Raw genomic sequence first — 54004 nt, forward strand, 5'->3', positions numbered from 1 at the left:
CAACCCCGTCGCGCATCCCCCGCGCGGGCCGCGCCAAACCTCGCACCCCCTGGGGTCGCGGATGACCCAATCCGATCCGGTCCTGCGCCCCGAGCAACAGGAGGGCGACGGCGAGGATCGCGCGCTGCGCCCGCAGAACCTGTCCGAATTCGTCGGTCAGGCCGAGGCGCGCGCGAACCTCAAGGTGTTCATCGAAAGCGCCAAGATGCGCGGCAAGGCGATGGACCATACGCTGTTCTTCGGCCCTCCGGGTCTGGGCAAGACCACGCTGGCGCAGATCATGGCGCGCGAACTGGGGGTGAACTTCCGCATGACCTCGGGGCCGGTGATCGCGCGGGCGGGGGATCTGGCGGCGATCCTGACCAATCTCGAATCGCGCGACGTGCTGTTCATCGACGAGATTCACCGCATGAACCCGGCGGTCGAGGAAATCCTCTATCCCGCGATGGAGGATTTCGAACTGGATCTGGTGATCGGCGAAGGCCCCGCCGCCCGCACCGTCCGGATCGAATTGCAGCCCTTTACGCTGGTCGGTGCCACCACCCGGTTGGGCCTGCTGACCACGCCCCTGCGCGACCGGTTCGGTATCCCGACCCGGCTGCAATTCTATGAGATCCACGAGCTGGACCTGATCGTTCAGCGCGGCGCCCGCCTGCTGGGCATCAGCGCCGATCCCGAAGGCACGATGGAAATCGCCCGTCGCGCCCGGGGCACGCCCCGCATCGCGGGCCGCCTGCTGCGCCGGGTCATCGATTTCGCGCTGGTCGAGGGCAATGGCCGCCTGACGCGCGAGATTGCCGATATCGCGCTGAACCGGCTTGGCGTCGACGATCTGGGGCTGGATGGGGCCGACCGGCGCTATCTGACGCTGATCGCGCAGCATTATGCGGGCGGGCCCGTGGGGGTGGAAACCCTGTCCGCCGCCCTGTCCGAAAGTCGCGATGCCATCGAAGAGGTGATCGAGCCCTATCTGCTGCAACAGGGCCTGATCGCGCGCACCCCGCGCGGGCGGATGCTGACCCAGGGGGCGTGGCGGCATCTGGGGCTGGCCATGCCGGTGCCCGCCGGGCAGGCCAGTCTGTTCGACGGCTGATTGCACAGCGCGCAAATCCGTCCTAGCGTCCGCCGCATGAGCCATGACCTGACCCTGCGTGTCTATTACGAGGACACCGACCTCGCCGGCATCGTCTATTATGCCAACTATCTGAAATATATCGAACGCGGGCGGTCGGAATGGCTGCGCGCGCTTTGCATCGACCAGCTGGCGATGCAGCGCGAGACCGGCCATGTTTTTGCCGTGCGGCGGGTCGAGGCCGATTACCTGCGCCCGGCGCGTTTCGACGATCTGCTGGTCGTCAGGACCGCGTTGGCACAGGCCAGCCCGGCCCGGATCGTCGTCGATCAGCAGGTCCGGCGCGGCGATCAGCTGCTGTTTTCGGCCCGCGTGACCATCGCCTGCGTGGACGGGCAGGGGCGTCCGGTGCGCCTGCCGTCGCGCCTGCGGACCGCCATCGACGGCTGACACGGGCCTCTGATTGCGTCGGATCGGCTGCGCATTGCAGAAAAGTGACGCCATTGTGTTGCCGTGGGGGATGAAACCCGTATCAGGAACAGGATAATAGGCCGCAACGTCGGGTTGTCGAACAGACAGTCCCGGCCCCTGATGATAAGGCAGAAAAGATGGAACCCATTCAGGCCGCCGAGGCCATCGACTTTTCCGCCGTGGCGCTGTTCTGGCGGTCCTCGCTGACGGTGCAGGTGGTGATGGTCATGCTGATCGTGGCCTCGTTCTGGTCCTGGGCGATCATCGTGCAGAAATTCCTGACCTTTGGCCGCGCGCGGCTGGAGGCGTCGAAATTCGACCGCGCCTTCTGGTCGGGCGAGCCGCTGGACGATCTGTACGACCGCTTGGGCGACCGCCCCAAGGGTCCTTCCGAACGGATCTTTTCCGCCGGCATGACCGAATGGCGCCGCAGCCACCGCGATGACGGGCGGCTGATCGCCGGCGGCATCAGCCGCATCGACCGCGCCATGAACGTGGCCATCGCGCGCGAGGAACAGCGCCTGTTCCGGGGCCTGTCCTTTCTGGCGACGGTGGGCTCGACCGCGCCCTTCATCGGCCTGTTCGGCACGGTCTGGGGCATCAAATCGGCCTTCGAGGGCATCGCCCTGACGCAGGACACCAGTCTTGCCGTCGTGGCGCCGGGCATTGCCGAGGCGCTGCTGGCCACCGCCCTTGGTCTGGTCGCGGCCATCCCGGCGGTCGTCTTCTATAACAAGCTGTCGGGCGACGCCGAACGCATCACCGGTGGGTGGGAGGCGTTCTCGGACGAATTCTCGACCCTTCTGTCGCGTCAGATGGACGAGGCCTGATCCATGGCATCCTCGGTCGTCAAGCGCACCAGCCGCAAGGGACGCCGGCGCAACATGCCGATGTCGGAAATCAACGTGACGCCGTTTGTGGACGTGATGCTGGTGCTGCTGATCATCTTCATGGTCGCGGCGCCGCTGATGACCGCAGGCGTGCCGCTGAACCTGCCCGAGACCGCCGCCAGCGCCGTGCCCACCGAACAGGAGGAACCGCTGGTCATCGCGGTCCCCGCCGAGGGGTCGATGCAGGTCATGGACCAGCCGGTTGCGGACGATCAGATGATCACCGCGTTGCGGGCCGTTCTGGCCGAACGCCAGACCGCGCGGGTGTTCCTGCGCGCCGACGGCGCCATTCCCTATTCCCGCGTGGTTCAGATCATGGGCGCGCTGAACGCGGCAGGCATCACCGATATCGTGCTGGTCACCGAGACCGGCGGGCCGCGCATGGACGCGTCAGGCGAGGGCAACTGAACCATGGATGACCGTGACGGGCGCATCGGCTATTGGATCTCGGGGGTGGCGCATGGGTCGCTGATTCTCTGGGCGATCCTGGGCGGCGCCCTGTTCCGGCCTCAGCCCGATCATCCGGTGCGCACCACGCAGGTCTCGACCGTCAGCGGCGCGGAATTCGAGGCGATGGCCGCTGCCGCGCGCGGGGCGGGGCCTGTGGGGGCCGATGCCACGGCGGTCGCCAGCCTGCCCGATCCGGTCGCACCGACCGAGGATGGCACCGCCCGCCCGGTTTCGGCCATGCCGCCGCAGACCGGGGTCGCGGCGTCACTGACCCCGCCCGACGATGCCGAGGCCACGCCCGATCTGGGCGATTTCACCCCTGCCGCGCCGGTCGATGTGGCCACCGATCTGCCATCGCCAAGCGAGAATCAGACCGCCAGCGCCGAGGTGTTCCCCGACCTTCCCGCAACCCCCGCTCAGCCCTTGGCCGAGGCTCAGCCCGCCCAGCCTGCGCAGCCCGCCCCGGATGCGGCGGCCGTGCCGGTCGCCCCGCGATCGGCCCTGGCGCTGGACAACTCGCCCCGCCCGCAGGACCGGCCCCCCGGTCTGGTCGAGGCGTTCAACGCCCGCGTGGCCGAAGCTGCCCGTGCCGAAGCTGCCGCCGAAGCACAGCGTCAGGCCGCCCTTGCTGCGGCAGAAGCCGAGGCGCAAGTGGCAGCCGAAGCCGCCGAAGCCCAGCAGCAGGCGGCCGCCGAGGCCGCCCGTCAGGCTGGCGCCGAGGCGCTCGCACAGCAGAATGCCGAAGCCGCAGAAGCTGTAGCCGCTGCCGAGCGTGACGCTGCCGCAGAGGCCCGCCGCGCCGCTGCTGCCGACGCCGATCGCGAGGCCGAAGCCGCCCGTCAGGCTGAGGCCGCTGCCGCTGAAGCCGAGCGTCAGGCCGACGCCGATCGCGCGGCCGCTGAAGAGCGTCAGGCCGAAGAAGCGGAGGCCGATGCTGAACGGCAGGCCGAGGCAGAACGTCAGGCTGCTGCCGAAGCGCAAGCCGAGGCAGAGGCGGACCGCCGCGCCGCAGCCGAGGCTGAACGGCAGGCCGAAGCCGAACGGCAGGCGGCTGCCGAGGCCGAAGAGGCCCGTCGCGCCGCCGCAGCAGAGACGGAACGTCAGGCAGAAGCAGAGCGTCAGGCGGCTGCAGAAGCCGCAGCCGAAGAAGAACGCCGCGCAGCAGCCGCCGAGGCGGAACGTCAGGCCGAGTCGGAACGCCAAGCCGCAGCCGAGGCAGAACGTCAGGCCGAGGCCGAACGCCAAGCGGCTGCCGAAGCCGAACGTCAGGCCGAGACCGAACGCCAAGCTGCGGCGGATGCCGCCGCCGAGGCCGACCGTCGCGCCGCAGCCGAGCAGGCCGCGCGCGAGGCCGCCGACCGGCAGGCGCTGGAGGATGCCTTGCGCGATGCGCAGGCCGGGGCCGGGGGGCAGGACACGGCCTCGTCCGGCGATACGTTCGGCGGCGACACGCAGACGATCGAAGGCGGCAGCGGTGCCTCGGCGGGTCTGGACCCGCTGGCGGCGGCGCTGGCCGGGGCGATGGCAGGGACGGGGGCGGCTACCGATCCGGCCAACGATCCCGCTGGCCCGCCCGCCGACATGATGCAGCTGACCCCCGGCCCGATCGATTCGATCTCGGCCCGACCGCTGGATGACGTCACCTCGGGCCTGCCGATGGGTGAGCCGCTGACCTTTTCGGAACGCGAAGGGCTGCGCTTTGCCATCCAGAACTGCTGGAACATGGGCATGCTGAATGTCGAGGCTGCGCAGATGACCGTCTCGGTCGGGTTTTCCCTATCGCCCAACGGTGTGCCCGACGTGGAAAGCCTGCGCATCGCGGGCTATCGCGGCGGCAGCGAATCCGCCGCTCAGCAGGCTTTCGAGGTCGCCCGTCGCGCCATCCTGATGTGCGGGCAGGCGGGCTTTGACCTTCCGGCGTCCAAATACGGACGCTGGCGCGATGTCGTCGTCGATTTTCGTCCCGATGGGATCGAGATCCCCCAATAGGCCGCGGCGGGCCGCCCTTTGCCCGCTGCCGACACCAAGGATATGACCACGCCATGTTCCGACCGCTGATCCTTGCCCCCGCCTTTCGTCTGGCGCCCGGCCTGCTTCTGGCCCCCGCTCTGTTTCTGGCGACAGCTCTGCTGCCCGCCGGTCCCGCCATGGCGCAGGACACCCCCCTGCGCATCGAGATCACCGATGGCGTCATCGAACCGATGTCCATCGCCATCCCCGCCTTTCACGGGGATGCCGAGATCGCGGCCCGGGTCCGGCAGGTGGTGGCCGACGATCTGACCGGAACGGGTCTGTTCCGCGAGATCCCCGCCGAGGCGCAGGTTGCGCGCAGCGGCAGCTTTTCCGAGGCCGTCAGCTATGAGGACTGGCGCGCCGTCGATGCGCAGGCGCTGGTGTCCGCCGAGGTGCGCCAGATGGGCGAGAACATCACCGTCCGGTTCCGGCTGTTCGACGTCGTGTCGGGCCAGCCGCAGGGCGACGGGATGCAGTTCGACGCGCGCGCGGGCGACTGGCGGCGTGCGGCGCATAAGATCGCCGATCAGATCTATGCCAGGCTGACCGGCGAGCGGCCCTATTTCGACAGCCGGGTGGCCTTTGTGCAGGAGGCCGGGCCGAAAAGCGCCCGGATCATGCGCATCGGGGTCATGGATTACGACGGCGCGAATATCTTGTGGATGACCGACAGCTCGTCGCTGGTGCTGGCGCCGAAATTCTCGCCCGACGGGCGGCAATTGCTGTTCACCAGCTATGACAGCGGCTTTCCGCAGGTGCAGCTGATGGATGTGGGCAGCGTCAGCGCCCGGCCCCTGACGCGGGACGCCTCGACCATGGCCTTTGCGCCCTCTTTCAGCCCGGACGGGCGGCGGGTGGTCTATTCGCGCGAACAGGGTGGCAATACCGATCTGTGGCTGATGGATGTGGCGACCGGGGCGCAGCGGCCCCTGACCGATTCGCCCGCCATCGACACCTCTCCGGGGTTCAGCCCGGACGGGCAGCGGGTGGTCTTTGAAAGCGACCGTTCGGGCACGCCGCAACTGTATATCATGGGGCTGGAGGGCGGCGAGCCCGTCCGCATCAGCTTTGGCGAGGGGCGCTATGGCACCCCCGCCTGGTCCCCCAAGGGCGACATGATCGCCTTTACCAAGCAGATCGGCGACCGGTTCCATATCGGCGTGATGCGCACCGACGGCTCGGCCGAGCGGATGCTGACCGAATCGTTTCTGGACGAGGGGCCGACATGGGCACCCAATGGGCGGGTGGTGATGTTCACGCGCGTCACTCCGGGCGGAAACGGCCAACCCCGGCTGCATTCGGTGGACATCACCGGGCGCAACATGCGACCCACTAACCTGGACTTTGCCGCCTCGGACCCCTCCTGGGGCCCCCTGATGCCCTGACCCCGCCCGGGGTCCCCGATGCCATGAGGATATGATGATGAACGCCGCCAAGACGCCCGTCCTGCTGCCTGTGCTGCTGGGTGCCCTGCTGGCGCTGGCCGCCTGTGCCGCGCCCGCACCGCCCCTGACGGCGCCGGTGGTCGATCCTTATGCCAGCACCGGAGGCGGAGCGGTGTTTCAGGGCGATCTGGCGGGCGGCGTGCTGGGCGCGCAGGCGACGGCAGAGTATTTCCGCAGCGGGATCGGCGACACGGTGCGCTTTCCCGCCGACCAGACGACCCTGACCCCCGAGGCACGCGAGATCCTGACCCGTCAGGCGGGCTGGCTGGCGCAGCATGCGAATTTCACCGCCGTGGTGCAGGGCCATGCCGAAGAAACCGGCACCCGCGAATACAACCTTGCGCTTGGCGCCCGCCGGGCCAGCGCGGTGCAGGAATATCTGGTGGCCCAGGGCGTGGCCCCCGGCCGCATCCGCACCCTGTCCTTTGGCAAGGAACGCCCCGCTGCGACCTGTTCGGACGAGGGATGCTATGCCCAGAACCGCCGGGCCGTGACCGTGGTGACGGAAACCGCCCCGTCGATGGTCATGGCGCCCGGCACGATGGCCACTGGCGCCACGACGACGACCACGAATGCTCCGGGGGCGATGACGCCTGCGGCGTCGCCCGCTCCGGCTGTGGGCAGCCCGACCGGGATCGGCATGTGATGCGCCTTCTTCCGGCGATGATTGTTGCCATCGCGCTGCCCTTTGGCGCGCTGGCGCAGGCCGCGCCCGATGCGGCCACGCTGGCCGACATGCGCGCGCAGGTGACGCAGTTGCGGGGCCAGTTGCAGGGGCTGCGGGCCGAGCTGGTCGCTTCGGGGGCGGCGGGCTTTCAGGCGGCGGGCGGATCTGGTGCGATCGACCGCATGAACGCGATGGAGGCGCAGCTGATGCGCCTGACGAACCAGACCGAACAGCTGCAGAACCGCGTCAACCGCATCGCGGGCGACAGCGAACGGCGCCTGTCCGATCTGGAATTCCGGCTGTGCGAGGCCGATCCGTCCTGCGATCTGTCGGCGCTGACCGTGCCGCAGGCGCCTGCCGGTCTGACGCCGGAACTGGCGCCCTCGACCCCTGCCGCAGCGACAGGGGGGGCACCTGCCGCCACCGCCGCCGAACGCACCGATTTCGATGCCGCCCGCGCCGTCATGGACAGCGGCGATCACGCCCGCGCGGCGCAGATGTTCGCCGATGTGGCCGAGACCCATGCCGGGGGTCCGCTGACCGCCGAGGCGCTGTTCCTGCGCGGGCAGGCGCTGGATCTGGCGGGTGACCCCCGCGCCGCCGCCGCCGCCTGGCTGGAAGGGTTCGCCGCCGATCCCGATGGCGTGCTGGGGGGCGAAAGCCTGCTGGGCATCGCCCGCGTGATCGAGGGGCAGGGCGACGCCACCGCTGCCTGCCTGTATCTGGCCGAGATCCCCGCCCGCTTTCCCGGCAGCGCGCAGGCGACCGAGGCCGACAGCCGCATGACCCGCCTTGGGTGCGGGATCAGCGATCTGGGTGTGCTGGATCCGCTGCTGGACCCCAATATCGACCCCGAGGCGGCCGCCGATCTGGCCGAACATCAGTGACCCCCGATGCCGCCGCCCGCATCCGGGCCGCGCTGGACCGGCTGGCCGGTGATCTTCCCGCGCTTGGGCTGGCCGTATCGGGTGGCGGCGATTCGGTCGCGCTGATGCATGTCGCCGCCGGATGGGCGCGCGGGCGCCGGGTCATGGTCGCCACCGTCGATCACGGCCTGCGCGACGGCAGCGCCGCCGAGGCCGAGGAGGTCGCCCGCGCCGCCCGGGCGCTTGGCCTGCCGCATGCGACGCTGCTGTGGCGGCGTGATACGCAGGCGGGCAATCTGATGGCGCAGGCCCGCGATGCGCGGCTGCGGCTGCTGTCGGGCTGGGCACAGCGCAATGCGCTGCCCGCCGTGGCCCTTGGCCATACCGCGAACGATCTGGCCGAGACGCTCGTGATGCGGCTGGCGCGCGGATCGGGGGTGGACGGGCTGTCCGCGATGGCGGACTGGCGCGACGCCTTTGACATGCGCTGGCTGCGCCCGGTGCTGGATGTGGGCCGGGCCGAGCTGCGCGACTGGCTGCGCACCCGTCAGATCGACTGGATCGACGATCCGACCAATGACAATGCCGATTACGACCGGGTCCGGGCCCGGCAGGCCATCGCCTCGCTTGGGTTGGATGTGGCCGGGCTTGCCCGGTCCGCCGCCCATATCGCCGAGGCGCGCGACGCGCTGGCCGATTACGCGGCGCTGGTGTCGAAAGAGGCCGAGGCCCGGCAGGGCAGCCTGACCCTGTCGCGGGCCGCCCTGCGCGAAGCCCCGCCCGAAATCCGGCGCCGCATTCTGGTGGCCGCCTGCCGGTGGGTGACCGGCGCCGATTACCCGCCGCGCCGCGCGACGCTGACCCATGCGCTGGCGGCGGTGATGGCGCAGGGGCGGGTGACGATGGACGGGGCAATGATCTCTCCGACCGCCACCGGGCTGCGGTTCACGCGCGAGGCGGCAGCCGCCCTGCGCAGCCCGCCCGCGACCGGCGCGATCTGGGACCGGCGCTGGCGGATCGAGGGGCTGGCCCCCGGCCAGCATGTCGCGGCCCTAGGTCCGGGGCCGTTGTCGCGATTGTCATGGCGCGATTCGGGCCTGTTGCGCGACGAGGCCGCAGCCAGCCCCGGCATCTGGCAGGGTCAGGCCCTGCTGGCTGCGCCGCTGCTGCGCGAGGCCCCCGAGTGGACCCTGCGACCCTTGCGTGCCGCGTCAGATTTCCGCAGGCTGGTGAAGGCGCATTGAACCTGCGGCGATAATCCCTATTTTCACTTCAAACCCACTTCCGCCGGAGGACCCTTTTTTGGGCAATGCACGCAACTTCGCCTTCTGGGTGGTTCTGTTCCTGATGATTTTGGCTCTGTTCAACCTGTTCAGTGACGGGTCGGGCGCCATGAACAGCCGCCAGATCAGCTATTCCGACTTCATCCAGCGCGTGCAGAACGATCAGGTCACCGCCGTGACAATCGACGGCGAGGATGTCGCGATCACCGCAGTGGACGGCCAGCAATACGCCACCGTCCGCCCGATGGGCGAGGATATCAGTGACCGGCTGATCCAGCAGGGCGTCGACGTCCGCGTCGTCAAGCAGCAAAGCAGCGGCCTGATGTCCATGCTGGGCGTCTGGCTGCCCTTCATCCTGCTGATTGGGGTGTGGATCTTCTTCATGAACCGCATGCAGGGCGGCGGAAAGGGCGGCGCGATGGGCTTTGGCAAGTCCAAGGCCAAGCTTTTGACCGAAAAGCATGGCCGCGTGACCTTTGATGATGTCGCCGGCATCGACGAGGCCAAGGAAGAGCTGGAAGAGATCGTCGAATTCCTGCGCAATCCGCAGAAGTTCAGCCGTCTCGGCGGCAAGATCCCCAAGGGCGCGCTGCTGGTCGGCCCTCCGGGCACCGGCAAGACCCTGCTGGCCCGCGCCATCGCAGGCGAGGCGGGCGTGCCGTTCTTTACCATCTCGGGTTCTGACTTCGTCGAAATGTTCGTGGGCGTCGGCGCCTCCCGGGTTCGCGACATGTTCGAACAGGCCAAGAAATCCGCCCCCTGCATCCTGTTCATCGACGAGATCGATGCGGTGGGCCGTGCCCGTGGCGTCGGCATCGGCGGCGGCAATGACGAACGCGAACAGACCCTGAACCAGCTGCTGGTCGAGATGGACGGTTTCGAGGCCAATGAAGGCATCATCATCATCGCCGCGACCAACCGCAAGGACGTGCTGGACCCGGCGCTGTTGCGTCCGGGCCGCTTCGACCGCCAGATCCATGTGCCCAATCCCGACATCAAGGGCCGCGAAAAGATCCTGTCTGTGCATTCGCGCAAGGTGCCGGTCGGCCCCGATGTCGATCTGCGCCTGATCGCGCGCGGCACACCCGGCTTTTCGGGCGCCGATCTGATGAACCTGGTGAACGAGGCCGCGCTGACCGCTGCCCGCATCGGTCGCCGCTTTGTCAGCATGGCCGATTTCGAAAGCGCCAAGGACAAGGTGATGCTGGGCGTGGAACGCCGCTCTCTGGTGCTGACGCCCGAGCAAAAGGAAAAGACCGCCTATCACGAGGCAGGCCATGCCGTGGTCGGCCTGTCGCTGCCCAAATGCGATCCGGTCTACAAGGCGACCATCATCCCGCGCGGCGGCGCGCTTGGCATGGTCGTCAGCCTGCCCGAGATGGATCGTCTGAATTTCCATAAGGACGAGGCCAAGCAAAAGATCACCATGACCATGGCCGGCAAGGCCGCCGAGATCATCAAATACGGTGAAGAAGGCGTGTCGAACGGCCCCGCAGGCGATATCCAGCAGGCCAGCGCGCTGGCCCGTGCGATGGTCATGCGGTGGGGCATGTCGGACAAGGTCGGCGCGGTCGACTATGCCGAGGCGCACGAGGGCTATAACGGCAGCACCGGCGGCTTCTCGGTCTCGGCGGCGACCAAGGAACTGATCGAACAAGAGGTCCGCGACCTGATCGAAGAGGGCTATCGCGAGGCATATCGCATCCTGATCGAAAAAGAGGTCGAATTCGAACGCATGGCCCGTGGCCTGCTGGAATACGAGACCCTCACCGGCGAGGAAATCGCCCGCATCCTGCGCGGCGACGCGCTGGACGGCGGCGATGACGACACCCCGCCCAGCCTGATCCCGGCAGTCACCGCGATCCCCAAGGCAGGCGCCCCCGCCGCCCCCGGAGGCGATCCGGCCCCGGCGTGACCGCCGCCATCTGATCCACCTGAAAACCCCGGTCCCTTGGGCCGGGGTTTTTGCATGTCTGCCCGGCAAGGGTGGCCCATCGCCACATGGCCAAGTTGCAGGCAGGATGCATCAGCTGGACGACTTGCATACATGTAAACTAGGCGGCAGCGAGATTACGGGTTGTAAACTGAACTGTTTTAATTTTTTATGGGTTCTTGTTGCGCAAGCAAGTTGCACAGGATGCAAGTTGTCGGATGCGCGTGAAAGCGACCGGAATAGATTGATCTGATCTGATGAGAGACGCCCCCGACCTGCCCAAACTGACGGAGCTGGACGCCATGCTTTGCTTTGACGCCTATGCGGTCAATCTTGCCTTTGGCCGGATCTACAAGGCGTTGCTGGACCCTCTGGGGATCACCTATCCGCAGTTTCTGGTCCTGCTGACGCTGTGGGCGCAGGACAGCCAAAGCGTCGGGGCCCTGGGCGACCATCTTGGTCTGGACAGCAGCACCCTGACCCCGCTGATCAAGCGGCTTGGGGCGGCGGACCTGGTGACCCGCCAGCGCGACGCCCGCGACGAACGCCGCGTCATCGTGTCGCTGACGCCGCGCGGGCATGCCCTGCAGGCCAAGACCGATCATGTGCGCGGCAGCGTCAACCGCGCCACGGGCCTGTCCGAGGCCGAACAGCTGCAGCTGCGCGATCTGCTGCAGCGCACAAGATCCGGCCTTCTGCAGTCCTGAACCGGGCTTCGCAGGGCTTGCGATTCGCCCGTCCCCGGTGCATGGGACAGACACGATGACACGGATCCAAGACATACCCGACATGGCCGCGCTGCGGACCGAAATCGACGCGGTGGACGCGCAGCTGATGGCGCTGCTGGCCCGCCGCCATGCGCTGATCGACCGCGCCGCCCAGATTAAATCCGGAAACGGCCTGCCTGCCCGGATCGAGGCACGCGTCGAAGAGGTCGTGGCCAATATCCGCGACCATGCGCGCGGCCACGGGCTGGATCCCGATCTCTATGACCGGCTGTGGCGCCAGCTGATCGAGGCCGCCATCGCCCAGGAAGAGCGTCAGCTGAACAAGGATCGCCCATGACTGCCCGGATACTTGACGGCAAGGCCTTTGCCGCCCGCCTGCGCTCGCGCATTGCTACCCATGTCGCGGATCTGGCCGGGCAGGGCATCACCCCCGGCCTTGCCGTGGTGCTGGTGGGCGACGATGCCGCCAGTCAGGTCTATGTCCGCTCCAAGGGGCGCATGACGCGCGAGGTCGGGATGACCTCATTCGAACATCGCCTGCCCGCGACGACATCGCAGGATGCGCTGCTGGCGCTGGTCGCACAGCTGAATGCCGATCCGGCGGTGAATGGCATTCTGGTTCAGCTGCCGCTGCCCGCCGGTCTGGACGAGGCTGCGGTGATCAATGCGATCGCGCCGGAAAAGGATGTGGACGGCTTCCACATCCTGAATGCGGGGCGGCTGGCCGTCGGGCAAAAGGCGATGGTGCCCTGCACCCCGCTTGGCTGCCTGATGCTGCTGCGTGATCATCTGGGCAGTCTGTCGGGCCTGAATGCGGTCGTGATCGGGCGCAGCAATATCGTCGGCAAGCCGATGGCCCAGCTGCTGCTGCGCGACAGCGCGACGGTGACGATCGCCCATTCCCGCACCAGCGATCTGCCCGCGCTGTGCCGCACCGCCGATATTCTGGTCGCGGCGGTGGGTCGTCCGGGCTTTGTTCAGGGCGACTGGATCAAGCCGGGCGCGACCGTCATCGATGTGGGGATCAACCGGACGGAAGACGGGCTGGTCGGGGATGTCGATCAGGCGCAGGCCCTGCAGGTCGCGGGCGCTTTGACCCCGGTGCCGGGCGGCGTCGGTCCGATGACCATCGCCTGCCTGCTGGCCAATACGCTGACCGCGACCCTGCGCGTGAACGGCCTGCCCGACCCCGAAGGTCTGACGCCCTAGGCCTGCGTTTGGGCGGCCACCCGCGCCGCCAGCCGCAGCGCATGGGTGGGCTGGGTGGTCGCCACCGGCAGAACCGGATCATACGCCGCCCGGATTACCCCGGCCAGTTGCGAAGACGGCGTGACCTCGGCCGCAAAGGTCAGCGCCGATTGCATCGTCACCCGCTCGGCCAGACCGCCGGGATGCGCCTCCGCCAAAGCCCCGCCCATGTTCAGAAAGCTGAGGCAGGCGCGGATCCCGCCCTCGGCATCGAACCGAAACAGCCGGTATTGATCCGCCCCGTCCCGCGCCAGCCGCTCGGGCAGGTCCGGAACCCCGGTCAGCCGGTCCAGATCCGGCACGCCCGACAGTTCCGACCAGTCCCGCACAAAGAACAGCATCAGATTGGCCACCATTTCGGGATCGGCCTCGGTCACCGGATGGCGCGCATGGGCAAAGCCCGCGCGCAGGGCGCCCCGAAAGATGTCCAGACTGCCATCCGCCAGACCAAAGACCACAGGCGCCACCGGCCGCCCCCATCTGGCACAGAGGAAACTGCCATCGGGCCTGGTGAACATCGCTTCGATCGCCGCCGCGTCCATCCGCATGCCTTTCATCTTGGTCCAAATATCCTGGGGGGAGGCGTCGGAACGACGACGGGGGGCAAGGCCCCCCGCCGACCCCACCGCCTGACGCCGTGTTCAGACGATGGTCGCCTCGGTCGCGGCCCGCAATTCGTCCTCGGACACGCCCTCGGCCAGTTCGACGATCGTCAGCCCGCCGGGCACCACATCCAGCACACCCAGATTGGTGATGATCCGGTCGACCACGGCCTTGCCGGTCAGCGGCAGGGTACAGGCGCGCAGCACCTTGGATTCCCCTGCCTTGTTGGTGTGATCCATGACCACGATCACCCGGCCCACACCGGCGACCAGATCCATCGCGCCGCCCATGCCCTTGACCAGCTTGCCGGGGATCATCCAGTTGGCCAGATCGCCGTCCTCGCTGACCTCCATCGCGCCCAGAATGGCGGCGGCGATCTTGCCGCCGCGGATCATCCCGAAACTGGTCGCGCTGTCGAAATAGGCGGTGCGCGACAGCTCGGTGATGGTCTGCTTGCCGGCGTTGATCAGGTCGGGATCCTCGTCGCCCTCGAAGGGAAACGGCCCCATCCCCAGCATGCCGTTTTCAGACTGCAGGGTGATGTCCTTGTCGCCGACATAATTGGCCACCAGCGTCGGAATGCCGATGCCCAGATTCACATACCAGCCGTCTTCCAGTTCCTCGGCCGCGCGGGCGGCCATACGGTTGCGGTCCCAGCCCTTGATATCGGCAGCCATCACGCGGTCTCCCTCTTGCGGGTGGTGCGCTGTTCGATGCGCTTCTCATGCGTTCCCTGAACGATCCGGTGCACATAGATGCCGGGCAGGTGGATCATGTCGGGGTCCAGACTGCCGCGCGGCACGATCTCTTCGACCTCGGCCACGCAGACCTTGCCGCACATCGCCGCCGGAGGGTTGAAGTTGCGCGCCGTCTTGCGAAACACCAGATTGCCGGTGTCATCGGCCTTCCAAGCCTTGACGATGGACAGGTCGGCGACGATCCCGCGTTCCAGAACATAGTCCTGCCCGTCGAAATTCTTGACCTCTTTCCCCTCGGCGATGACGGTGCCAACGCCGGTCTTGGTATAGAAACCGGGGATCCCCGCGCCGCCCGCGCGCATGCGTTCGGCCAGAGTGCCCTGAGGGTTGAACTCCAGCTCCAGCTCGCCCGACAGATATTGCCGCATGAATTCGGCATTTTCGCCGACATAGCTGCTCAGCATCTTGGCGATCTGGCGCGTTTCCAGCAGCTTGCCCAGACCGAACCCGTCCACGCCGCAATTGTTGCTGGCGATGGTCAGCTGCTTGACGCCGCTGTCGACCAGCGCATCGATCAGCAGCTCGGGGATGCCGCACAAGCCGAACCCCCCCGCAGCAATGAACATCCCATCGTGCAAAAGCCCGTCCAAGGCCTCGCCCGCCGTTCCATAGACCTTCTGCATCGGCCCTCCCGCCCTCAGATCCCGTGATGGGCCAAGTTGTTGCCCGCTCACCTGCCCGTGTCAATCGCAGCCGAGGATGTTAGCGCAAAAACCGTGATCACACTTGGCTCAGTCCTCGGCGGGTTTGGCCGCCGGCTTTTTTGTGGCGGGTTTTTTGGCAGTCGCAGCCTTGGTGTTTGCAGCCTTGGTTGTCCCAGTCTTGGCGGTTGTCTTCTTGGCGGCAGCGGTCTTGGTCGCCGCAGGCTTGGTGGTGGCCTTTGTCGTTTTGGCGGCGGATTTCGCCGCTGGTTTCTTTGCGGCGGGCTTCTTTGCCCCTTTTGCGGGCGATTTTGCGGCCTTGGCGGCGATCAGCTCCAGCGCCTGTTCGACGGTCAGATCCTCGGGCGTCACATCGCGGGGCAGGGTGGCGTTCACCTTGGACCATTTGACGTAAGGACCGTATTTGCCGCCCATCACCTGGATCGGCCCGCCATCAGGATGATCGCCCATCTCGCGCAGCGGCGCCGCAGCCGCGCCGCGCCCGCCCCTGACCTGCTTGGCGGCCAAAACCTCGACCGCGCGGTTCATGCCGATGGTAAACACCTCGTCCACATCCGCGATATTGGCATATTTCGAGCCATGTTTGACATAGGGGCCAAAGCGCCCGATCCCGGCCTCGATCAGCACGCCATCCTCGGGATGCGGGCCGACGGGACGGGGCAGGGACAAAAGCTGCACCGCCTGTTCCAGATCCAGTGTTGCCGCGTCCCAGCCCTTGGGGATCGAGGCGCGGGGCGGCTTGGGCGCCTCTTCCGTGGCCTCGCCGCGCTGGACATAGGGACCGAACCGCCCGGTCTTAAGGCTGATCTGGTCCTCCGCATCCATTCCAAGCACATGGTCGCCCACCGGCTCCTCGCCGTCGGGCGCCGACAGGGGGCGGGTATAGCGGCATTCGGGATAGTTCGTGCAGCCGATGAAGGCGCCGCCCGACCGCGCGGTCTTGAGGTTCAGCCGCCCCGCCCCGCAGAGCGGGCAGATCCGCGGATCGCCACCATCCGCGCGCGGCGGATACAGATGCGGGGCCAGCGCGTCGTCGATCGCCTCCAGCACCTCGGTGATGCGCAGTTCGGACGTGCCTTCCAACGCTTTCGAAAATTCTTTCCAGAACCGCCCAAGAACCTCGCGCCACAGCCGGTCGCCCGCGCTGATCTCGTCCAGTTCGGTTTCCAGATCGGCGGTAAAGTCATAGCTGACATAGCGCGGAAAGTATTTCAGCAGAAAGATCGTGACCAGACGGCCCTTATCTTCGGGGATCAGGCGGTTCTTGTCCTTGCGGACATAATCGCGATCCTGAATCGTGGTCACGATGCTGGCATAGGTCGAGGGGCGGCCGATGCCCAGTTCTTCCATGCGCTTGACCATCGTCGCCTCGGTATAGCGCGGCGGCGGTTGGGTGAAATGCTGGCGCGCGGCTGCCTGCGCCGGGTCATCGATCAGCAATCCGGAGGCGGCGCGCTGGCCCTTGGGCGGCTGCGGCGCGGGGTCGGATTTCTCGGCCGCCTTGGCAAATTCCGTGTCGAAGGCATGGGCCACCAGTCGCGCGGCCTCGCCTTGGGTGATCGCGGGCAGGCGGGCGCTGTCCTCGCCCTCGTCATCGTCGCGGCCCTGATCGTAGACGCGCAGGAAGCCGTCGAACAGCATCACCTGACCATTGGCGCGCAGGCCAACCTGATCGTCGGGGCTGGCGATGTCCACCGTGGTGCGTTCCATCCGGGCGGCTTCCATCTGGCTGGCGATGGTGCGTTTCCAGATCAGATCATACAGCTTGCGCTGATCATCGGCGGTCAGCTTCAGCCGGTCCGGCGACATCATCATGTCGGTGGGCCGGATGCACTCATGCGCCTCTTGCGCGTTCTTGGCCTTGTTCTTGTACATGCGCGGGCTTTTCGGCAGGTAGTTCTCGCCGAATTTGGCCTTGATCGCGTCGCGGGCGGCCATCACGGCCTCGGGCGCCATGTCGATGCCGTCGGTCCGCATATAGGTGATCAGCCCGGCCTCGTACAAACGCTGCGCCGCCGACATGCAGGCCTTGGCGCCCATGCCCAGCTTGCGGCTGGCCTCTTGCTGCAGGGTCGAGGTCATGAAGGGCGGCCAGGGATTGCGGCTGGCGGGCTTGGCCGCGACCGAGGCCACCTTCAGATCGCGGCTGGATACCGCGCTGAGCGCCATTGCCGCCTGTTCGGCGCTGGCCAGATCGAACCGTTCCAGCCGCTTGCCAGCCAGCGAGACGAGGGTCGCGTCATATTCCTCGCCACCGGGGGTGGCGAGGCGGGCATGGACGGACCAGTATTCGCGGGCCTTGAAGGCCTCGATCTCCATCTCGCGGTCGACGATCAGGCGCAGGCAGACCGATTGCACGCGGCCGGCGGATTTGGCACCCGGCAGCTTGCGCCACAGGACCGGCGACAGGTTGAAGCCCACCAGATAATCCAGCGCGCGGCGTGCCAGATAGGCATCGACCAGCGGCTGATCGATCTGGCGGGGCTTTGCCATCGCCTCGGTCACGGCGGTCTTGGTGATCGCGTTGAAGGTGACGCGGCTGACATCGCTGCCCTTCTTCAGGGCGGGTTGCAGGGCGGCCAGCAGGTGCCAGCTGATCGCCTCGCCCTCGCGGTCGGGGTCGGTGGCCAGAATCAGCGTCTGGTCGTCCTTGAGCGCGTCCTTGATCGCCTTGAGATGCTTGCGACTGTCGGCCGCAATCTCCCATTTCATGTCGAATTCATTGTCCGGATCGACGCTGCCATCCTTGGGCGGCAGGTCGCGGACATGGCCGAAACTGGCCAGCACGCGATAGTCGCCGCCGAGATATTTCTCGATCGTTTTGGCCTTGGCCGGGGATTCGACGACGACGACGGGCATGGGAACCTCGGGCAACTGCAATGGGGCGGCAAGATGGGTGCCGTGGCGCGCCGTGTCAACGGGGGGTGTTGGTGGCAGAGGGGGCAGGGGGCGCTGCCCCCGTCGCGCGAGGCGCGACTCCCCCGGGATATTTGTGGACCAATGCAGGGGTCGGGACGGTGCGGGGATCAGGACAGGGCGAGCCGTCCCCCGGCCATCCGGGTGACGCGGCCCTGAAGTTCCAGCGACAGGATGACCGCATTGGCGGTGGCGGCGGGCACGCCCAGGTCGCGGATCAGGTCGTTTTCCTCGGTCGGGGAGGGGGAGAGGCGCGACAGGATGCGCGATTCGAGGTGGATGGGCCCGCCTGCATCGCGGGGAGTTTGGGCCGGCGCCCCGAGCCGGCGGGTGGCAGCAGGGGCCGTGCGGGCCGGCTGAGGGGCTGCGACCGGGGTGGTGTGGGCGTGGCGCAGGGCGTCGGCCACATCGGCGGCGCTGCGCACCAGCGTGGCGCCGTCGCGGATCAGCGCGTTGCAACCCGCCGCACGGGCATCCATCGGGTGGCCGGGCACCGCCATCACCTCTCGTCCCTGATCGAGCGCGTTGCGCGCGGTGATCAGCGTGCCGGATCGCTGCGCGGCCTCGATCACCACGACGGCATGGGACAGGCCGGACACGATGCGGTTGCGGGTCGGGAAATGCCGGGCGGCGGGTTCCGTGCCGGGCGGCTGTTCCGAGATCAGGATCCCGCATTCGGCGATCTGGGCGGCAAGAACGGCGTTTTCGGCAGGATAGATCACGTCGATCCCGCCCGCCATCACCGCAATCGTGCCGGTCGGCAGGGCCGCGTCATGGGCGGCGGTGTCGATGCCGCGGGCCAGCCCGGCGGCGACGGTGAAACCGGCCTCTCCCAGTCCGGCCGCCATGCCGCGCGCCATGCGCAGACCCAGGGACGAGGCGTTGCGCGCGCCGATCACCGCGATCGTGTCGCGCGCCAGATGCATCGGATCGCCGCGCACCCACAGGACCGGCGGGGCGCCGTCGATCTGACGCAGGGTCGCCGGATAATCGGGATCGTCGCAACGGATCAGCCGTGCCCCGGCCCGCCGTCCGGCGGCCAGTTCGGCGGCGGCCACGCCTTCGGGGCAGGGGCTGTAATCGGCCAAGCCCGCCGCTGCCGCGATGCCCGGCAGCGCATCCAGTGCCGTGCGGGCCGTGCCGTGTTCCGCGATCATCCGGTGAAAGGTCGCGGGCCCCACCCGGCGCGAGCGGATCAGCCGGAGAAAGGTCAGGTCGTCATCGCCGGTCGCGGTCGCCTGTCGCAGGCCGAACGTGCTGGCTGGTGTCAGTCCGGTATCCATGAGGCGCCCCCTGTCCGATCCGGATCAGGATTACCCCATGGGCCGTTAACAAAGGGTTAGCGCCGGGCGCCCTGCCTGGATCAGGCCGCCGATCCGCCCACCGTCAACCCGCCGATCATCAGCGTGGGCTGGCCCACACCGACCGGCACCCATTGCCCCTGCTTGCCGCAATTGCCGATGCCGGGGTCCAGCGCCATGTCATTGCCGATCGCGCGGATCTGCTGCAGGGCGGTGGCCCCGTCGCCGATCAGGGTGGCGCCGCGAATCGGATCGCCGACGATGCCGTTCCTGACCCGATAGGCCTCGGTGCAGGAAAACACGAACTTGCCATTGGTGATGTCCACCTGTCCGCCGCCGAAGCCCACCGCATAGATGCCGTCGCGCAGTTCCGCCAGGATCGCCGCCGGATCGGCATCGCCGCCGGGCATATAGGTGTTGGTCATCCGCGGCATCGGCACATGGGCAAAGCTTTCGCGCCGTCCGTTGCCGGTGGGCTCCACCCCCATCAGCCGGGCATTCTGGCGGTCCTGCATATAGCCGACCAGAATGCCGTCCTCGATCAGCACGTTGCGGGCGGGGGGCGTGCCCTCGTCGTCGATATTGATGCTGCCGCGACGGCCCGGGATGGTGCCGTCATCGACCACCGTCACCCCCGGCGACGCGACGCGCGCGCCCAGAAGACCCGCGAAGGCCGAGGCCTTCTTGCGGTTGAAATCACCCTCCAGCCCGTGGCCCACGGCCTCGTGCAGCAGGATGCCGGGCCAGCCGGGGCCAAGCACCACGTCCATCATCCCGGCCGGCGCGGGGACCGAGCGCAGGTTGACCTCGGCGATGCGCACGGCTTCGAGGACCAGCGCCTGCCAATGGGCGGGGGCCATCAGCCGTTCCAGATCGTGACGCCCGCCGCCGCCCGCGCTGCCGCTTTCGCGACGGTCGTTGTTTTCCATGATCACCGCGACATTCAGGCGCGCCATCGGGCGGATGTCGGTGGCAAGACCGCCTTCGGGGCGCAGGATCGCGATTTCCTGCAGGCTGCTGCCCATCGAGACGGTGACCTGCACCACGCGCGGATCCAGCGTCCGGGCATAGGCATCGATCTCGCGCAGCAGCGCGATGCGTCGGGCGACCGGGATCCCCTCGGCGGGGTCGATGGCGGGATACAGATTGACCGGCTGCATGGCCGGTGCCAGCGCCGTCGTGCCCCCCCCCTGCGCCACGGCCAGACGCGCGGTCTGCGCGGCGCGGCGCAGGGCCGGGCCCGAGATCTCGGTCGAATGGGCATAGCCCGTCACCTCGCCGCGCACGGCGCGCAGACCAAAGCCGCGCCCGGCCATGAAGCTGGAATTGCGCAGCCGTCCATCGTCGAAGACCAGGGATTCATGCTGGCTGCGTTCCAGAAACAACTCTCCGTCATCGGCCCCTGCCACCGCCTCTCGCAGGACCGAAAGGGCGCTGTTATGGTCGAGATCGGTCGAAAAGGGGTCGAAGGACGGACGGCTCATGCAAGGCTCCTGTCGGTGAAAGAGGGCGGCGGACATCTGCCTGTCCGGGCGCGGCAGGGGGTCGCGTTCCCCTGCCTTGGGGAAATGCTGTAGGTAAGTCTTGCCCGTGGGGGCCAGATATGGTCATAGAACGGACACTGTGAAAGGAAAAGGGGCAGCCTCCCGGCAGCCCCTGCGGCCATTCTGGCCGGGCCACTGCAACGGGATGGAATGATGGCAAGAGCGATGATGGGCCGTGCATTCGCGGCAGCGACGGGGTTTGCTGCGGCAGGCATGCTGAGCACGACGGCGATGGCGCAGGGTGTGCTGGGCGATCTGCCCACCATCGGCAAGCCCGTGGCAGGGGGGATGGGGTTCCAGCCCGCCGCGACGGAACTGGCGCGCGACCAGCAGTGGCTGGATCATTTCGTGCTGATCATCATTGCAGCGGTGACGGTGTTCGTCTGTTTCCTGCTGCTGTATGTGATCTTCCGGTTCAACAGCCGCGCCAACCCGGTGCCCGCGAAATTCACCCACAACACCCCGCTGGAGATCGGCTGGACGCTGATCCCGGTGCTGATCCTGGTGGCCATCGGGGCGTTTTCGCTGCCGATCCTGTTCCGCAGTCAGGAAATGCCGGAAAACCCGGATGTGGTCGTCAAGGCGACCGGGCATCAGTGGTACTGGTCCTATGAATATCCTGAAAACGACATCGCTTTCGATTCGCTGATGCTGCCCGAGGAAGAGCTGGCCGAGTTCGGCTATGCCCCCGACGAGTATCTGCTGGCGACCGATACCGCCGTCGTCGTGCCCGTGGGCCAGACGGTCCTGCTGCAGGTGACCGCCAGCGACGTGATCCATTCCTGGACCATCCCGGCATTCGCCGTGAAACAGGATGCCGTTCCGGGCCGCATCGCCCAGGCCTGGTTCAATGTCGAACAAGAGGGCACCTATTTCGGCCAGTGTAGCGAGCTGTGCGGCATCAACCACGCCTATATGCCAATCGTCGTCAAGGCGGTCAGCCCCGAGGTCTATGCGGCCTGGGTCGCCGAACAGGGCGGCACCTTGGGCGACGAACCCGCGCCGACCGCCAGCCTTGAAGGCGCGGCAAAGGTCGATCTGGCCCGCGCGGACTGATCCCGATCCCGACCCAGGGGCGGGCGGCATCCTGCCGCCCCCGCCAAGGAACCACGATTGCAGGCGCGATGACCGATATCAACGCATATGAAGCCACGACCCCCGAGGCCGAATTCAGCGACTATGTCGCGCTGCTGAAGCCGCGCGTCATGTCGCTGGTGGTCTTTACCGCCTTTGTCGGGCTGTTCGTCGCGCCCATCGACGTGCATCCCTTTATCGCCTTTTGCGCCGTGCTGTTCATCGCGCTTGGCGGCGGGGCCTCGGGCGCGCTGAACATGTGGTACGACCGCGATATCGACGCGGTGATGAACCGCACCCAGAGCCGCCCGATCCCGTCGGGCCGCGTCGAGGGTGGCGAGGCGCTTGGCCTCGGCATCGTGCTGTCGGTCATTTCCGTGATGATGCTGGGGCTGGTCGCGAACTGGTTCGCAGCGGGCTTTCTGGCCTTTACCATCTTCTTTTACGCGGTCGTCTATACCGTCTGGCTGAAACGCTGGACGCCGCAGAACATTGTCATCGGCGGGGCGGCAGGGGCCTTTCCCCCGATGATCGGTTGGGCCTGCGCGACGGGCGGCATCGCGATTGAATCGCTGCTGATGTTCGCGGTGATCTTTTTCTGGACCCCGCCCCATTTCTGGGCGCTGGCGCTGTTCATGAAGGAAGATTACCACAAGGCCGGCGTGCCGATGCTGACCGTGACCCATGGTCGCCGGGTCGCGCGCCGCCACATTTTCGGCTATACGCTGGTGCTGGCGCCCTTTGCGATCTGGCTGGGGCTGACTTCGATCGGCGGGCCGCTGTACATGGCAGTGGCGGTGGTCCTGAACGCGGCCTTCATCCATGGCGGCTGGAAGATCCTGCGCCGGGCCGAGGATGAGGCCGTGGCCGATGGCTATGCCGTGGAAAAGCGCGTCTTCAAGCTGTCGCTTTACTATCTTTTCCTGCATTTTCTCGCACTTCTGGTGCAAAGCTGGATGGGGGGCTGGTGATGGCTCTGAAAACCGAACATGAAATCCACGGCCGCCGCCGGTCCCGCAATGTGGGTCTTGGCGTGGTTCTGATCGGCTTTGTCGCGCTGGTCTTCGGTCTGACGGTCGTCAAGGTGCAGCAGGGCGGTATGCTGGAGGCCTACGACCACCAGCCCCGCGTCTCGATGACCCCGATCGTCGAACCTGCCGCAGGGGCCCGGCCATGAAGCGGCTCAGCCCGGAAAGCCGCACCGTGGCCATGCTGGTCGGCGTCGTCGTGACGATGGGCGCGCTGTCATGGGCCGCCGTGCCCTTCTATAACTGGTTCTGCAAGGTCACCGGCTTTGGCGGCACCACGCAGGTGTCGCAAAGCGCCTCGGATCTGGTTCTGGACGAAGTCGTCCGGGTCCGGTTCGATGCGAATACCGACAGCAATCTGGAATGGACCTTTCGCCCCATGCAGACCCGCATGGATCTGAAGATCGGCGAAAGCGGGCTGGCCTTTTACGAGGCGACGAACAATTCCGACCAGCCTCTGACCGGGACGGCCAGCTATAACGTCGCCCCCGAGGTGACCGGGTATTATTTCATCAAGGTCGAATGTTTCTGCTTTCAGGAACAGACATTGCAGCCCGGCGAAAGCATCGAGATGCCTGTCAGCTTCTATGTCGATCCCGAGCTTGTGGACGACCGCGATGCGGGACATATCCGCGACATCACGCTGTCCTATACCTTTCATCTGACCGAGCCGCGCAGTGCTGCGCTTGACACCGGCGCGGCCGACACCATCAACTGAGACGAAACCGAGGGAGCCGACGGGGATCCGCCATGGCGCATGCAAAGAACCACGACTATCATATCCTTCCGGCCTCGGTCTGGCCGTTCCTTGCCGCCGTGTCGGTCTTCGTCATGCTGTTCGGCGCCGTCGCATGGATGACCGGAGAGGTCACCGTGATGACTGCCCCGATCACCGGGCCGTGGATGTTCGCGATCGGCCTGATCGCGACCTGCTATGTCTCGTTCGCCTGGTGGGCAGACATGGTGCGCGAGGCGGAATCGGGCGATCACACCCCGGTGGTGCGCCTTGGCCTGCAATACGGTTTCATCCTGTTCGTGATGTCCGAAGCGATGCTGTTCGTGTCGCTGTTCTGGAACTTCATCAAGCACGCCATGTATCCGATGAGCGAGAACAGCCCGATCACCGACGGCGTCTGGCCGCCCGAGGGGATCGAGACCTTCGACCCCTGGCATCTGCCCTTCATCAACACGCTGATCTTGCTGCTGTCGGGCGTCGCCGTCACCTGGGCGCACCATGCCTGGGCGCATGAGGGCGACCGCAAGACCACGATCAACGGTCTGGCCATCGCCGTGGCCCTTGGTCTGGTCTTCACCGGTCTGCAGGCCTATGAATACAGCCACGCCGCCTTTGGTCTGGCCGACACGGCCTATGCCGCAGCCTTCTATATCGCGACGGGGTTCCACGGCCTGCATGTCATCATCGGCACGATCTTTCTGGCCGTCTGCCTGCTGCGGTTCCAAAAGGGTCAGATGACCAAGGATCAGCATCTGGGGTTCGAGGCCGCCGCCTGGTACTGGCACTTTGTCGATGTGATCTGGCTGGTGCTGTTCGCCGTCATCTATGTCTGGGGCAGCTGACCGCTCCACTCGCTGATCGGGGCGCGCGGGGGATCTCCTCCGCGCGTTTTTCGTTGCACCAGACCACCCCGGAGCCCGTCCATGCGCCGCTATCTGTTTCCCCTGATCCTCGGCATCGCCGGCTGTGCCGTCCTGATTTATCTGGGCCTGTGGCAGCTGGACCGCCGCGACTGGAAAGAGGCGCAGCTGGACCAGATCACCGCCGGCATTCAGGCCGATCCGGTGCCCCTGCCCGCTGAGATCGACCCGTCGATGAAATACCTGCCCGTCACCGTCACCGGCACCACGACGGGAGCCGAGATCGACGTGCTGTCCCATACCCGCGAACAGGGGGCGGGCTATCAGATCGTGTCGCGGTTCATCACCGATGACGGGCGGGCGATCCTTTTGGATCGCGGCTTCGTGCCGCAAGAGGCGCGGCGTCTGGACCGGCCCCCGGTGCGCCTGCAGGTGACCGGCAATCTGCACTGGCCTCAGGACGCCAGTTCCTCGACCCCTGCGCCCAATCTGGACGAAAACATCTGGTTCGCGCGCGATGTCGATGCGATGGCGCTGGCGCTGGATACCCTGCCGGTGCTGGTCGTGGCGAGCTTCGTCACAGGCGATGCGCAAGGGGCCGAGCCGATCCCGGTCGCGATCGCGGGCATTCCCAACAACCATCTGTCCTATGCGGTTCAATGGTTCCTGATCGCGGCCACATGGGCGGTGATGACACTGGCGCTGATCTGGCGTATCAGGCAGCGCAGCTACTGAAGGAATTCCGATGCGTTACGTCTCGACGCGGGGTCAGGCCCCGGTTTTGAACTTCGAACAGGCCATGCTGTCGGGGCTGGCGCGTGACGGCGGGCTGTATCTGCCCGAAACGATTCCGGCGTTCGACGGTTTGGACCAGCTTGACGGCCTGTCTTATGAAGAGGTCGCGTTCCGCGTCATCCGCCCCTTCACCGGCGACAGTTTCACCGATGCCGAGCTGCGCGGTGCCATCGATCGGGCCTATGAGCGCATCGCCCATGACGCCCGCGCGCCGCTGGTCCAGCTGGCCCCCGGCCACCACCTGCTGGAGCTGTTCCACGGCCCCACGCTGGCCTTCAAGGATTTCGCGATGCAGCTGATCGCGCAGCTGTTCCAGATCGCGCTGACGCGGTCGGGGCAACGCGTGACCATCGTCGGCGCCACCTCGGGCGATACCGGATCGGCGGCGATCGAGGCGTTCCGGGGTATCGACAATGTCGATGTCTTCATCATGTATCCGCATGGTCGCGTCAGCGAGGTGCAGCGTCGTCAGATGACCACGCCGCCCGCCGCCAATGTCCATGCGCTGGCCGTGACCGGGCATTTCGACGATTGTCAGGCACGGCTCAAGGATCTGTTCAACGACCATGCCTTTCGCGACACGGTCGGTCTGGCGGGTGTCAACAGCATCAACTGGGCGCGGGTGGTGGCGCAGATCGTCTATTACTTTACCGCAACCGCCTCGCTTGGGATGCGTCCGACGGATTTCTGCGTGCCGACCGGCAATTTCGGGGACATCTTTGCAGGATCGATCGCGCGGCGCATGGGCCTGCCGATCCGCCGCCTGATCGTCGCCACGAACCAGAACGACATCCTGCACCGCGCCCTGAGCATGGGCGAATACCGCACCGGAGAGGTCGAGCCCTCGATCAGCCCGTCGATGGACATTCAGGTCAGCTCGAACTTTGAACGTGCGCTGTATCTGGCCTATGATGGCGATGCCGGTGCCATCCGCCAGTTGATGGACGAGCTGAAGACCGGCGGCTTTGCGATCAGCCAGGGTGCGCTGCAAGCCCTGCGCGCCGAATTCGCCTCGGGTCGCGTCAGCGAGCAAGAGACGCTGGAGACGATCCGGACCGCCCGCGCCTTTACCGGCGAGATCCTGTGCCCGCATTCCGCTGTCGGCGTGGCCGTGGCGCAGCGGCATCTGGAACCGGGGGTGCCGATGGTCACGCTGGCCACCGCCCATCCGGCCAAATTCCCCGATGCCGTCGAACGCGCCATCGGGCTGCGTCCCGCCTTGCCACCGCATATGGCCGATCTGTTCGATCTGCCGGAACGCATGACCCGCCTTGAAAACGACGCCGAGGCGCTTAAGTCGCTGATCCTCGACCGGAGAACGCAGTGACCACAGATCCCACACCCCGCCTGACCACGCTGCCCAACGGGCTGCGCATCGTGACCCGCCAGATGCCGGGGCTGCATTCGGCGGCGCTTGGCATCTGGGTGAATGCCGGTGGCCGCAACGAACGCGCCGATCAGAACGGCATCGCGCATTTTCTGGAACATATGGCCTTCAAGGGCACCGCGACCCGCAGCGCCCTGCAGATCGCCGAGGCGATCGAGGATGTGGGCGGCTATATCAACGCCTATACCTCGCGCGATTCGACGGCCTATTACGTCCGCGTGCTGGAAGACGACGTCGATCTGGCCTTTGACGTGATCAGCGATATCGTCCTGAACCCGGTCTTTGACGCGCGCGAGATCGAGGTCGAACGCGGCGTGATCCTGCAGGAAATCGGGCAGTCGATGGACACGCCCGACGACATCATCTTTGACTGGCTGCAAGAGGCCGCCTATCCCGACCAGCCGATGGGCCGCACGATCCTTGGCCCGGCAGAGCGCATCAGCGCCTTTGGCCGCACCGATCTGTCGGGCTTTGTGGCCGAGAATTACGGCCCCGGCCAGATGGTCGTCGCTGCCGCCGGTGCCGTCGATCACGACCGCATCGTCCGGCTGGCCGAAAAGGTGCTGGGCCATATGCGCCCGATCACGCAGGCACCGCGCGAAAGCGCCCGCTGGCAGGGTCTGGAAACCCGCACCGTCAAGCCGCTGGAACAGGCCCATTTCGCCCTGGCGCTGGAGGGGCCGGGCTATCTGGCACCCGATTTCTATGCGGCGCAGATCTTTTCCTCGGCTCTGGGCGGGGGCATGTCGTCGCGTCTGTTCCAGAAGATCCGCGAGGAACGGGGGCTGTGCTATACGATCTTTGCGCAATCGGGCTTTCATGACGATACCGGCATGCTGACCATCTATGCCGGCACCGGGGCCGAGGATCTGGCCGATCTGGCCACCCTGACCATCGACGAGATCAAGCGCTCCACCCAAGACATGTCCGAGGCCGAGATCGCCCGCGCCAAGGCGCAGCTGCGCGCGGGCCTGCTGATGGGGCTGGAAAGCCCCTCGGGTCAGGCCGAACGCATGGCCCGCTCTCTGGCGATCTGGGGCAGGGTGCCCGACCCCGCCGAGGTGGCCGAACGCATCGCCGCCGTCACCGCCGCCGATGTGCGCGCCCATGCCGAACATCTGCTGGCCACCGCGCGACCGGCGCTGGCGCTTTACGGTCCGGTGGACAGTGCGCCCTCGCTGGAAACTTTGGTCGAAAGACTGGCCGCGTGATTCTGGGGCGGCGCCGTCCCTTCCGGCTGGATGCCGAACGGATCGTGTTGCGCCTGCCCCAGCATACCGATTACCACGCTTGGACGGCGCTGCGCGATGACAGCCGCGCCTTTCTGACCCCGTGGGAACCCGTCTGGTCGCCCGACCATTTGTCGCGCAAAAGTTTCACCAGCCGGGTCTATTGGGCGTCGCGGTCCAGCAAGACGGGCACCGCCTTTCCGCTGTTCATCCTGCGCCGCGACGGGGCGCTGCTGGGGGCGATCACGCTGGACAATATCCGCCGCGGACCGGCGCAGTCGGGCACAATCGGCTATTGGATCGGGCAGGCCCATGCGCGCCACGGCTATATGGCCGAGGCGATCGGCTGTCTGGTTCATCACGCCTTCACCACGCTGGACATCAGCCGGATCGAGGCCGCCTGCCTGCCTGAAAACGCCGCCTCGCGCGGGGTGCTGGAAAAATCGGGCTTCAAATACGAGGGCGTGGCGCAAAGCTATCTGCAGATCGGCGGGCGCTGGCGCAACCACGTCCTTTACGCCAACCTTCGCCATGACCGGCGCGGCAAGACCGAGGTGCGCTGATGCTGAGCCCCGCCGACCGCGCGCTGGCCGCGCTTTTGCCTGCGGGCGTGCTGCGCGATCCCGGCCCCGCCTATACCGAGGAACCAAGGGGCCGCTGGCAGGGGCAGGCCGGTCTGGTTGCCGCCCCCCGCGACACCTATGAATGCGCCGCCATCATCCGCGCCTGTGCAGCGGCCCGCGTGGCCGTGGTCCCGCGTGGGGGCGGCACCGGGCTGGTCGGCGGTCAGGTCATGCCCGACGGCCCCGCGCCGCTGGTCCTGTCGCTTGAACGCCTGACCGCCATCCGCGATCTGTTTCCCGACGAGGGCGTGATGATCGCCGACGCGGGCGTGACCCTGCAGGCGGCGCGGCAGGCGGCGGCGGATGTCGGTCGCCAGTTCCCGCTGTCGCTGGCCTCGCAGGGGACCGCGCAGATCGGCGGTGTGTTGTCGACCAATGCGGGCGGCGTCAACGTGCTGCGATACGGCAATGCCCGCGCCCTGTGTCTGGGGATCGAGGCCGTGCTGCCTTCGGGCGAGGTGATGCGCGACCTGAAACGCCTGCGCAAGGACAATACCGGTTACGATCTGCGCGACCTTCTGATCGGGGCCGAGGGGACATTGGGCATCATCACTGCCGCCTCGCTGGTGTTGGCGCCGGTGCCTGCGGAAACCGGCGTCGCCATGCTGGTCGTGGACAGCCCCAAAGCCGCCCTGAGCCTGCTGTCTCTGGCGCAGGCGCGCATGGCCGGGGGCGTGACCGCCTTCGAACTGATCTCGGGGCAGAGCCTGCATTTTCTGGACGCCGCCTTTCCCGACATGCGCCAGCCCTTTGCCGACCGCCCCGACTGGCTGGTGCTGATCGAGGTCGGCCTGCCCGCAGGCCTGCCTGCCGATGCCGCATTGGAGGGGTTGTTCATCGCCGGGTCCGAGGCCGGGCTGGTCCATGACGGGGTAATCGCCCAATCGGGCCAGCAGGCCGCCGGCCTGTGGGCCTTGCGCGAACATATCCCGCTGGCCAACCGCCATGTCGGCGCGATTGCCAGCCATGACATCAGCCTGCCCTTGTCGCGGGTGGCCGGGTTCATCGACGATGCGGGCGCGATGCTGGCGGGTTTCGGCGATATGCGCGTGAACTGCTTTGGCCATCTGGGCGACGGCAATCTGCATTACAATCTGTTCCCGGCGCCGGGCCGGACGCGGGACGATTACGTCGACATCCGCCGCGATCTGTCGCGCCGCATCCACGAGATGGTCGTGGCGCAGGGCGGATCGTTTTCCGCCGAACATGGGGTGGGACGTCTGAAGGCCGCCGATCTGGCCCGATGGGCCGATCCGGTGCGGCTGGCGGCGATGCGGGCCATCAAGGGGGCGCTGGACCCCCTTGGCATCATGAATCCCGGCGCCGTCCTGGCCTAATCGCCCTCGAAGGCACAGAGCGCATGGACGGGCATGCCCATGCCCTCCAGCACCGCGCGCCCGCCCAGATCGGGCAGATCGATGACAAAGGCACAGCCCAGCACCTCGGCCCCCAGCCTGCGACACAGCTTGATCGAGGCCGCCGCCGTGCCGCCCGTGGCCAGCAGATCGTCCACGATCAGCACCTTTTCACCCGGACGCAGGGCATCGTCATGGATCTCCATGATCGCCTCGCCATATTCCAGCGTATAGGCCTCGCTGATGACGGTGCCGGGCAGTTTGCCCTTTTTGCGGATCGGCACGAAGCCGGTGGACAGCTGATGCGCCACCGCACCGCCCAGGATGAACCCGCGCGCCTCCAGCCCGACGACCTTGTCGATGCGCATCCCGGCATAGGCATGCAGGATCTGATCGACCGCCATCCGGAAGCCGCGCGCATCGGCAAACAGCGTCGTCACGTCACGAAAAATGATCCCCTCATGCGGGAAATCATGGATCGAGCGGACGTAATCCTTGACGCTGCGGTTCATGCGGGGCGGTCCATCTCGAACAGCTCGGTGACGGCGGCGTAATCCTTGTATCCCAAACGGGCGATCCAGCCGCCCGCCGCGCGCGGATCAAAGCGGCCCTCCACCACGCAATCGTCGCGCATATGGATGCCCGTGACCACGCCAAAGACGGCGAAATTCGCCTCGCCCGCCAAAGGCACGATCTGCGTCATCCGGCATTCCAGCGCGGCGGCGGCATGGGCCACGCGCGGACAATCGATGGTGGTGCAGGCGGCGGCCTCGATCCCCGCCGCCCCGAATTCGCTGGCCCCCGCAGGCAGCGGGGCCGAGGTCGCATTGACCGCATCGCGCAGATCGCCGGTGGCGATGTTGACGCAGAACACCCCCGTTTCGGTGATCTGGGCGACGCTGTCCTTCGTCCCGTGCCGGTCGCCCTTGGCCCCGGTCGAGGCGAACATCACCTGCGGCGGCACATAGGCGACCGCGTTGAAGAAGGAATAGGGCGCCAGATTGTCCCCCTGCGACCCGCGGGTCGAGATCCAGCCGATCGGGCGCGGCGCGACGATGGCATTGAAGGGATTGTGCGGCAGGCCGTGTCCGGCTTCGGGGCGATAGAACATGGGGCGCGGCCTCCTTGGGGTTGCGGCGCCAACCTGCCACCGCTTTTCGCGCGACGCAATGTTCCGCCTGTCGCAAACCCGTGCTAAGTGGCCGCCGACACCCCAGGAGGCGCGATGTACGAGATCTGCCCCGAGACCCCCGCCGACACGCCCGAGGTCGAGGCGCTTTACGATCTGTGCTTTGCGCCCGGGCGCACGGCCCTGTCATCCTATCGCCTGCGTGAGGGCGTGGCGCGGGTTGCCGATCTGTGTCTTGTGCTGCGCGATCCCTCGGGCACGCTGATGGCGGCGATCCGCTATTGGCCTGCGCGGGTGGCCGGGCGTCGTGTTCTGCTGCTGGGCCCCGTCGCCGTCCATCCCACCGCGCAGGGCGAGGGGTTGGGCGGTCTGGTGATGCGCGACAGCCTGACCCGGGCACGGACGATGGGCTTTGCCCGGGTGCTGCTGGTCGGCGATGCGCCCTATTATTCGCGCTTTGGCTTTCAGCGGCTGGATCATGTGCAGATGCCGCCGCCGACCAATCCCGATCGCGTGTTGGGGCTGGAACTTCGCCCCGGTGCCTGGGTTGACCTGTCGGGCCCCGTGCAGCGTGAACCGGGGCCATCGCCCGACGTCCAGCCTGCACCGGACAGCACGGCCTGCGTTCAGGTCGCCCATCCGAGAAAGCCCGCCCATGACCCAACCCCGACATCTGGTTCTGCCGCCGATCACTGACCCGGCGCTGCATGCGCAGATCGACCGCCTCGCCCGGCGCCATCTCGAGGCGTCCGGAACCGCCATGCAGCTGATGACGCGCATCGGTAACAGCGCCGAGGGGCTGATCGAACGGCTGCCGAATTTCGTCCGGGCGCGGATGGATACCGTGACCCGGGCGGCCCTGACCCGCGCCTTCGGGGCAGCCAGCCGGTCGCGCAAGGTGGTTCGGGACCGGGGCGATCTGTTCAACCGCCTCGCCTCGACGGTCAGCGGGGCGGCGGGCGGCATTGGCGGCTTTGCGGGCGCGCTGGTCGAACTGCCCTTCACCGTCACGCTTCTGTTGCGCGCGATGCTGGATATCGCCGCCGAACACGGGCTGGATCCCGACAGCGACGAGGTCAGGATGGAATGCCTGCGCATCTTCGCCGCCGCCGGTCCGATGTCCGACGATGACAATACCGATCTGGGCCTTCTGGCCGCGCGGCTGTCGGTCACCGGCCAGACGGTTCAGGGTCTGGTCAGCAAGGTCGCGCCGCGTCTGTCCGTCTCGCTCGGTCAAAAGATGGCCGCGCAGGCCGCCCCGGTCTTCGGTGCGGTGGTCGGCGCCTCGATCAATTACACGTTCGCGCGTTACTATCAGGAACTGGCCAGGGTCCATTTCGGCATCATGCGTCTGTCCCATGAAACCGGCCTGCCGCAAGAGGCCCTGACCGAGGCGCTGCGCCTGTCGATCGATCGCCAGACGCCGCCCCGCCGACCCTAGACGCGCCGACCCCGCCTCGCCTTCTCATCTTGGCGAAAATATCCTCGGGGGTCCGGGGGCAGACAGCCCCCGGCTTGTGGCCAGACTCACGCCTCCTCGATATCCAGCGCCAGCGGCGCCACTGGCGCGATCAGATCGTCGGTCGTCAACGGCCCTGCCGGCCGGGCCAGCCGGGCCTTGGTCACCCAATACAGCCGTTCCTGAGCGCGGGTGATGGCGACATAGGTCAGCCGCTTCCACAGGGGCACCCCGGCCTCGGACCGGTTCGACCATGCGGCGGCACTGATATCGGGGCCAAAGACCTGCACCTCGGGCCATTGGCTGCCCTGCGCCTTGTGGATGGTGACGGCCGCGCCATGCAGAAAGGCCGCGCCCATGCGGGCGGCAAAGGGGATGAACGGCTCGTCCGCATCGGGCATCTCGATCTTGACGATGCTGGCCGCGGACAGGCGCGGGTCTTCGGCACCGATCACATGCAGGCGCGAAAAGCCCGGCTTGCGGCCCGGTCCCAGATAGACGACCTGCGCGCCCTTGATCAGGCCGCGCGCCTCCAGATCGATGCGCTTCTTGCGATGCTTGACCGGCAGCTCCAGCCCGTCGCAGACCAAGGGCTCGCCGGGCAGCAGCGCATCGCCCGGCGCGCCGAAGGCGCTGCGAAAGGCATGGATCAGCCGGATCCGCGTCGCATTGCGCCAGACCAGAACCGGGCTGCGCGCCATCAGGTCGCTTTCGACCCGCTCGGCCCAGACCACGCGGTCATCCCGGCGGGCCGCGTCGCGGACCATGCGTTCGAATTCGTCAAAGCCCAACCGCTCGTCGGCCAGCGCATGGGCCAGATCCAGAATCGGGCTGTCATCGGCCTGCCGGTGGATGCGGCTCAGCATCAGCCGCTCGGTCGGCGCCAGCGTGTCAAAGACCATCTCGCCCGATTGTCCCACCGGGGCCAGCTGCGCGGGGTCGCCGAACAGCACCAGCACCGGAAAGATCTCGCGCAGATCCTCGAACTGCTTCTCGTCCAGCATCGAGGCCTCGTCGACCAGCCCGACATCCAGACCCTCTTCGCGCCGTTTCCAGCCCTTGATGAAATCGGACCCGCGCAAGCCCGCCGTGGCCAGCGCGCCGGGGATCGAGGTATGGATGTCGTAAAACGCCTTGGCCTTGTCCAGCGCCGTGTCGGGCAGGGCGTCGATCACCGGCCGTTCCCCCACGCCGGTCAGCCATTCGGCGATCTTCTCATATTCCGGGTCATAGACGGGCGTGTACAAGATCCGGTGGATCGTCGTCGCCGGCACGCCCCGCATGCGCAGCACGAAGGCCGCCTTGTTGGTCGGCGCCAGAATCGCCACGCTGCGCCGGTCCTTGCGGCGGCGGCCCTCGTAATCGGGGCTGATCAGCTCGACCCCGGTCTGCAGCAGGGCCTTGGTGATCTGCGACAGCATCAGGGTCTTGCCGGACCCGGCCTTGCCGATCACGGCCATGACCCGACCTTTGCCCGATTGCGGGGGATGCAGCTCTTCTGCGATGATATCGATGCCGGCGGCGGCGAAGGTCTGGGCAAGCGCGTCCCAGGCATCGGCCTGATCGGGCGAAAGGGTCGGGGCGGGGGCGGGGCTGTTCATGCCGGATCCTTAGCCTGCCCTGACCGAAAGGCAAAGCGCCCTGCAACTTTTCGACTGCCCCGCGCGTGGCTGCGATATCGCCGGAGAGGAGAGATCCGATGATCGAACTGTTCTTCGTCACCTGCCTGCTGGCCGAGCCCGCCCGCTGCAGCGATCACAGCCTGCTGTTCGAGGAACAGAACGGCTTGTTCACCTGCATGCTGCAAAGCCAGTCCGAACTGGCGAAATGGATGGCGACTCACCCGGCCGAACAGGTGCGCGAATGGAAATGCCGCTATGCCGGGGAAAACGACCGCGAGGCCTGATCTGCCGCGCCGGTTTGCAACCGGGCCATGAACTGCCGAGGCTTTGGGCAAGCGCCCCCACCCCCGTCGCCGCCGATCGGGACGGTTTGGCCACGGCCCGATCCTGTGAGACCCTGACGATCGGGGAGGGCAAACCGATGGTGGTGCCCATGATCGAATTGCTTTTCGTCGTCTGCCTGTCCAGCGAACCCGCCAGCTGCCGCGACCGCAGCATGCTGTTTACCCAGGATATCGGCCTGATGGGCTGCATGATGGGCGCCCAGACCCAGCTTGCCAAATGGGTCGAGACCCATCCCCAGGAACGCATCGCCAGCTGGCGCTGCAAGGCCGCAGGCCAGCCCGAGCGTGCGGCCTGACAAGGCCACCCGCCGGGGCAGGGGGGGCAAAGCGCCTTAGCGGCGCCCGGCTTCCAGCGCGTCGTTGAAGGTGCGCAGGCCCGCGACCGGGGACTGGACCAGAACTGCCATATTGCCCGGCTTGTGCTGGTTTCGAAACATCTTCATATGCGCCGCCGGAATGTCGGCCCAAGGGAAGACCTCGGACATGCAGGGGTCCAGACGCCGTTCCAGCATCAGCTGATTGGCGGCGCTGGCCTGTTTCAGATGCGCGAAATGCGATCCCTGCACGCGTTTCTGGTGCATCCAAAGATAGCGCACGTCAAAGGTGCAGTTGAACCCGGTCGTGCCCGCGCAGATGACGATCATGCCGCCCTTTTTGCAGACCAGCGTGGACACCGGGAACGTCGCCTCGCCGGGATGTTCAAAGACAATATCGACATTGTTCCCCTTGCCCGAGATGTCCCAGATCGCCTTGCCGAACTTGCGCGCCTCGTTGAACCATTCCTTGTATTCGGGGGTGTTCACCGTGGGCAACTGGCCCCAGCAGCGGAACTCTTTGCGGTTGATGACGCCTTTCGCGCCCAGCCCCATGACGAAATCGCGCTTGTCCTCTTCGCTGATGACGCCGATGGCATTGCCGCCCGCCGCGTTGATCAGCTGGATCGCATAGGAGCCCAACCCGCCTGATGCGCCCCAGACCAGCACGTTCATGCCGGGCTTCAGCTCGTGCGGTTCATGGCCGAACAGCATGCGATAGGCGGTGGCCAACGTCAGGGTATAGCAGGCCGATTCCTCCCATGTCAGATGGCGCGGGCGGGTCATCAGCTGCTGCGCCTGCACGCGGGTGAACTGGGCAAAGCTGCCATCGGGCGTCTCGTAGCCCCAGATCCGCTGCGTGGGCGAGAACATCGGATCGCCGCCATTGCAATGTTCGTCATCGCCATCGTCCTGATTGCAATGGATCACGACCTCGTCGCCGACCTTCCAGCGCTTGACCTTGTCGCCCACCGCCCAAACGATCCCCGAAGCGTCCGATCCGGCGATGTGATAGGGCGCCCCATGCCCGTCAAAGGGGCTGATCGGCTGGCCGAGACCGGCCCAGATGCCGTTGTAATTGACCCCCGCCGCCATCACCAGAACCAGCACTTCGTTGCTGTCGATGGATGGGGTCTCGACCACCTCAAGCTGCATGGCGCTGTCGGGTTCGCCATGACGCTCGCGCCGGATCGCCCAGGCATGCATCTGGGCGGGCACATGGCCAAGGGGCGGCATCTCGCCAATGGCATAAAGGTCTTTCACGGGCGCCTCGTAGGGGGCGATCGGGGTCGGGGCATCAAGAGCCATCTGCATCTCCTGTCTGGTGCCGCAGCGCAGAATCACCGCGTCGATTTGCCCTGTGCTACGACAGTTTGCGCAAGATTGCAATTCCAGGATGCTTATAGGCGCAATAAAATGTCGCCATGGCTCCTGTCCTGCCGCACTGCGGCGAATTGACGGCGCAGCTTTGTGTCTGTATCCAATTCCAAACAGACATATTCTTGCGAGGGCTTCCGATGGCCGAAAAGGACAAACCCTGGCTGTTCCGCACCTATGCGGGCCATTCCACGGCGACGAAATCGAACGCCCTCTATCGCACCAACCTGTCGCGGGGGCAGACGGGCCTGTCGGTGGCCTTCGATCTGCCCACCCAGACCGGCTATGACAGCGATCACATCCTGGCCCGGGGCGAGGTCGGCAAGGTTGGTGTGCCCATCTGCCATCTGGGCGACATGCGGGCGCTGTTCGACCAGATCCCGCTGGAACAGATGAACACCTCGATGACGATCAACGCGACGGCGCCCTGGCTGTTGTCGCTGTATATCGCCGTGGCCGAGGAACAGGGCGCCGATGTCAGCCGCTTGCAGGGCACCGTGCAGAACGATCTGATCAAGGAATACCTGTCGCGCGGCACCTATATCTGCCCGCCCAAGCCCAGCCTTGCGATGATCACCGATATCGCGGCCTATACCCGCCAGCATCTGCCGCGCTGGAACCCGATGAACGTCTGCAGCTATCACCTGCAAGAGGCGGGGGCGACGCCGGAACAGGAACTGGCCTATGCTCTGGCCACCGCCGTGGCCGTGCTGGACGATCTGCGGGGCAAGGTGCCGCCCGACAGCTTTCCGGAAATGGTCGGGCGGATCAGCTTTTTTGTCAATGCCGGCATCCGCTTTGTGACCGAGCTGTGCAAGATGCGCGCCTTTACCGAGCTGTGGGACGAGATCACCCGCGACCGCTATGGCATTGAGGATGAGAAATATCGCCGCTTCCGCTATGGCGTGCAGGTCAACAGCCTTGGCCTGACCGAACAGCAGCCCGAGAATAACGTCTATCGCATCCTGCTGGAAATGCTGGCGGTGACGCTGTCGAAAAACGCTCGCGCCCGCGCCGTGCAGCTGCCTGCCTGGAACGAGGCTTTGGGCCTGCCGCGCCCCTGGGATCAGCAATGGTCGCTGCGGATGCAGCAGATCCTGGCCTATGAGACGGACCTTTTGGAATATGGCGATCTGTTCGACGGCAACCCGGTCATCGCGGCAAAGGTCGAGGATCTGAAGCAGGGCGCCCGGGACGAACTGGCGCTGCTGGATCAGATGGGCGGCGCGATCGCGGCCATCGATCACATGAAGGCCCGGCTGGTCGAATCGAATGCCACGCGCCTTGGCCGGATCGAGCGGAACGAGACGATCGTCGTGGGCGTGAACCGCTGGCAGCAGGGCGAACCCTCGCCCCTGACGGCGGGCGATGGCGGGATCATGACCGTCGATCCGGCGGTCGAGGCCGATCAGATCGGGCGGCTGTCCGCGTGGCGGCAAGCCCGCGACGAGGCGGGCGCCCGCGACGCCCTTGCCGCACTGCGCCGTGCTGCTGAAAACGGCGATAATATCATGCCGCCCTCGATCGTGGCGGCGCGGGCCGGGGTGACGACCGGCGAATGGGCGGGGGTCATGCGGGCCGTGCATGGCGAATATCGCGGCCCCACGGGCGTGTCGGCCAGCCCGTCCAACCGGACCGAGGGGCTGGAGCCGATCCGCGAGGCGGTCGATGCCGTCAGCGCGCGATTGGGGCGGCGGCTGAAGTTTCTGGTTGGCAAGCCCGGTCTGGACGGCCATTCCAACGGCGCCGAACAGATCGCGGTGCGCGCCCGCGATTGCGGCATGGACATCACCTATGAGGGCATCCGCCTGACGCCCGAGGATATCGTCGCCCGCGCGCAGGCCGAGGATGCCCATGTCGTCGGTCTGTCGATCCTGTCGGGCAGCCACATGCCGCTGATCGAGGATCTGATGGCGCGCATGGCGGCGGCGGGTCTGGCCCATGTTCCGGTCGTCGTCGGCGGCATCATTCCCGATGACGATGCCCTGCGGCTGCAGGCCCTTGGCGTTGCGCGGGTCTATACGCCCAAGGACTTTCAGCTGAACACGATCATGATGGATATCGTCGCTTTGGTCGAACCGGGGGCAGAGGCCGCCTGATCACCGGCGGATGGCCGCTTTATTTCGCAGCTCGGGGCTTGCCGAATGAACCCGGCTGCGCGCATGCCGTTGAAGCGCTGAGACAATCAAGGCAGCCTTCATGACCGACCAGACCCGGCGCAACAGCGCCATCGACCCTTTGCGCCTGATCCTGGCGCTGAGCGTCATCGCCCTGCATGCAGGTTTGCCCGAGGCCGCGCCCGCGCTGGTGAAACAGGCGCTGTTCAATGGCCTCTACCGGCTGGCCGTGCCGGTCTTCGCGCTGATCTCGGGGTATTTTTTCCTGCAGGCCATGCAGGGGGGCAGGGCGGTGGCCTATCTGCGGCGGATCGCGGCGTTGTATCTGTTGTGGATGGCGATCTATCTGCCGATCTATGGGCCGGATTTCACCGGACCGGGGCATGTGCTGCAGACACTGGTCTTTGGCTATTTCCACCTGTGGTTCCTGCCGGGGCTGCTGGTCTCGGCGCTGCTGGTATGGGTGCTGAGGCAGCCGGGGCGGATCGCTGTCGCGGCGGGGCTGATGGCGGTCACCGGGCTGGTGCTGCAATATCTGGTGTTGTCGGGTCAGATGCAGCTGCAGCTGGATCATTACCGCAACGGGCTGTTCACCCTGTTTCCGTTCTTTGCCACCGGATTTCTGCTGGCCCATGGCTGGGGGGCGGGTCTGACCCGTCTGGCGCTGCCGCTGGCCGGGTTGGCGTTGCTGGCGGTCATGGTCGAAAGCCAGATCTGGTATCTGATCGCCGGCGGCGGGTTCGGGGTCGACATGATGCTGTCGTTGCTGCTGGCAGCGCCGCTGTTGTTTCTGGCGGCGCGGCAGGTGCAGGTCGGATGGGACGGCAAGCGGCTGGCCAGCGTGGCGGCGTTCGTCTATTTCGTGCACATCCTGATGATGATCACCGCCAGCCGTTTCGGGCTGGAGGGGGATACCAAGGCGCTGGTCGTGATGGGCCTGTCGCTTGGGGTCGCGGTCTGGCTGAGCATCGGCGAACGCCGCCGGGTGCTGGCCTTTTTCACCTGATCCCCGAATGCAGAACGCCGCGCCCTAGGGCGCGGCGTTCGCGATGTCGATAGCGGCAGGGATCAGAAGCCCAGACCGGCGTATTTCGACTTGAACTTGGACACGCGGCCACCGGCGTCCATCAGACGGCCCGAGCCGCCCGTCCAGGCCGGGTGCGAGGTCGGATCGATGTCCAGCGTCATGGTGGCGCCATCGGCACCCCAGGTCGACCGCGTGGGATAGGTCGTCCCGTCGGTCATCTTGACCTCGATCATGTGGTAGTCGGGATGGATCTCTTTTTTCATGGCGTGACCTCTGCTCAGGCTTTCGCGTCCGACAGCGGACGATAGTTGGTCTTTTCGACGATGCGGGCGGATTTGCCGCGACGATCACGCAGATAGTACAGCTTGGCGCGACGGACCTTGCCGCGACGAACGACTTCGATCGTGGCGATGTTGGTCGAATACAGCGGGAAGACGCGTTCCACGCCCTCGCCAAAGCTGATCTTGCGCACGGTAAAGCTGGCGGCGATGCCGCTGCCGCCCTTGCGCGAGATGCAGACGCCCTCATAGTTCTGAACGCGGGTACGGGTACCCTCGGTCACTTTGTAGCCGACACGGATCGTGTCGCCAGCCCGGAAATCGGGGATGGCCTTGCCAAGCTCGGCAATCTGCTCGGCTTCGAGTTGTGCGATCAGGTTCATCGCTTTGGTTCCTTGTCATGCTCGCGGTATATCCGCGATTGGTCTGATGCGCCCGAGCGCTGTCGGTTCTTAGCCGGGTCCACATGCGTCTCTGCATATGCCCGCCACAGATCGGGGCGGCGTTCTTGTGTCAGCCTTTCGGCCTCACCGGACCGCCATGCCGCGATGGCTGCGTGATTGCCCGATAACAGCACGGGCGGTATCTCGCGGCCATCCCACAGGGCGGGCTTGGTGAACTGCGGCGCTTCCAGAAGACCCCGGTTGCCGATGGAAAAGGACTCCTCGGCCAGAGAATCGTGATTGCCCAGCACGCGCGGTATAAGCCGGACTGTCGCGTCGATCAAGACCTGAGCGGCGATCTCTCCTCCGGTCAGGACATAATCGCCGATGCTGACCTCTTCGATGGCGTGGGCGTCCAGAACGCGCTGGTCGATCCCTTCGAACCGGCCGCAGATCAGGGTGACGCCGGGGCCTGTCGCCAGATCGCGCGCACGGGCCTGGGTCAGGGGCTTGCCGCGCGGCGACATGTAAAGGATGGGCAGGCCCGGTCCGGCGGTCCGCAGCGCCGCGTCCAGCACATCGGCGCGGATCACCATGCCCGCACCGCCGCCTGCAGGCGTGTCGTCCACATTGCGGTGCCGTCCCATGCCGAAGTCGCGCAAGGGGATCGTCTGCATGTTCCACAGCCCCTGCGCCAGCGCCTTGCCGGTCAGCGACAGGCCCAGAATGCCGGGAAAGGCCTCGGGGAAGAGCGTGATGATCCGCGCGGTCCAGGCACCCCTGACCTGCGGCTCGGCCATCAGTTCGCGCGGCTTGAGGCTGGCGCGGATCGACAGGCGGCCGTGCGATTTGGGCGCATTCTGTCCGGGTTGATCAGGGCCAGCCTGATCAGGTCCGGGATGACCCGGTCCGGGCTGGTCCGGATCGCTCATTCGCTGTCCGAACCGGCGTCGTCCGGGCCGGGCGGGTCGGCCACGATGCGCCGGGCGGCCAGATCGACCGTGGGCACGATCGCGCGGGTAAAGGGCAGCATCAGGATCTGGCTGCCGCCCACGATCTCGATGATATCGCCGGCACCGTGGTCATAAAGCGCCCGCACCCTGCCCAGAGGCTTGCCGCCGGTATCCACGACATCCAGCCCGATCAGATCGGCGTGGTAGAATTCATCGTCGGGAAGCGAGGGAAGGGCCGCGCGCGGTGCCCACAGGGTCACGCCGCGCAGGGCGTCGGCGTCTTCCTTGGTGGCGACACCCTTGATCCGGGCGCCAAGAGCACCCGACACTTCGCGGGTCAGCGAGATGTCGAAACGGCGCGAGCCGTCCTCGGTGGTCAGCGGCGTGTAGGTCGCGATATCGACGGGGTCCGAGCAGAAGCTTTTCAGCCGCACCTCGCCATGGACCCCGAAGGCTCCGGCGATTGCGCCGACGCAGATACGGTCGTCCGTCATGTCACACCTTTGCGAAAGGGTCCGGCGGGGGCGACCCCCGCCGGGCGGGGATCATTCGGCTTCGGCGGGCGCTGCGGCCTTGGCGGCACGTTCGTCGGCACGGGCCTTGGCTTTCTTGCCGGGGACGGCTTTCTTCATGTTCGCGCGCTCGGCCTTGTCCTTGACGCCGGCAGCTTCCAGAAAGCGCGCGACGCGGTCGGTCGGCTGTGCGCCCTGACCCAGCCAGTACTGGATGCGTTCGATATCCATCTTGACGCGCTCTTCGCTGTCCTTGGCCAGCAGCGGGTTGTAGGTGCCCAGCTTTTCGATGAAGCGGCCATCGCGCGGCATGCGCGAATCCGAGGCCACGATGGCGTAATGCGGGCGTTTCTTGCTGCCACCACGGGCAAGGCGGATCTTCATGGACATGGGGTCGTCTCCTTGGTTGGCGTCCGGTCAGGACTGATAATGTTCGTGGTGCCGGATCACTTCGGCGATCACGAAGGTCAGGAATTTGCGCGCGAATTCGGGATCGAGATCCGCTTCGAGCGCAAGGCGTTCCAGCCGCTCGATCTGGCTCGCTTCGCGCGAGGGATCCGAGGGCGGAAGATCGTGCCGGGCCTTGAGGCGGCCGACGGACTGGGTGTGCTTGAACCGCTCGGCCAGCGTATAGACGAGGATCGCGTCCAGCCGGTCGATGCTGGCGCGATGGTCGGCCAGCAGGTCGGCGGCGCGGGCATAGTTCAGATCGGCGGCGTCGGTCATGGGGCCTCCGGGGCGGGATGGCGATAGACGCGGCAGGGCGTGTCGAAGACCGGATGCGGGGCGGCCCGGTCGCGGACGCAGCCAAGCCGTTCGGCCAGCGCGATCGAGCGGGCGTTGTCCGGGTCGATATAGCTGACGGCGGTGGTCCAACCGAGGGTGGTGAAGGCGTGATGCCGTGCGGCCTGCGCCGCCTCGGCCACAAGGCCCCGGCCTTCGACAGCCTCGGACCATGCCGACCAGCCCAGTTCATGTTCCGGCCAGCCCTCGGGGAACCACGGGCCGGTCAGGCCCAAGGGCGTGTCGTCGCCCTTGAGGGTGAAGACGAACATGCCAAAGCCGCGCATCGCCCAATGGCCGATCACATGGCCGAAGGCGCGCCAGCAGGCGCCGGGTTTCTGTTCACGCCCGCCGCCGATATAGCGCGCCCGGTCGGAATGCATGAAGCTGCGCCAATGCGGCCAGTCGCCACCCTGCGGCGCGCGCAGGGTCAGACGGTCGGTGGTCAGGATCGGGGTCGGGTCGAGGCGGATCATCGGGTCGTGCCTGTGATGGGGGCCGGGCCCTTGGCGGGCGCCGGAGCGGGGGCTGTCTGCCCCCGCACCCCCGAGGATATTTTTGCCAAGATGAAAGAGCCCCGGGTGCGGGGCGCCGGGTTGGTCCGGGGGAGAAAGGGCTGTGTCATTTCTTGCCGAACAGCCCGCCAAGGCCGCCTGGCAGGCCCGCGCGTCCCAGTTGTCCGCCAAGGCCCTTGGGGTCGGTCAGCATCTTCTGGGCCTCGGCCATCTTGGCGGGGTCCAGATTGTCCATGTCGGGCAGACCGCCGCCCTTGCCGGTCATGGCGCGCATGGCTTGCTTCATCATGCCGCCCTTGCCCATCTTGCCCAGCTTTTTCATCGTGTCGGCCATCTGCTTCTGCATCTTGAGCAGCTTGTTCAGGTCGGACACATCCATGCCTGCGCCTGCGGCGATCCGCTTTTTGCGGCTGGCCTGCAGCAGGTCGGGATTGGCGCGTTCCTTTTTCGTCATCGAACTGATCAGGGCGATCTGATGGCGGACGACCTTGTCGTCATAGCCTGCGGATTCGGCCTGCTTGGCCATCTTGGCCATACCGGGCATCATCCCCATGACCGATTGCATGCCGCCCATCTTCTGCATCTGTTCCAGCTGGCCGCGCAGGTCGTTCATATTGAACAGACCTTTTTGAAAGCGGCGCATCATGCGTTCGGCCTGTTCGACCTCGAGCACCTGTTGCGCCTTTTCGACCAGCGCGACGATGTCGCCCATGCCGAGGATGCGGCCCGCGACGCGTTCGGCGTCGAAGGTTTCCAGCGCGTCCATCTTTTCGCCCAGACCCACGAAGCGGATCGGCTTGCCGGTGACCGCGCGCATCGACAGGGCGGCGCCGCCGCGTCCGTCGCCATCCATCCGGGTCAGCACGACGCCGGTGATTCCGACCTTGCCGTCGAATTCGGTCGCGACATTCACCGCGTCCTGTCCGGTCAGGCCATCGACGACCAGCAGCGTCTCGCGCGGGGCCGCGATGTCGCGCACCTGCTGCACCTGCGTCATCAGCGCTTCGTCGATATGCAGCCGTCCGGCGGTGTCCAGCATCACCACGTCATAGCCGCCAAGCGAGGCCTGCGTCTTGGCGCGCTGTGCGATCTGCACCGCCGTCTGACCCATCACGATGGGCAGCGTGTCGACGCCGATCTGCTGGCCGAGGATCGCCAGCTGTTCCATCGCGGCGGGGCGGTTGGTGTCCAGAGAGGCCATCAGCACGCGCTTTTTCTCGCGGTCCTTCAGCCGGAGGGCCAGCTTGGCGGTCGTCGTCGTCTTGCCCGAACCCTGCAGACCGACCATCAGGATCGCCGAGGGCGGGTTGTCGATGCGCAGCGCCTCGGGGGCGTCATCGCCCTGCAGCACGCGGATCAGCTCGTCATGGACGATCTTGACGACCTGCTGGCCGGGGCTGACCGATTTGGTGACCGCCGCGCCGGTGGCCTTGGCGGTGACCGCCTTGACGAAATTGCGCGCCACCGGCAGCGAGACATCGGCCTCGAGCAGGGCCGTGCGGACCTCGCGCATGGCGGCGGTGACGTCATCCTCGGACAGGGCGCCCTGTTTGGTCAGCCGGTCGAAGACGCCGCCCAAGCGGTCGGAAAGGTTCTCGAACATGGGCGGGCCTCCTCTGTTGGCGCCAAAACAGTGATGCCCCCGTGGGCGCAACGCGCTGACGGGGGGGCGATCCCCGTACCCTACGGGGACCGGAAGGCGATGCTTCCGGGAATCTGAGATTGTTTAGCCAAAAGGCGCTGCCCTGTCAACGTCGGGCGGCCTTGTGGAAAACCCGCCGCCCCGGCGATCGGGATGGCGGGCGGGTCGGGTCGGTACGCCGTCTGGCGATCAGGCGGCGATCTGGTCCAGCGATGCCTGTGCGCGGGCCATCGCGGCGTCGCGGTCGAAGGCCAGTCCGTCGGCGGCCACGAAGGTCACGTCGGTGATGCCGACAAAGCCCAGCATGTGGCGCAGATAGCCCGAGGCATGGTCCATATCGGACCCCATCGGGGTTCCGGCGGCGGCATAGGCGATAAAGGCGCGTTTGCCGGTCAGCAGGCCCTCGGGACCGGCGGCGGTGTAACGGAAGCTGACGCCCGCGCGGGCGATCTGGTCCAGCCAGTTCTTCAGCTGACCGGGCAGCGAAAAGTTATAGACCGGCAGGCCGATGACCAGCACGTCGGCGGCCTGAACTTCGCCCAGCAGCGTGTCCGAGGTCGCGACGCGGTCCTGATGGGCGGGGGTCGGTTCCTCGACGCCGACGCGGATCGCCTCGAACCAGGCGGTGTCGATGGCAGGGACGCCCTGGTTCAGGTCGCGATAGATGACGGTGGCGTCGCCATCGGCGTTCAGGCGGGCGACGATCTTGGCCGTCAGCTGGCGGGTGACCGAGGCGTCGCCGGTGATGGCACTGTCGATGTGAAGGATCTGCATGGGAGGCTCCGTTCGCGGTAAATTCTGCGTTGCAGCAGAAATAACCCTATGCACCTGCGAACGAAAGGGCGATAGTCGCGCAGTCTTTGTGCGGGGATGCACATGAATATTGAATCCTGGGATGATATCAGGGTGGCGCTGGCCGTGGCGCGCACGGGCACCGTCAGCGGTGCGGCGGTCGAGCTGGGGGTTCACCATGCGACCGTGATCCGGCGCATCGATGCGCTGGAGACCGCGTTGCGCGCCCGGCTGTTTCAGCGCCACACGCGCGGCTATGCGCTGACCGAGGCGGGGCGCACCCTTTTGGCGGCGGCGGGCGCGGCGGATGAGCGATTCGCCCAGATGGCCACGCAGATCGCCGGCGCGGGTGAGCGGATCGAGGGCGAGCTGATCGTGACCTCTCTGCCGGAGCTGGCCGATCTGGCCATGCCGCGCCTGATCGCGCTGATGAGCAAGCATCCCGACCTGCGTTTGACCTATGCCACCGACACGCGCCTTTACCGGCTGGATGCGGGCGAGGCGCATCTGGCGATTCGCGCCGGGCCGGAACCGACGGAACCCGATTATGTCGTCCGCAGCATGGGGCGTTTGGGCCATGTCCTTTACGGGTCGGATGCCTATCTGGCGCGATGCGGTCCGGTCGTCGATCTGCGCGCCCATCGCTTTGCGGTGCCCGGTGCCGAGGCGCGGGGCGCCCCCTATATGCGCTGGCTGATCGGACAGATCGACCCGGACAATATCGTGCTGGTGGCCAACGAGGTCGCCGCGCGCGAGGCGGTGGTGCGTGCCGGTCTGGCACTTGGGGCGCTGCCCGCCAGCCGCGCCGCCGGGCTGGTGCCCGCGCTGACCATGCCGGAATGGGATTCGGCACTGTGGCTGGTCACCCATGTCGATCTGCACCGCACGCCCAAGGTGCAGGCCGCACTGGCCGCGCTGCGCGAGGGCTGAGGGAACCCGTCGCGACGCGGTCCGGGGGAAAGATCCGGGCCGGTGCTGCGCGCCGCGGCTTTCCTTCGCCGCGCGCGCTCGTTAGGTTTTGCCTCGCATGCAAGGAAAGGCGGCCAGTGGCGCATATCATCGTCGTCGGAAACGAAAAGGGCGGATCGGGCAAATCGACCACCTCGATGCATGTGACGACCGCTTTGGCGCGGATGGGCCATCGCGTGGGCGGGCTTGATCTGGACGTGCGCCAGCGCAGCTTTGGCCGTTATCTGGAAAACCGCGCGGCCTTTCTGGCCCGCGAGGGGATCAGCCTGCCGATGCCGGTCATGGGCCATCTGGGCGAGGGTCCGGACCCGCTGACGCCCGCGCTGGAACAGCTGGAACGCGATTGCGACTTTATCCTGCTGGATTGCCCCGGATCGCATACCCGGCTGAGCCAGATGGCCCATGCGGTGGCCGACACGCTGATCACCCCGATGAATGACAGCTTTGTCGATTTCGACCTGCTGGCCCGCATGTCGCCCGATGGCGCGGTGCTGGGACCGTCGATCTATGCCGAGATGGTCTGGGCTGCGCGACAGATGCGGGCGCAGGCGGGGGCGGGGGCGATCGACTGGCTGGTGCTGAGAAACCGCCTTGGCACTCAGCAGATGCACAACAAGCGCAAGGTCGGCGGCGCGCTGACCGATCTGTCGCGGCGGATCGGCTTTCGCGTGGCGCCGGGATTTTCCGAACGGGTGGTCTTTCGCGAACTGTTCCCGCGCGGGCTGACCCTGCTGGATCTGAAGGATGTCGGCACCGAGGTGACCAGCATGTCGCATATCGCCGCGCGGCAGGAATTGCGCGATCTGGTGGCCGAACTGAAACTGCCCGGCGTCACGGTCAGCTTTTGACGGCTGCCCCTGCGGCAAAGGCCCCGCGCGTCTTCGGCGCGGGACCGGCTGCGGGTCTCAGGCACCCGGCTTGCGCGACATTCCTTCCTTGCGGCAGACCGAGGCGGCCTCGGATGTCTCCATCCCTTCGGGATAGGATAGCGGGCGGTCCCAGATGACCATATCGGGCCGGTACAGCTGACAGGTCACCGGTCCGTCCGGCGTCGTTATTTCGACCGGGGCCGATTCGTATTTCTGCGTGCAGGCGGTCAGGCCGCCAAGTGCGGCGATCACAAATCCAACTTTGTAAAACATGGGGTACTCTCGTCTCGGGGCTAAGGGAAAACGACAGCCTTCCGGGACCGGGGGAATTGCCATGCCCGGAAACGACCATCGGCGGCAAAGCTAGTAAGCTTTGCCGCCGATGTCCATAAGTTATTGTTTCTAAACGGTTTAGGCCAGCATTCCCATCGGGTTTTCCAGATGCTTGACGATGGCCTCCAGCAGCTGCGCGCCCAGGGCTCCGTCGATGACCCGGTGATCGACCGACAGCGTCATCGACATAACATTGCGCACGACGACCTCTCCGCCCTCGACGACTGCGGTCGGAATGCCCGCACCCACCGCCAGAATGGCGCCATGCGGCGGGTTGATCACGGCATCGAAATTCTCGATCCCGAACATGCCCAGGTTGCTGATCGCAAAGCTGCCGCCCTGATATTCATGCGGCGCCAGCTTCTTGGATTTGGCGCGTCCTGCCAGATCCTTCATCTCGGCCGACAGGGTGGACAGGGTCTTTTGATGCGCATCCTTCAGCACGGGCGTGAACAGCCCGCCTTCGATGGCAACCGCGACCGCCACGTCCGAGGGTTTCAGCTTGAGGATGCGATCCCCGGCCCAGACCGCATTCGCATCGGGCACCTGTTGCAGGGCCAGTGCGCTGGCCTTGATGACAAAGTCGTTGACCGACAGCTTGACGCCCCGGCTTTCCAGCTGCTTGTTCAGCGTTGCGCGGAACGCCATCAGCGCGTCCAGCTTGGCCGAGCGGCGCAGATAGAAATGCGGGATGGTCTGCTTGGCCTCGGTCAGGCGGGCGGCGATGGTGCGGCGCATGCCGTCCAGCGTCACCTCTGTCGTCTCGCGGTCGGCATACATCTTCAGCACGGTTTCGGTCGACAGGCCTTTGGGGGCCTGCGCCGCTGCCGCTGCCGGGGCAGCGGCTGTGGCTGCCGGAGCAGCGGCAGCACCGGCCTTGGCGGGCTGCGCGCCGGGCTTGGCATTTTCGACATCGGCCTTGACGATGCGGCCATTCGGACCGCTGCCGGTGATCGCCGACAGATCCAGCCCCTTATCCGCCGCAATCCGCCGCGCCAGAGGCGAGGCAAAGACCCGGTCGCCATCGCGCGAGGGCGCGGCCTTGTCGCCCGACGAGGAGTCGCCCGCGACGGGCGCACCGATCGGGCCACCATAGCCCTTTTCGGCCGGCGCGGGTTCCGCATCCGGCTTGGCAGCATCCGGTTTGGCCTTGGGCGCAGCGATGTCGCCTGCCTCTTCGCCGTCTTCCAGCAGCACGGCGATCGCGGTGTTGACCTTGACCCCCGAGGTGCCCTCGGCGATCAGGATCTTGCCCATCACGCCCTCATCGACGGCCTCGAATTCCATCGTGGCCTTGTCGGTCTCGATCTCGGCCAGCACGTCGCCGGATTTGACGGTATCGCCTTCCTTGACCAGCCATTTGGCCAGCGTGCCCTCTTCCATGGTGGGGGAAAGGGCGGGCATCAGGATTTCCGTGGGCATCGCGCCTCTCCCTTACTTGTAGGTGACTTTTTTGCAGGCTGCGGCGATCTCGGCGGGCGTGATCAGCGCGTGCTTTTCCAGATTGGCGGCATAGGGCATCGGCACGTCCTTGCCGGTGCAGCAGATGACCGGCGCGTCCAGATAGTCGAACGCGTTCTCCATCAGATAGGCCGAGATATGGTTGCCGATGGCGCCAACGGGGAAGCCTTCCTCGACGGTCACGCAGCGGTTGGTGCGCTTGACCGATGTCAGGATGGCGTCGTAATCCAGCGGGCGCAGGGTGCGCAGGTCGATCACCTCGGCCTCGATCCCGTCTTCGGCCAGCAGTTTCGCGGCCTCCAGCGCATGCGCCACGCCGATGCCAAAGCTGACGATGGTCACGTCATCGCCCGACCGCACGGTGTTGGCCTTGCCAAAGGGGATAGTAAAATCGGGCAGATCCGGTATCTCGAAGCTGCGCCCGTACAGGATCTCGTTTTCCAGGAAGATCACCGGGTTCGGGTCGCGGATCGCCTGTTTCATCAGGCCTTTCGCATCCGCCGCCGAATAGGGCATCACCACCTTGAGGCCGGGGATCGCCGCGAACCATGCCGCGAAATCCTGGCTGTGCTGGGCACCCACCCGGGCGGCGGCGCCGTTCGGGCCGCGGAACACGATGGGACAGCCCATCTGGCCCCCCGACATGTACAGCGTCTTGGCGGCCGAGTTGATGATGTGGTCCATCGCCTGCATGGCAAAGTTGAAGGTCATGAATTCGACGATCGGGCGCAGGCCCGCCAGCGCAGCACCGGTGCCGATACCGGCAAAGCCGATCTCGCTGATCGGTGTGTCCACGACGCGGCGATGACCGAACTTGGCCAGCATGCCTTGGGTGATCTTGTAGGCGCCCTCGTATTCGCCGACCTCTTCGCCCATCAGGAACACGGTCTCGTCGCGCTCCATCTCTTCGGTCATGGCCTCGCGCAGGGCTTCCCGCACGGTCATGGTCTTCATCTTGGTGCCTTCGGGCCAGTCGGGGCTGCGCGGCTTGGGCTGAGGCGTCTTGACCTCTTCGATGGCGGACTGGCCGGGCTGGCCGTCGGGCTTGTCACTGTCGTCGGCCCTGGCCTCGGCGGGCTTTTCGGCTTTGGGGGCGGGGGCCGCATCGGCGCTTTCGCCCTCTTCCAGCAGCACGCAGATGGCTGTGTTCACGGCGATGCCCGCCGTGCCCTCGGCCACCAGCAGCTTGCCCATGATGCCTTCATCGACGGCCTCGAATTCCATCGTGGCCTTGTCGGTCTCGATTTCGGCGATGATGTCACCGGATTTGACCGTGTCGCCTTCCTTTTTCAGCCATTTGGCCAAAGTGCCCTCTTCCATCGTCGGGGACAGGGCGGGCATGAGAATTTCGGTTGCCATATGTCGTGACCCCTCAGGCGTTTTCTTCGGCGCTGCCCTGGGGCAGTTCGGCGGCATAGATGTCGGTCCACAGCTCGTCCAGGGCGGGCTCGGGGCTTTCCTTGGCGAATTCGGCGCTGTCGTTGACGATCTCCTTGATCTCCTTGTCGAGCGCTTTGAGTTCGTCCTCGGTCGCGTGGCTGCCGGTCAGCAGCATCTCGCGGATATTCTCGATCGGGTCGCGTTCGTCGCGCATCTTCTGCACCTCTTCGCGGGTCCGGTACTTGGCCGGGTCCGACATCGAGTGGCCGCGATAGCGATAGGTCATCACCTCGAGGATGTAAGGCCCCTTGCCGGCGCGGCAATGCGCCACGGCCTTTTCGCCCGCCGCCTTGACGGCCAGCACGTCCATGCCATCGACCTGTTCGCCGGGGATGCCGAAAGCCTCGCCCCGACCGAAGAAGGTCGTCGATTTGGTCGAGCGGCTGACCGACATGCCCATGGCATATTGATTGTTCTCGATCACGAAGACGATCGGCAGATCCCACAGTTCGGCCATGTTATAGGTCTCGTAGACCTGACCCTGGTTGGCCGCGCCATCACCGAAATAGGTGAAGGTGACGTTGTCATTGCCCAGATACTTGTCAGCAAAGGCAAGCCCTGCGCCAAGCGGCACCTGCGCCGCGACGATGCCGTGACCGCCATAGAAGTGCTTTTCGCGGCTGAACATGTGCATGCTGCCGCCCTTGCCCTTGGAATAGCCGTCCTGACGACCCGTCAGCTCGGCCATGACGCCGCGCGCCTCCATCCCGCAGGCCAGCATATGGCCGTGGTCGCGATAGCTGGTGATGCGCTTGTCGCCCTCTTTCGCGCAGGCCTCGAGGCCCACGACGACGGCTTCCTGTCCGATGTAAAGATGGCAGAAACCACCGATCAGACCCATGCCGTAAAGCTGTCCGGCCTTTTCCTCGAATCGGCGGATCAGCAGCATGTCGCGATAGTATTGCATCAATTCGTCTTTAGAGACGTTCGAAGCCACCTCTGTCTGGGGGCTCGGTTTCCTGGCCATGCGGGGTATCCTCCAAGAGCGCGGTCGGAATAGTTCAGCGTTAAACTATCCGTAGCGCATCCCCGCCAGCCGTGCAATCCCGGCCATCTTCAGGCTAACGCAGCAGCACCTCATCGGCGCGCAGCAGGCCCAGAACCTCGCGCGCACGTTCGTCCAGAAGGTCCAGATCCAGATAATCGTCGGACAGGCGGCGGGTCAGATTCTGCATCTGGGCCACTTCGGCGCGCAGGGCGTCGCGCTGCACCTCCAGCTCGGTCGTCTCGGAGACGATCTGGATGCGGCGCAGGATCCCGGACGGGCCCTGAACGGCCGCATAGGCGAAATACAGTCCCAGAAGGACCGTCAGGACCAGAAAGACGGTGGCGCCGATGGACAGGCGTTGGGGCATGGGCAGTTCCTTGTCACGGCGCAGATCATGCCACAGCCGCGCGCCTTGGGGAATCCCCCAGATGCGGGGCCGGGCGGGGCCGTCAGGCGCGATCGCGAAAGATCTGTTCCAGCTGGCGGGCGTGATCGGCCAGCCCCCAGGGCGGGTTCAGGACGAACATGCCCGATCCGGTCATCGAATGGCCGGGACGGGCGGGGGGGAAGGCTACCTCGGACAGCATCGCATCGGGAAAATCGGTGACCAGCTGGGCGGTCATGCCCAGATGGCGGTGGTCGGGCAGGATCGGATACCACAGCGCGATCACACCCACGTTCCACTTGCGCGCGATCAGCCCGATCTGGCGCGGGATCGCGGCATAGTCGGTCTTGACCTCGTAGCTGGGATCGATCAGCAGCATGCCGCGGCGCGGATCGGGCGGGCAGATCGCCTGCGCCATGGCGAAACCGTCCTGCTGATGCAGCGCGGCAAAGCCCGCGACGCGGCGCAAGGCCTGAAATTCCGCCGGGTGCAGTTCGGCCAGATGGGCGCGATCTTCGAATCGCAGAAAATGCGATGCGATCAACGGCGAGCCGGGATAGGCATCGGCGCCCCGGCTGTCGCGGATCGCGCGCAGCGCGCGCATCAGCGGGTGGTCATCGGGCAACCAGCCCTGCGCCAGCGCGCGGTCGATGCCCTGCGCGGCCTCTTGCGTTTTTTGCGCTTCGGGGCCGGTCAGATCGTACAGACCCCGCCCGGCATGGGTTTCCAGATAGGACAAGGGCTTGTCCTTGCGCGTCAGATAATCCAGCGCCACCGCCAGCAGCGCGTGCTTGTGCAGGTCGGCCAGATTTCCGGCATGATAGGCATGTTGATAGCTGAGCATGGACCCGCTTTAGCGCGGCATCCGGGCCGGGGAAAGCCGTCAATCGGTGCGGCGCAGTTCCGAGCGGCCCTTGAGCACCTGATCGCCATCCGTCTGTTCGATCAGATAGGCGGGATCGGATGCGCTGGCCTTGCGGGTGATCGTGCTGCCCTTGATGGTCCGTTCGACATCCCGGGTAAAAATCTGCGTGATCTTGCCGCTGGCGGTGTGGCCTGCCCAATCCCATGCGACCTTGGTTCCCTTGCGCAGAATCATGATGCCTCCGACGAGCTGTCGGAGGCAATGCGCGGCTATCTGATGTGGTTCCGGAAGGAAGGCGCGGCGACCTCCAGGGAGGAGGAGGGAGGTCGCCGCTGAACGCTGGCCCAGGGAGGAGGAGGGGCCGCGTATGGGGGGCAGTACCGGCCCAGGGAGGAGGAGAGGCCGTACCGCCAGCGCCAGATCCGGGAGGGAGGAGAGAACCCGGCGCAACCGTATGCCGCGAATGAGGCGGCTATGAGAGCGCGGCGACCTCCAGGGAGGAGGAGGGAGGTCGCCGCTGAACGCTGGCCCAGGGAGGAGGAGGGGCCGCGTATGGGGGGCAGTACTGGCCCAGGGAGGAGGAGAGGCCGTACCGCCAGCGCCAGATCCGGGAGGGAGGAGAAGAACCCGACGCAACCGTATGCCGCAGATAAGGCGGCTATGAGTTATGCGGCGACCCCTGGGAGGAGGAGCGGGGCCGCCGCTGTTGCACTGAACCCGGGGAGGAGGTCGGGTTCGGGCGCAGCTTGGGGCGACATCCCTCAGGGAGGAGGAGAGGGGGATGTCGCCAGACCCGGGCCCCTGGGAGGAGGTAAGGGCCGGGAAAGGGAATTCTTAGGAAGCCGAGCCCCAGGCCGCTTCATGCGCCAAGCGGGTGATCATCGAACGGCTGATGCCCAGATCATCAAGATCGCGGGTGGTCAGCGCGTTGAGTTCACGCACGGTCTGGCGGTAAACGGCGCGGCGGGCGCGGTTTTCCTGCATCCGCTGGATCGCGGTCAGCAGGCGGCCACGCAGGCCGGCTTCGGCGGTGGCGTTCTGTGCTTGGGCGATAACAGCCATTGTCGTATCCTTTCGGTTCATCTCGTCTGCGCCGTTCCCGGATTGGCCCGGCGTTTCGTTGAGTTGAAGATGGACCCTGACGCCCTCTGGCACAACGGACTCTTTCGGAATGCTGCCATGCAGCAATTGCATGACTGAGGCTGACCTATCGCCGTCTTAGATCATGAAAACTTGTCACAAAATTGAAGCGATACATCCGTTAGCGATCACAGAAACACGGCAAAATCCCCGCTTTTCAAGGCGCTTAGCGGGGTCCGTGCCACCATTGTCGCAGGGGTGTTGAGACCTGGGCCGGGATGCTTCATGGTGGCCTGCACACAAAGACACAGGTCGGTCACATGTCCCTTTCCCGCGAAGCGGTCCTTACGGCAATCTCGGATATCGGTCTTCCGCAAGGGGGAACCCTGGGTCAGGCAGACCTGATCCGGGCCCTTGTGGTCGATCAGGA

The 54004-nt window shown here is 66.3% G+C and carries 59 protein-coding genes (1 of these 59 cut by a window edge); 32 read left to right on the forward strand and 27 right to left on the reverse strand.

All coding sequences use genetic code 11. The annotated features are described in order from the left end of the window. Nucleotides 1-61: 61 nt before the first annotated feature. The 13 genes from ruvB (at nt 62) to folD (ending at nt 13027) form a co-directional block, all read left to right on the forward strand. Nucleotides 62-1093, forward strand: a complete 1032-nt coding sequence (gene ruvB, locus EG885_RS07635; RefSeq protein WP_131573888.1) for a Holliday junction branch migration DNA helicase RuvB — start codon at nt 62-64, stop codon at nt 1091-1093. A 36-nt stretch (nt 1094-1129) separates the two neighbouring features. Continuing rightward, the gene (gene ybgC / locus EG885_RS07640) at nt 1130-1522 is read left to right on the forward strand and encodes a tol-pal system-associated acyl-CoA thioesterase (protein WP_131573889.1); all 393 of its coding nucleotides are present in this window, start codon (nt 1130-1132) and stop codon (nt 1520-1522) included. Nucleotides 1523-1680: 158 nt separating this feature from the next. Then, nucleotides 1681-2373 carry a protein TolQ gene (tolQ, locus tag EG885_RS07645; RefSeq protein ID WP_131573890.1) on the forward strand — a complete coding sequence of 231 codons (693 nt, stop codon included), beginning with the start codon at nt 1681-1683 and terminating at the stop codon, nt 2371-2373. Nucleotides 2374-2376: 3 nt separating this feature from the next. Continuing rightward, a complete protein-coding gene (locus EG885_RS07650) occupies nt 2377-2841 on the forward strand; it encodes an ExbD/TolR family protein (RefSeq protein WP_131573891.1) in 465 nt (154 codons plus the stop codon). 3 nt (nt 2842-2844) lie between these two features. Further along, complete coding sequence (locus EG885_RS07655; RefSeq protein ID WP_131573892.1) at nt 2845-4872, forward strand: hypothetical protein; 2028 nt, start codon at nt 2845-2847, stop codon at nt 4870-4872. A 53-nt stretch (nt 4873-4925) separates the two neighbouring features. Continuing rightward, nucleotides 4926-6281 (forward strand): Tol-Pal system beta propeller repeat protein TolB, encoded by a 1356-nt coding sequence (gene tolB, locus EG885_RS07660; protein WP_131573893.1) that lies wholly within the window; start codon nt 4926-4928, stop codon nt 6279-6281. A gap of 37 nt (nt 6282-6318) precedes the next feature. Continuing rightward, complete coding sequence (pal, locus tag EG885_RS07665) at nt 6319-6987, forward strand: peptidoglycan-associated lipoprotein Pal (RefSeq protein ID WP_131573948.1); 669 nt, start codon at nt 6319-6321, stop codon at nt 6985-6987. Further along, entirely contained in the window at nt 6987-7895 is a 909-nt protein-coding gene (locus tag EG885_RS07670) for a tol-pal system YbgF family protein (protein ID WP_242679553.1), read from the forward strand. The genes pal and EG885_RS07670 overlap by 1 nt, the downstream gene beginning before the upstream one ends. Then, entirely contained in the window at nt 7892-9118 is a 1227-nt protein-coding gene (tilS, locus tag EG885_RS07675; protein ID WP_131573894.1) for a tRNA lysidine(34) synthetase TilS, read from the forward strand. Before EG885_RS07670 ends, tilS begins: the two co-directional genes overlap by 4 nt. 58 nt (nt 9119-9176) lie before the next feature. Beyond that, the gene (gene ftsH, locus EG885_RS07680) at nt 9177-11072 is read left to right on the forward strand and encodes an ATP-dependent zinc metalloprotease FtsH (RefSeq protein WP_131573895.1); all 1896 of its coding nucleotides are present in this window, start codon (nt 9177-9179) and stop codon (nt 11070-11072) included. 275 nt (nt 11073-11347) lie between these two features. Beyond that, on the forward strand, nt 11348-11797 hold the full coding sequence (locus EG885_RS07685; RefSeq protein WP_131573896.1) for a MarR family winged helix-turn-helix transcriptional regulator: 450 nt from the start codon (nt 11348-11350) through the stop codon (nt 11795-11797). A 55-nt stretch (nt 11798-11852) separates the two neighbouring features. Next, nucleotides 11853-12155: a chorismate mutase gene (locus tag EG885_RS07690; protein WP_131573897.1), complete on the forward strand. Its 303-nt coding sequence runs from the start codon at nt 11853-11855 to the stop codon at nt 12153-12155. Continuing rightward, nucleotides 12152-13027 (forward strand): bifunctional methylenetetrahydrofolate dehydrogenase/methenyltetrahydrofolate cyclohydrolase FolD, encoded by an 876-nt coding sequence (folD, locus tag EG885_RS07695; RefSeq protein WP_131573898.1) that lies wholly within the window; start codon nt 12152-12154, stop codon nt 13025-13027. The genes EG885_RS07690 and folD overlap by 4 nt, the downstream gene beginning before the upstream one ends. Here folD and EG885_RS07700 read toward each other — a convergent pair. From EG885_RS07700 to tldD, 6 genes are all read right to left on the reverse strand, one after another. Beyond that, nucleotides 13024-13623, reverse strand: coding sequence for a hypothetical protein (locus EG885_RS07700; protein ID WP_242679554.1), 600 nt, complete (start codon nt 13621-13623; stop codon nt 13024-13026). The two genes, folD and EG885_RS07700, sit on opposite strands and share 4 nt — an antisense overlap. Nucleotides 13624-13707: 84 nt before the next feature. After that, the gene (locus EG885_RS07705) at nt 13708-14346 is read right to left on the reverse strand and encodes a 3-oxoacid CoA-transferase subunit B (protein ID WP_131573899.1); all 639 of its coding nucleotides are present in this window, start codon (nt 14344-14346) and stop codon (nt 13708-13710) included. After that, on the reverse strand, nt 14346-15050 hold the full coding sequence (locus EG885_RS07710; protein ID WP_131573900.1) for a CoA transferase subunit A: 705 nt from the start codon (nt 15048-15050) through the stop codon (nt 14346-14348). Before EG885_RS07710 ends, EG885_RS07705 begins: the two co-directional genes overlap by 1 nt. Before the next feature lie 108 nt (nt 15051-15158). Further along, nucleotides 15159-17948 (reverse strand): type I DNA topoisomerase, encoded by a 2790-nt coding sequence (gene topA, locus EG885_RS07715; RefSeq protein ID WP_131573901.1) that lies wholly within the window; start codon nt 17946-17948, stop codon nt 15159-15161. A gap of 167 nt (nt 17949-18115) precedes the next feature. Next, entirely contained in the window at nt 18116-19288 is a 1173-nt protein-coding gene (gene dprA / locus EG885_RS07720; RefSeq protein WP_242679555.1) for a DNA-processing protein DprA, read from the reverse strand. Between the two features lie 80 nt (nt 19289-19368). After that, nucleotides 19369-20790, reverse strand: a complete 1422-nt coding sequence (gene tldD, locus EG885_RS07725; RefSeq protein WP_131573902.1) for a metalloprotease TldD — start codon at nt 20788-20790, stop codon at nt 19369-19371. A 210-nt stretch (nt 20791-21000) separates the two neighbouring features. On the opposite strand from tldD, the gene coxB reads away from it, so the two are divergent. The 10 genes from coxB to EG885_RS07775 all read left to right on the forward strand — a co-directional run bounded on the left by coxB (nt 21001) and on the right by EG885_RS07775 (nt 29919). Further along, nucleotides 21001-21906, forward strand: a complete 906-nt coding sequence (gene coxB, locus EG885_RS07730) for a cytochrome c oxidase subunit II (RefSeq protein WP_131573903.1) — start codon at nt 21001-21003, stop codon at nt 21904-21906. Between the two features lie 68 nt (nt 21907-21974). Next, the gene (gene cyoE / locus EG885_RS07735) at nt 21975-22895 is read left to right on the forward strand and encodes a heme o synthase (RefSeq protein ID WP_131573904.1); all 921 of its coding nucleotides are present in this window, start codon (nt 21975-21977) and stop codon (nt 22893-22895) included. Beyond that, nucleotides 22895-23101, forward strand: a complete 207-nt coding sequence (locus EG885_RS07740) for a hypothetical protein (protein WP_131573905.1) — start codon at nt 22895-22897, stop codon at nt 23099-23101. The genes cyoE and EG885_RS07740 overlap by 1 nt, the downstream gene beginning before the upstream one ends. Next, entirely contained in the window at nt 23098-23670 is a 573-nt protein-coding gene (locus tag EG885_RS07745; RefSeq protein ID WP_131573906.1) for a cytochrome c oxidase assembly protein, read from the forward strand. The genes EG885_RS07740 and EG885_RS07745 overlap by 4 nt, the downstream gene beginning before the upstream one ends. Nucleotides 23671-23702: 32 nt before the next feature. After that, nucleotides 23703-24530 carry a cytochrome c oxidase subunit 3 gene (locus EG885_RS07750; protein ID WP_131573907.1) on the forward strand — a complete coding sequence of 276 codons (828 nt, stop codon included), beginning with the start codon at nt 23703-23705 and terminating at the stop codon, nt 24528-24530. A gap of 81 nt (nt 24531-24611) precedes the next feature. Continuing rightward, nucleotides 24612-25283 carry an SURF1 family protein gene (locus tag EG885_RS07755; RefSeq protein ID WP_131573908.1) on the forward strand — a complete coding sequence of 224 codons (672 nt, stop codon included), beginning with the start codon at nt 24612-24614 and terminating at the stop codon, nt 25281-25283. A 10-nt stretch (nt 25284-25293) separates the two neighbouring features. After that, a complete protein-coding gene (gene thrC / locus EG885_RS07760) occupies nt 25294-26670 on the forward strand; it encodes a threonine synthase (RefSeq protein WP_131573909.1) in 1377 nt (458 codons plus the stop codon). Beyond that, nucleotides 26667-27941, forward strand: coding sequence for a M16 family metallopeptidase (locus tag EG885_RS07765; protein WP_278248466.1), 1275 nt, complete (start codon nt 26667-26669; stop codon nt 27939-27941). Before thrC ends, EG885_RS07765 begins: the two co-directional genes overlap by 4 nt. Then, the gene (locus tag EG885_RS07770) at nt 27941-28522 is read left to right on the forward strand and encodes a GNAT family N-acetyltransferase (protein WP_131573953.1); all 582 of its coding nucleotides are present in this window, start codon (nt 27941-27943) and stop codon (nt 28520-28522) included. The genes EG885_RS07765 and EG885_RS07770 overlap by 1 nt, the downstream gene beginning before the upstream one ends. Further along, nucleotides 28522-29919, forward strand: coding sequence for an FAD-binding oxidoreductase (locus EG885_RS07775; RefSeq protein WP_131573910.1), 1398 nt, complete (start codon nt 28522-28524; stop codon nt 29917-29919). Before EG885_RS07770 ends, EG885_RS07775 begins: the two co-directional genes overlap by 1 nt. Here the strand turns inward: EG885_RS07775 and EG885_RS07780 are convergent. Both EG885_RS07780 and EG885_RS07785 read right to left on the reverse strand, forming a co-directional pair. Further along, nucleotides 29916-30449: an adenine phosphoribosyltransferase gene (locus EG885_RS07780; protein WP_131573911.1), complete on the reverse strand. Its 534-nt coding sequence runs from the start codon at nt 30447-30449 to the stop codon at nt 29916-29918. The genes EG885_RS07775 and EG885_RS07780 overlap by 4 nt on opposite strands. Further along, the gene (locus EG885_RS07785) at nt 30446-31048 is read right to left on the reverse strand and encodes a flavin reductase family protein (RefSeq protein ID WP_131573912.1); all 603 of its coding nucleotides are present in this window, start codon (nt 31046-31048) and stop codon (nt 30446-30448) included. Before EG885_RS07785 ends, EG885_RS07780 begins: the two co-directional genes overlap by 4 nt. A 114-nt stretch (nt 31049-31162) precedes the next feature. On the opposite strand from EG885_RS07785, the gene EG885_RS07790 reads away from it, so the two are divergent. After that, complete coding sequence (locus EG885_RS07790; RefSeq protein WP_131573913.1) at nt 31163-31762, forward strand: GNAT family N-acetyltransferase; 600 nt, start codon at nt 31163-31165, stop codon at nt 31760-31762. Further along, entirely contained in the window at nt 31722-32507 is a 786-nt protein-coding gene (locus EG885_RS07795) for an EcsC family protein (RefSeq protein WP_131573914.1), read from the forward strand. Before EG885_RS07790 ends, EG885_RS07795 begins: the two co-directional genes overlap by 41 nt. Nucleotides 32508-32593: 86 nt before the next feature. Here the strand turns inward: EG885_RS07795 and EG885_RS07800 are convergent, their stop codons facing one another. Beyond that, a complete protein-coding gene (locus EG885_RS07800; RefSeq protein WP_131573915.1) occupies nt 32594-34126 on the reverse strand; it encodes an ATP-dependent DNA helicase in 1533 nt (510 codons plus the stop codon). A 98-nt stretch (nt 34127-34224) separates the two neighbouring features. On the opposite strand from EG885_RS07800, the gene EG885_RS07805 reads away from it, so the two are divergent. Together EG885_RS07805 and EG885_RS07810 are read left to right on the forward strand one after the other, a co-directional pair. Beyond that, the gene (locus tag EG885_RS07805; RefSeq protein WP_131573916.1) at nt 34225-34431 is read left to right on the forward strand and encodes a hypothetical protein; all 207 of its coding nucleotides are present in this window, start codon (nt 34225-34227) and stop codon (nt 34429-34431) included. A gap of 149 nt (nt 34432-34580) precedes the next feature. Next, a complete protein-coding gene (locus EG885_RS07810) occupies nt 34581-34787 on the forward strand; it encodes a hypothetical protein (RefSeq protein WP_131573917.1) in 207 nt (68 codons plus the stop codon). A gap of 36 nt (nt 34788-34823) precedes the next feature. Here the strand turns inward: EG885_RS07810 and ccrA are convergent, their stop codons facing one another. After that, nucleotides 34824-36113, reverse strand: a complete 1290-nt coding sequence (gene ccrA, locus EG885_RS07815) for a crotonyl-CoA carboxylase/reductase (RefSeq protein WP_131573918.1) — start codon at nt 36111-36113, stop codon at nt 34824-34826. Between the two features lie 116 nt (nt 36114-36229). Between ccrA and EG885_RS07820 the strand changes: the two genes are divergently transcribed. Both EG885_RS07820 and EG885_RS07825 read left to right on the forward strand, forming a co-directional pair. Continuing rightward, complete coding sequence (locus EG885_RS07820) at nt 36230-38281, forward strand: methylmalonyl-CoA mutase family protein (protein ID WP_131573919.1); 2052 nt, start codon at nt 36230-36232, stop codon at nt 38279-38281. Between the two features lie 100 nt (nt 38282-38381). Beyond that, nucleotides 38382-39305 (forward strand): acyltransferase family protein, encoded by a 924-nt coding sequence (locus tag EG885_RS07825; RefSeq protein ID WP_131573920.1) that lies wholly within the window; start codon nt 38382-38384, stop codon nt 39303-39305. 62 nt (nt 39306-39367) lie between these two features. Here EG885_RS07825 and rpmE read toward each other — a convergent pair whose 3' ends face one another. From rpmE to EG885_RS07870, 9 genes are all read right to left on the reverse strand, one after another. Beyond that, a complete protein-coding gene (rpmE, locus tag EG885_RS07830) occupies nt 39368-39589 on the reverse strand; it encodes a 50S ribosomal protein L31 (RefSeq protein WP_131573921.1) in 222 nt (73 codons plus the stop codon). 14 nt (nt 39590-39603) lie between these two features. Then, complete coding sequence (gene rplS / locus EG885_RS07835; protein WP_131573922.1) at nt 39604-39987, reverse strand: 50S ribosomal protein L19; 384 nt, start codon at nt 39985-39987, stop codon at nt 39604-39606. Next, complete coding sequence (trmD, locus tag EG885_RS07840; RefSeq protein WP_165571071.1) at nt 39984-40787, reverse strand: tRNA (guanosine(37)-N1)-methyltransferase TrmD; 804 nt, start codon at nt 40785-40787, stop codon at nt 39984-39986. The genes rplS and trmD overlap by 4 nt, the downstream gene beginning before the upstream one ends. A 128-nt stretch (nt 40788-40915) precedes the next feature. Next, entirely contained in the window at nt 40916-41434 is a 519-nt protein-coding gene (gene rimM, locus EG885_RS07845) for a ribosome maturation factor RimM (RefSeq protein WP_131573924.1), read from the reverse strand. A 51-nt stretch (nt 41435-41485) separates the two neighbouring features. Further along, nucleotides 41486-41842 carry a 30S ribosomal protein S16 gene (gene rpsP / locus EG885_RS07850; RefSeq protein ID WP_131573925.1) on the reverse strand — a complete coding sequence of 119 codons (357 nt, stop codon included), beginning with the start codon at nt 41840-41842 and terminating at the stop codon, nt 41486-41488. A gap of 27 nt (nt 41843-41869) precedes the next feature. Then, a complete protein-coding gene (locus tag EG885_RS07855) occupies nt 41870-42178 on the reverse strand; it encodes a chorismate mutase (RefSeq protein WP_131573926.1) in 309 nt (102 codons plus the stop codon). Further along, a complete protein-coding gene (locus tag EG885_RS07860) occupies nt 42175-42711 on the reverse strand; it encodes a GNAT family N-acetyltransferase (RefSeq protein ID WP_131573927.1) in 537 nt (178 codons plus the stop codon). The genes EG885_RS07855 and EG885_RS07860 overlap by 4 nt, the downstream gene beginning before the upstream one ends. 145 nt (nt 42712-42856) lie before the next feature. Next, nucleotides 42857-44353 (reverse strand): signal recognition particle protein, encoded by a 1497-nt coding sequence (ffh, locus tag EG885_RS07865; protein ID WP_131573928.1) that lies wholly within the window; start codon nt 44351-44353, stop codon nt 42857-42859. 228 nt (nt 44354-44581) lie between these two features. Further along, nucleotides 44582-45166, reverse strand: a complete 585-nt coding sequence (locus tag EG885_RS07870) for an FMN-dependent NADH-azoreductase (RefSeq protein WP_131573929.1) — start codon at nt 45164-45166, stop codon at nt 44582-44584. A 102-nt stretch (nt 45167-45268) separates the two neighbouring features. On the opposite strand from EG885_RS07870, the gene EG885_RS07875 reads away from it, so the two are divergent. Next, nucleotides 45269-46114: a LysR family transcriptional regulator gene (locus tag EG885_RS07875; protein ID WP_131573930.1), complete on the forward strand. Its 846-nt coding sequence runs from the start codon at nt 45269-45271 to the stop codon at nt 46112-46114. 116 nt (nt 46115-46230) lie between these two features. Beyond that, complete coding sequence (locus tag EG885_RS07880) at nt 46231-47001, forward strand: division plane positioning ATPase MipZ (RefSeq protein ID WP_131573931.1); 771 nt, start codon at nt 46231-46233, stop codon at nt 46999-47001. A gap of 57 nt (nt 47002-47058) precedes the next feature. Here EG885_RS07880 and EG885_RS07885 read toward each other — a convergent pair whose 3' ends face one another. The 8 genes from EG885_RS07885 to EG885_RS07920 form a co-directional block, all read right to left on the reverse strand. Further along, a complete protein-coding gene (locus tag EG885_RS07885) occupies nt 47059-47295 on the reverse strand; it encodes a hypothetical protein (RefSeq protein ID WP_131573932.1) in 237 nt (78 codons plus the stop codon). Between the two features lie 138 nt (nt 47296-47433). Next, on the reverse strand, nt 47434-48777 hold the full coding sequence (locus tag EG885_RS07890) for a pyruvate dehydrogenase complex dihydrolipoamide acetyltransferase (RefSeq protein ID WP_131573933.1): 1344 nt from the start codon (nt 48775-48777) through the stop codon (nt 47434-47436). A 12-nt stretch (nt 48778-48789) separates the two neighbouring features. Next, complete coding sequence (locus tag EG885_RS07895; RefSeq protein WP_131573934.1) at nt 48790-50175, reverse strand: pyruvate dehydrogenase complex E1 component subunit beta; 1386 nt, start codon at nt 50173-50175, stop codon at nt 48790-48792. Nucleotides 50176-50188: 13 nt separating this feature from the next. Continuing rightward, on the reverse strand, nt 50189-51223 hold the full coding sequence (gene pdhA / locus EG885_RS07900) for a pyruvate dehydrogenase (acetyl-transferring) E1 component subunit alpha (RefSeq protein ID WP_131573935.1): 1035 nt from the start codon (nt 51221-51223) through the stop codon (nt 50189-50191). A 94-nt stretch (nt 51224-51317) separates the two neighbouring features. Further along, nucleotides 51318-51611: an FtsB family cell division protein gene (locus tag EG885_RS07905; protein ID WP_131573936.1), complete on the reverse strand. Its 294-nt coding sequence runs from the start codon at nt 51609-51611 to the stop codon at nt 51318-51320. Between the two features lie 82 nt (nt 51612-51693). After that, nucleotides 51694-52473: a 23S rRNA (adenine(2030)-N(6))-methyltransferase RlmJ gene (locus tag EG885_RS07910; RefSeq protein ID WP_131573937.1), complete on the reverse strand. Its 780-nt coding sequence runs from the start codon at nt 52471-52473 to the stop codon at nt 51694-51696. A 39-nt stretch (nt 52474-52512) separates the two neighbouring features. Then, on the reverse strand, nt 52513-52728 hold the full coding sequence (locus EG885_RS07915) for a hypervirulence associated TUDOR domain-containing protein (RefSeq protein ID WP_207392226.1): 216 nt from the start codon (nt 52726-52728) through the stop codon (nt 52513-52515). A gap of 600 nt (nt 52729-53328) precedes the next feature. Next, the gene (locus EG885_RS07920; RefSeq protein WP_242679557.1) at nt 53329-53556 is read right to left on the reverse strand and encodes a DUF1127 domain-containing protein; all 228 of its coding nucleotides are present in this window, start codon (nt 53554-53556) and stop codon (nt 53329-53331) included. 338 nt (nt 53557-53894) lie between these two features. Here EG885_RS07920 and EG885_RS07925 point away from each other — a divergent pair, with 338 nt between their 5' ends. Beyond that, on the forward strand, nt 53895-54004 hold the 5' end (the start) of the coding sequence (locus EG885_RS07925; protein WP_131573938.1) for an Mrp/NBP35 family ATP-binding protein. The gene runs 982 nt beyond the window's last position; 110 of the gene's 1092 nt are visible here — the first part of the coding sequence; the start codon lies at nt 53895-53897; the stop codon falls past the right edge of the window.

Origin of the sequence: Paracoccus nototheniae, assembly GCF_004335005.1 — a bacterium.
Classification (GTDB): domain Bacteria; phylum Pseudomonadota; class Alphaproteobacteria; order Rhodobacterales; family Rhodobacteraceae; genus Paracoccus; species Paracoccus nototheniae.

What these genes read in the sequence shown, in the direction of transcription:
- rpsP (WP_131573925.1), bottom strand. Translation starts at nt 41,842, where the DNA reads ATGTCCATGAAGATCCGCCTTGCCCGTGGTGGCAGCAAGAAACGCCCG.
- EG885_RS07710 (WP_131573900.1), bottom strand. Translation starts at nt 15,050, where the DNA reads ATGCAGAAGGTCTATGGAACGGCGGGCGAGGCCTTGGACGGGCTTTTG.
- rpmE (WP_131573921.1), bottom strand. Translation starts at nt 39,589, where the DNA reads ATGAAAAAAGAGATCCATCCCGACTACCACATGATCGAGGTCAAGATG.
- ffh (WP_131573928.1), bottom strand. Translation starts at nt 44,353, where the DNA reads ATGTTCGAGAACCTTTCCGACCGCTTGGGCGGCGTCTTCGACCGGCTG.
- EG885_RS07790 (WP_131573913.1), top strand. Translation starts at nt 31,163, where the DNA reads ATGTACGAGATCTGCCCCGAGACCCCCGCCGACACGCCCGAGGTCGAG.
- EG885_RS07780 (WP_131573911.1), bottom strand. Translation starts at nt 30,449, where the DNA reads ATGAACCGCAGCGTCAAGGATTACGTCCGCTCGATCCATGATTTCCCG.
- EG885_RS07800 (WP_131573915.1), bottom strand. Translation starts at nt 34,126, where the DNA reads ATGAACAGCCCCGCCCCCGCCCCGACCCTTTCGCCCGATCAGGCCGAT.
- EG885_RS07895 (WP_131573934.1), bottom strand. Translation starts at nt 50,175, where the DNA reads ATGGCAACCGAAATTCTCATGCCCGCCCTGTCCCCGACGATGGAAGAG.
- EG885_RS07685 (WP_131573896.1), top strand. Translation starts at nt 11,348, where the DNA reads ATGAGAGACGCCCCCGACCTGCCCAAACTGACGGAGCTGGACGCCATG.
- EG885_RS07670 (WP_242679553.1), top strand. Translation starts at nt 6,987, where the DNA reads ATGCGCCTTCTTCCGGCGATGATTGTTGCCATCGCGCTGCCCTTTGGC.
- tolQ (WP_131573890.1), top strand. Translation starts at nt 1,681, where the DNA reads ATGGAACCCATTCAGGCCGCCGAGGCCATCGACTTTTCCGCCGTGGCG.
- pdhA (WP_131573935.1), bottom strand. Translation starts at nt 51,223, where the DNA reads ATGGCCAGGAAACCGAGCCCCCAGACAGAGGTGGCTTCGAACGTCTCT.
- EG885_RS07810 (WP_131573917.1), top strand. Translation starts at nt 34,581, where the DNA reads ATGATCGAATTGCTTTTCGTCGTCTGCCTGTCCAGCGAACCCGCCAGC.
- EG885_RS07700 (WP_242679554.1), bottom strand. Translation starts at nt 13,623, where the DNA reads ATGAAAGGCATGCGGATGGACGCGGCGGCGATCGAAGCGATGTTCACC.
- EG885_RS07860 (WP_131573927.1), bottom strand. Translation starts at nt 42,711, where the DNA reads ATGATCCGCCTCGACCCGACCCCGATCCTGACCACCGACCGTCTGACC.
- cyoE (WP_131573904.1), top strand. Translation starts at nt 21,975, where the DNA reads ATGACCGATATCAACGCATATGAAGCCACGACCCCCGAGGCCGAATTC.
- EG885_RS07795 (WP_131573914.1), top strand. Translation starts at nt 31,722, where the DNA reads ATGACCCAACCCCGACATCTGGTTCTGCCGCCGATCACTGACCCGGCG.
- EG885_RS07740 (WP_131573905.1), top strand. Translation starts at nt 22,895, where the DNA reads ATGGCTCTGAAAACCGAACATGAAATCCACGGCCGCCGCCGGTCCCGC.
- rplS (WP_131573922.1), bottom strand. Translation starts at nt 39,987, where the DNA reads ATGAACCTGATCGCACAACTCGAAGCCGAGCAGATTGCCGAGCTTGGC.
- EG885_RS07920 (WP_242679557.1), bottom strand. Translation starts at nt 53,556, where the DNA reads ATGGCTGTTATCGCCCAAGCACAGAACGCCACCGCCGAAGCCGGCCTG.
- EG885_RS07755 (WP_131573908.1), top strand. Translation starts at nt 24,612, where the DNA reads ATGCGCCGCTATCTGTTTCCCCTGATCCTCGGCATCGCCGGCTGTGCC.
- EG885_RS07655 (WP_131573892.1), top strand. Translation starts at nt 2,845, where the DNA reads ATGGATGACCGTGACGGGCGCATCGGCTATTGGATCTCGGGGGTGGCG.
- EG885_RS07820 (WP_131573919.1), top strand. Translation starts at nt 36,230, where the DNA reads ATGGCTCCTGTCCTGCCGCACTGCGGCGAATTGACGGCGCAGCTTTGT.
- ybgC (WP_131573889.1), top strand. Translation starts at nt 1,130, where the DNA reads ATGAGCCATGACCTGACCCTGCGTGTCTATTACGAGGACACCGACCTC.
- ruvB (WP_131573888.1), top strand. Translation starts at nt 62, where the DNA reads ATGACCCAATCCGATCCGGTCCTGCGCCCCGAGCAACAGGAGGGCGAC.
- EG885_RS07750 (WP_131573907.1), top strand. Translation starts at nt 23,703, where the DNA reads ATGGCGCATGCAAAGAACCACGACTATCATATCCTTCCGGCCTCGGTC.
- EG885_RS07705 (WP_131573899.1), bottom strand. Translation starts at nt 14,346, where the DNA reads ATGGCTGCCGATATCAAGGGCTGGGACCGCAACCGTATGGCCGCCCGC.
- ccrA (WP_131573918.1), bottom strand. Translation starts at nt 36,113, where the DNA reads ATGGCTCTTGATGCCCCGACCCCGATCGCCCCCTACGAGGCGCCCGTG.
- tolB (WP_131573893.1), top strand. Translation starts at nt 4,926, where the DNA reads ATGTTCCGACCGCTGATCCTTGCCCCCGCCTTTCGTCTGGCGCCCGGC.
- EG885_RS07915 (WP_207392226.1), bottom strand. Translation starts at nt 52,728, where the DNA reads ATGATTCTGCGCAAGGGAACCAAGGTCGCATGGGATTGGGCAGGCCAC.
- EG885_RS07910 (WP_131573937.1), bottom strand. Translation starts at nt 52,473, where the DNA reads ATGCTCAGCTATCAACATGCCTATCATGCCGGAAATCTGGCCGACCTG.
- EG885_RS07890 (WP_131573933.1), bottom strand. Translation starts at nt 48,777, where the DNA reads ATGCCCACGGAAATCCTGATGCCCGCCCTTTCCCCCACCATGGAAGAG.
- EG885_RS07650 (WP_131573891.1), top strand. Translation starts at nt 2,377, where the DNA reads ATGGCATCCTCGGTCGTCAAGCGCACCAGCCGCAAGGGACGCCGGCGC.
- tldD (WP_131573902.1), bottom strand. Translation starts at nt 20,790, where the DNA reads ATGAGCCGTCCGTCCTTCGACCCCTTTTCGACCGATCTCGACCATAAC.
- EG885_RS07745 (WP_131573906.1), top strand. Translation starts at nt 23,098, where the DNA reads ATGAAGCGGCTCAGCCCGGAAAGCCGCACCGTGGCCATGCTGGTCGGC.
- coxB (WP_131573903.1), top strand. Translation starts at nt 21,001, where the DNA reads ATGATGGCAAGAGCGATGATGGGCCGTGCATTCGCGGCAGCGACGGGG.
- rimM (WP_131573924.1), bottom strand. Translation starts at nt 41,434, where the DNA reads ATGACGGACGACCGTATCTGCGTCGGCGCAATCGCCGGAGCCTTCGGG.
- EG885_RS07805 (WP_131573916.1), top strand. Translation starts at nt 34,225, where the DNA reads ATGATCGAACTGTTCTTCGTCACCTGCCTGCTGGCCGAGCCCGCCCGC.
- EG885_RS07785 (WP_131573912.1), bottom strand. Translation starts at nt 31,048, where the DNA reads ATGTTCTATCGCCCCGAAGCCGGACACGGCCTGCCGCACAATCCCTTC.
- EG885_RS07855 (WP_131573926.1), bottom strand. Translation starts at nt 42,178, where the DNA reads ATGACCGACGCCGCCGATCTGAACTATGCCCGCGCCGCCGACCTGCTG.
- folD (WP_131573898.1), top strand. Translation starts at nt 12,152, where the DNA reads ATGACTGCCCGGATACTTGACGGCAAGGCCTTTGCCGCCCGCCTGCGC.
- EG885_RS07885 (WP_131573932.1), bottom strand. Translation starts at nt 47,295, where the DNA reads ATGTTTTACAAAGTTGGATTTGTGATCGCCGCACTTGGCGGCCTGACC.
- EG885_RS07825 (WP_131573920.1), top strand. Translation starts at nt 38,382, where the DNA reads ATGACCGACCAGACCCGGCGCAACAGCGCCATCGACCCTTTGCGCCTG.
- EG885_RS07905 (WP_131573936.1), bottom strand. Translation starts at nt 51,611, where the DNA reads ATGCCCCAACGCCTGTCCATCGGCGCCACCGTCTTTCTGGTCCTGACG.
- EG885_RS07870 (WP_131573929.1), bottom strand. Translation starts at nt 45,166, where the DNA reads ATGCAGATCCTTCACATCGACAGTGCCATCACCGGCGACGCCTCGGTC.
- thrC (WP_131573909.1), top strand. Translation starts at nt 25,294, where the DNA reads ATGCGTTACGTCTCGACGCGGGGTCAGGCCCCGGTTTTGAACTTCGAA.
- EG885_RS07690 (WP_131573897.1), top strand. Translation starts at nt 11,853, where the DNA reads ATGACACGGATCCAAGACATACCCGACATGGCCGCGCTGCGGACCGAA.
- topA (WP_131573901.1), bottom strand. Translation starts at nt 17,948, where the DNA reads ATGCCCGTCGTCGTCGTCGAATCCCCGGCCAAGGCCAAAACGATCGAG.
- EG885_RS07775 (WP_131573910.1), top strand. Translation starts at nt 28,522, where the DNA reads ATGCTGAGCCCCGCCGACCGCGCGCTGGCCGCGCTTTTGCCTGCGGGC.
- trmD (WP_165571071.1), bottom strand. Translation starts at nt 40,787, where the DNA reads ATGGCCGAGCCGCAGGTCAGGGGTGCCTGGACCGCGCGGATCATCACG.
- pal (WP_131573948.1), top strand. Translation starts at nt 6,319, where the DNA reads ATGAACGCCGCCAAGACGCCCGTCCTGCTGCCTGTGCTGCTGGGTGCC.
- dprA (WP_242679555.1), bottom strand. Translation starts at nt 19,288, where the DNA reads ATGGATACCGGACTGACACCAGCCAGCACGTTCGGCCTGCGACAGGCG.
- EG885_RS07875 (WP_131573930.1), top strand. Translation starts at nt 45,269, where the DNA reads ATGAATATTGAATCCTGGGATGATATCAGGGTGGCGCTGGCCGTGGCG.